Annotated in this window: 49 protein-coding genes, 3 pseudogenes and 1 riboswitch (2 of these 53 only partly in view); of the genes and pseudogenes, 28 read left to right on the top strand and 24 right to left on the bottom strand. The window is 67.6% G+C overall.

Annotated features, from left to right (window positions below; all coding sequences use genetic code 11):
* The 8 genes and pseudogenes from B9D87_RS19885 to B9D87_RS19920 form a co-directional block, all read left to right on the top strand.
* Positions 1–707 carry the 3' portion of an SDR family NAD(P)-dependent oxidoreductase gene (locus tag B9D87_RS19885; protein ID WP_040629604.1) on the top strand. It extends 148 nt beyond the left edge of the window, so the window shows 707 of its 855 coding nt (coding positions 149–855); its start codon lies off the left edge, out of view; the stop codon is at positions 705–707.
* The gene (locus B9D87_RS19890) at positions 707–2083 is read left to right on the top strand and encodes an aromatic ring-hydroxylating oxygenase subunit alpha (RefSeq protein ID WP_007769473.1); all 1377 of its coding nucleotides are present in this window, start codon (positions 707–709) and stop codon (positions 2081–2083) included. Before B9D87_RS19885 ends, B9D87_RS19890 begins: the two co-directional genes overlap by 1 nt.
* A 5-nt stretch (positions 2084–2088) precedes the next feature.
* The gene (locus B9D87_RS19895; RefSeq protein ID WP_007769472.1) at positions 2089–3942 is read left to right on the top strand and encodes a flavin-containing monooxygenase; all 1854 of its coding nucleotides are present in this window, start codon (positions 2089–2091) and stop codon (positions 3940–3942) included.
* Entirely contained in the window at positions 3939–4892 is a 954-nt protein-coding gene (locus tag B9D87_RS19900; protein ID WP_007769469.1) for an SDR family NAD(P)-dependent oxidoreductase, read from the top strand. Before B9D87_RS19895 ends, B9D87_RS19900 begins: the two co-directional genes overlap by 4 nt.
* A 13-nt stretch (positions 4893–4905) precedes the next feature.
* Positions 4906–6048, top strand: coding sequence for a CaiB/BaiF CoA transferase family protein (locus B9D87_RS19905; protein WP_007769468.1), 1143 nt, complete (start codon positions 4906–4908; stop codon positions 6046–6048).
* Positions 6049–6092: 44 nt separating this feature from the next.
* On the top strand, positions 6093–7805 hold the full coding sequence (locus B9D87_RS19910; RefSeq protein WP_007769456.1) for a thiamine pyrophosphate-binding protein: 1713 nt from the start codon (positions 6093–6095) through the stop codon (positions 7803–7805).
* A gap of 28 nt (positions 7806–7833) precedes the next feature.
* Positions 7834–9260 (top strand): annotated as a pseudogene (locus B9D87_RS19915) (aldehyde dehydrogenase family protein).
* Between the two features lie 238 nt (positions 9261–9498).
* A complete protein-coding gene (locus B9D87_RS19920) occupies positions 9499–11493 on the top strand; it encodes an acyltransferase family protein (protein ID WP_007769450.1) in 1995 nt (664 codons plus the stop codon).
* A 2-nt stretch (positions 11494–11495) separates the two neighbouring features.
* Here B9D87_RS19920 and B9D87_RS19925 read toward each other — a convergent pair whose 3' ends face one another.
* Positions 11496–12155 (bottom strand): O-methyltransferase, encoded by a 660-nt coding sequence (locus tag B9D87_RS19925; RefSeq protein WP_007769447.1) that lies wholly within the window; start codon positions 12153–12155, stop codon positions 11496–11498.
* Between the two features lie 112 nt (positions 12156–12267).
* Positions 12268–12450: riboswitch (M-box (ykoK) riboswitch) on the top strand.
* Between the two features lie 238 nt (positions 12451–12688).
* On the opposite strand from B9D87_RS19925, the gene B9D87_RS19930 reads away from it, so the two are divergent.
* Both B9D87_RS19930 and B9D87_RS19935 read left to right on the top strand, forming a co-directional pair.
* Complete coding sequence (locus tag B9D87_RS19930) at positions 12689–12904, top strand: hypothetical protein (RefSeq protein WP_007769445.1); 216 nt, start codon at positions 12689–12691, stop codon at positions 12902–12904.
* Between the two features lie 114 nt (positions 12905–13018).
* Entirely contained in the window at positions 13019–14818 is a 1800-nt protein-coding gene (locus B9D87_RS19935) for an NRAMP family divalent metal transporter (protein WP_007769443.1), read from the top strand.
* On the opposite strand, the gene B9D87_RS19940 is transcribed toward B9D87_RS19935, so the two are convergent.
* On the bottom strand, positions 14810–15754 hold the full coding sequence (locus tag B9D87_RS19940; RefSeq protein WP_007769441.1) for an NADP-dependent oxidoreductase: 945 nt from the start codon (positions 15752–15754) through the stop codon (positions 14810–14812). The two genes, B9D87_RS19935 and B9D87_RS19940, sit on opposite strands and share 9 nt — an antisense overlap.
* Positions 15755–15935: 181 nt before the next feature.
* On the opposite strand from B9D87_RS19940, the gene B9D87_RS19945 reads away from it, so the two are divergent.
* Positions 15936–16547 carry a hypothetical protein gene (locus tag B9D87_RS19945; RefSeq protein ID WP_007769438.1) on the top strand — a complete coding sequence of 204 codons (612 nt, stop codon included), beginning with the start codon at positions 15936–15938 and terminating at the stop codon, positions 16545–16547.
* A gap of 11 nt (positions 16548–16558) precedes the next feature.
* Here B9D87_RS19945 and car read toward each other — a convergent pair whose 3' ends face one another.
* Positions 16559–20140: a carboxylic acid reductase gene (gene car, locus B9D87_RS19950; RefSeq protein ID WP_007769435.1), complete on the bottom strand. Its 3582-nt coding sequence runs from the start codon at positions 20138–20140 to the stop codon at positions 16559–16561.
* 143 nt (positions 20141–20283) lie between these two features.
* Positions 20284–21039 (bottom strand): L,D-transpeptidase, encoded by a 756-nt coding sequence (locus tag B9D87_RS19955; RefSeq protein WP_007769431.1) that lies wholly within the window; start codon positions 21037–21039, stop codon positions 20284–20286.
* Between the two features lie 408 nt (positions 21040–21447).
* Between B9D87_RS19955 and B9D87_RS19960 the strand changes: the two genes are divergently transcribed.
* Entirely contained in the window at positions 21448–22380 is a 933-nt protein-coding gene (locus B9D87_RS19960; protein WP_007769429.1) for a LysR family transcriptional regulator, read from the top strand.
* Here B9D87_RS19960 and oxc read toward each other — a convergent pair.
* Positions 22364–24156: pseudogene (oxc, locus tag B9D87_RS19965) on the bottom strand (oxalyl-CoA decarboxylase). The gene B9D87_RS19960 and the pseudogene oxc sit on opposite strands and share 17 nt — an antisense overlap.
* Before the next feature lie 200 nt (positions 24157–24356).
* Here oxc and B9D87_RS19970 point away from each other — a divergent pair.
* Positions 24357–25970, top strand: a complete 1614-nt coding sequence (locus B9D87_RS19970; protein WP_007769425.1) for a FadD7 family fatty acid--CoA ligase — start codon at positions 24357–24359, stop codon at positions 25968–25970.
* Positions 25971–26039: 69 nt separating this feature from the next.
* Here the strand turns inward: B9D87_RS19970 and B9D87_RS19975 are convergent, their stop codons facing one another.
* The gene (locus B9D87_RS19975) at positions 26040–28208 is read right to left on the bottom strand and encodes an elongation factor G-like protein EF-G2 (RefSeq protein WP_007769423.1); all 2169 of its coding nucleotides are present in this window, start codon (positions 28206–28208) and stop codon (positions 26040–26042) included.
* Between the two features lie 133 nt (positions 28209–28341).
* Positions 28342–28767, bottom strand: coding sequence for a TIGR03668 family PPOX class F420-dependent oxidoreductase (locus tag B9D87_RS19980; protein WP_007769421.1), 426 nt, complete (start codon positions 28765–28767; stop codon positions 28342–28344).
* Between the two features lie 172 nt (positions 28768–28939).
* On the opposite strand from B9D87_RS19980, the gene B9D87_RS19985 reads away from it, so the two are divergent.
* The 4 genes from B9D87_RS19985 to B9D87_RS20000 all read left to right on the top strand — a co-directional run bounded on the left by B9D87_RS19985 (position 28940) and on the right by B9D87_RS20000 (position 34210).
* Entirely contained in the window at positions 28940–30022 is a 1083-nt protein-coding gene (locus tag B9D87_RS19985) for a S1C family serine protease (RefSeq protein ID WP_007769419.1), read from the top strand.
* Between the two features lie 121 nt (positions 30023–30143).
* Positions 30144–31916: a maltose alpha-D-glucosyltransferase gene (treS, locus tag B9D87_RS19990; protein WP_007769417.1), complete on the top strand. Its 1773-nt coding sequence runs from the start codon at positions 30144–30146 to the stop codon at positions 31914–31916.
* Between the two features lie 211 nt (positions 31917–32127).
* Entirely contained in the window at positions 32128–33477 is a 1350-nt protein-coding gene (locus tag B9D87_RS19995; RefSeq protein WP_040629487.1) for a maltokinase N-terminal cap-like domain-containing protein, read from the top strand.
* A gap of 46 nt (positions 33478–33523) precedes the next feature.
* Positions 33524–34210: a YoaK family protein gene (locus B9D87_RS20000; RefSeq protein WP_007769404.1), complete on the top strand. Its 687-nt coding sequence runs from the start codon at positions 33524–33526 to the stop codon at positions 34208–34210.
* Positions 34211–34266: 56 nt separating this feature from the next.
* On the opposite strand, the gene ag85C is transcribed toward B9D87_RS20000, so the two are convergent.
* From ag85C to B9D87_RS20035, 7 genes and pseudogenes are all read right to left on the bottom strand, one after another.
* Positions 34267–35292: a diacylglycerol acyltransferase/mycolyltransferase Ag85C gene (gene ag85C / locus B9D87_RS20005; protein ID WP_007769401.1), complete on the bottom strand. Its 1026-nt coding sequence runs from the start codon at positions 35290–35292 to the stop codon at positions 34267–34269.
* Positions 35293–35525: 233 nt separating this feature from the next.
* Positions 35526–36343: pseudogene (locus B9D87_RS20010) on the bottom strand (ABC transporter permease).
* Positions 36333–37163 carry an ATP-binding cassette domain-containing protein gene (locus B9D87_RS20015; RefSeq protein ID WP_040629484.1) on the bottom strand — a complete coding sequence of 277 codons (831 nt, stop codon included), beginning with the start codon at positions 37161–37163 and terminating at the stop codon, positions 36333–36335. Before B9D87_RS20015 ends, B9D87_RS20010 begins: the two are co-directional and overlap by 11 nt.
* The gene (locus B9D87_RS20020) at positions 37160–37612 is read right to left on the bottom strand and encodes a MarR family winged helix-turn-helix transcriptional regulator (RefSeq protein WP_040629483.1); all 453 of its coding nucleotides are present in this window, start codon (positions 37610–37612) and stop codon (positions 37160–37162) included. Before B9D87_RS20020 ends, B9D87_RS20015 begins: the two co-directional genes overlap by 4 nt.
* 67 nt (positions 37613–37679) lie before the next feature.
* Complete coding sequence (locus B9D87_RS20025; protein WP_007769393.1) at positions 37680–38177, bottom strand: metallophosphoesterase family protein; 498 nt, start codon at positions 38175–38177, stop codon at positions 37680–37682.
* A 24-nt stretch (positions 38178–38201) separates the two neighbouring features.
* Positions 38202–41120, bottom strand: coding sequence for an MMPL/RND family transporter (locus B9D87_RS20030; RefSeq protein WP_007769392.1), 2919 nt, complete (start codon positions 41118–41120; stop codon positions 38202–38204).
* Entirely contained in the window at positions 41117–41548 is a 432-nt protein-coding gene (locus B9D87_RS20035; RefSeq protein WP_007769391.1) for an MmpS family transport accessory protein, read from the bottom strand. The genes B9D87_RS20030 and B9D87_RS20035 overlap by 4 nt, the downstream gene beginning before the upstream one ends.
* Before the next feature lie 230 nt (positions 41549–41778).
* On the opposite strand from B9D87_RS20035, the gene B9D87_RS20040 reads away from it, so the two are divergent.
* Genes B9D87_RS20040 through B9D87_RS20050 form a run of 3 tightly spaced genes read left to right on the top strand, consistent with a single transcriptional unit; the run spans position 41779 to position 43200 of the window.
* Entirely contained in the window at positions 41779–42099 is a 321-nt protein-coding gene (locus tag B9D87_RS20040; protein ID WP_007769390.1) for a metal-sensitive transcriptional regulator, read from the top strand.
* Positions 42100–42131: 32 nt separating this feature from the next.
* Positions 42132–42746 (top strand): mycothiol-dependent nitroreductase Rv2466c family protein, encoded by a 615-nt coding sequence (locus B9D87_RS20045; protein WP_007769389.1) that lies wholly within the window; start codon positions 42132–42134, stop codon positions 42744–42746.
* Between the two features lie 52 nt (positions 42747–42798).
* Positions 42799–43200 carry a DUF302 domain-containing protein gene (locus tag B9D87_RS20050; protein WP_007769387.1) on the top strand — a complete coding sequence of 134 codons (402 nt, stop codon included), beginning with the start codon at positions 42799–42801 and terminating at the stop codon, positions 43198–43200.
* A gap of 242 nt (positions 43201–43442) precedes the next feature.
* Here the strand turns inward: B9D87_RS20050 and B9D87_RS27105 are convergent, their stop codons facing one another.
* Together B9D87_RS27105 and B9D87_RS20055 are read right to left on the bottom strand one after the other, a co-directional pair.
* A complete protein-coding gene (locus B9D87_RS27105) occupies positions 43443–43616 on the bottom strand; it encodes a hypothetical protein (protein WP_007769385.1) in 174 nt (57 codons plus the stop codon).
* A gap of 81 nt (positions 43617–43697) precedes the next feature.
* Positions 43698–44534 (bottom strand): alpha/beta fold hydrolase, encoded by an 837-nt coding sequence (locus B9D87_RS20055; protein ID WP_007769383.1) that lies wholly within the window; start codon positions 44532–44534, stop codon positions 43698–43700.
* Between the two features lie 148 nt (positions 44535–44682).
* Here B9D87_RS20055 and B9D87_RS20060 point away from each other — a divergent pair, with 148 nt between their 5' ends.
* Positions 44683–45138 carry a MaoC family dehydratase gene (locus B9D87_RS20060; RefSeq protein WP_007769381.1) on the top strand — a complete coding sequence of 152 codons (456 nt, stop codon included), beginning with the start codon at positions 44683–44685 and terminating at the stop codon, positions 45136–45138.
* Between the two features lie 10 nt (positions 45139–45148).
* On the opposite strand, the gene B9D87_RS20065 is transcribed toward B9D87_RS20060, so the two are convergent.
* From B9D87_RS20065 to B9D87_RS20075, 3 genes are all read right to left on the bottom strand, one after another.
* On the bottom strand, positions 45149–46441 hold the full coding sequence (locus tag B9D87_RS20065; RefSeq protein WP_007769378.1) for an acyl-CoA dehydrogenase family protein: 1293 nt from the start codon (positions 46439–46441) through the stop codon (positions 45149–45151).
* Positions 46442–46537: 96 nt separating this feature from the next.
* Positions 46538–47239 (bottom strand): GAF and ANTAR domain-containing protein, encoded by a 702-nt coding sequence (locus B9D87_RS20070; protein ID WP_007769375.1) that lies wholly within the window; start codon positions 47237–47239, stop codon positions 46538–46540.
* Between the two features lie 53 nt (positions 47240–47292).
* On the bottom strand, positions 47293–48387 hold the full coding sequence (locus tag B9D87_RS20075; protein WP_007769372.1) for a F420-dependent hydroxymycolic acid dehydrogenase: 1095 nt from the start codon (positions 48385–48387) through the stop codon (positions 47293–47295).
* A gap of 51 nt (positions 48388–48438) precedes the next feature.
* Between B9D87_RS20075 and B9D87_RS20080 the strand changes: the two genes are divergently transcribed.
* Entirely contained in the window at positions 48439–49044 is a 606-nt protein-coding gene (locus tag B9D87_RS20080) for a GNAT family N-acetyltransferase (RefSeq protein ID WP_007769365.1), read from the top strand.
* Between the two features lie 63 nt (positions 49045–49107).
* Positions 49108–49461 (top strand): hypothetical protein, encoded by a 354-nt coding sequence (locus B9D87_RS20085; protein ID WP_007769360.1) that lies wholly within the window; start codon positions 49108–49110, stop codon positions 49459–49461.
* Positions 49462–49495: 34 nt separating this feature from the next.
* Here B9D87_RS20085 and B9D87_RS20090 read toward each other — a convergent pair whose 3' ends face one another.
* Positions 49496–50170 (bottom strand): TetR family transcriptional regulator, encoded by a 675-nt coding sequence (locus B9D87_RS20090; protein WP_007769359.1) that lies wholly within the window; start codon positions 50168–50170, stop codon positions 49496–49498.
* A gap of 70 nt (positions 50171–50240) precedes the next feature.
* Between B9D87_RS20090 and B9D87_RS20095 the strand changes: the two genes are divergently transcribed.
* Entirely contained in the window at positions 50241–51344 is a 1104-nt protein-coding gene (locus B9D87_RS20095) for a ferredoxin reductase (RefSeq protein ID WP_040629481.1), read from the top strand.
* Between the two features lie 39 nt (positions 51345–51383).
* Entirely contained in the window at positions 51384–52499 is a 1116-nt protein-coding gene (locus B9D87_RS20100) for a fatty acid desaturase family protein (protein ID WP_007769352.1), read from the top strand.
* 177 nt (positions 52500–52676) lie between these two features.
* On the opposite strand, the gene B9D87_RS20105 is transcribed toward B9D87_RS20100, so the two are convergent.
* On the bottom strand, positions 52677–53792 hold the full coding sequence (locus tag B9D87_RS20105; RefSeq protein WP_007769350.1) for a DUF1214 domain-containing protein: 1116 nt from the start codon (positions 53790–53792) through the stop codon (positions 52677–52679).
* Entirely contained in the window at positions 53789–54364 is a 576-nt protein-coding gene (locus tag B9D87_RS20110; protein WP_040629478.1) for a TetR/AcrR family transcriptional regulator, read from the bottom strand. Before B9D87_RS20110 ends, B9D87_RS20105 begins: the two co-directional genes overlap by 4 nt.
* Before the next feature lie 28 nt (positions 54365–54392).
* On the opposite strand from B9D87_RS20110, the gene B9D87_RS20115 reads away from it, so the two are divergent.
* Both B9D87_RS20115 and B9D87_RS20120 read left to right on the top strand, forming a co-directional pair.
* Positions 54393–55637: a sulfotransferase family protein gene (locus B9D87_RS20115; protein ID WP_007769344.1), complete on the top strand. Its 1245-nt coding sequence runs from the start codon at positions 54393–54395 to the stop codon at positions 55635–55637.
* Positions 55638–55666: 29 nt separating this feature from the next.
* On the top strand, positions 55667–56554 hold the full coding sequence (locus tag B9D87_RS20120; protein WP_040629476.1) for an alpha/beta fold hydrolase: 888 nt from the start codon (positions 55667–55669) through the stop codon (positions 56552–56554).
* Positions 56555–56582: 28 nt separating this feature from the next.
* Here the strand turns inward: B9D87_RS20120 and B9D87_RS20125 are convergent, their stop codons facing one another.
* Positions 56583–56795: a TOBE domain-containing protein gene (locus B9D87_RS20125; RefSeq protein WP_007769338.1), complete on the bottom strand. Its 213-nt coding sequence runs from the start codon at positions 56793–56795 to the stop codon at positions 56583–56585.
* A gap of 107 nt (positions 56796–56902) precedes the next feature.
* Complete coding sequence (locus B9D87_RS20130) at positions 56903–57508, bottom strand: TetR/AcrR family transcriptional regulator (protein ID WP_007769335.1); 606 nt, start codon at positions 57506–57508, stop codon at positions 56903–56905.
* A 143-nt stretch (positions 57509–57651) separates the two neighbouring features.
* Between B9D87_RS20130 and B9D87_RS20135 the strand changes: the two genes are divergently transcribed.
* A protein-coding gene (locus tag B9D87_RS20135; protein ID WP_007769333.1) for a cytochrome P450 crosses the window boundary here: on the top strand, positions 57652–57671 show its start. The gene runs 1300 nt beyond the window's last position; the window shows 20 of its 1320 coding nt (coding positions 1–20); its start codon is at positions 57652–57654; its stop codon lies off the right edge, out of view.

A 57671-nucleotide genomic window follows, 5' to 3' on the forward strand; every position in this document is an offset into this window, starting at 1 on the left:
TCGACGAACACGTCGCCCCGCTGGCCGCCCACGGTCTGCCTGTGGTGCCCGTCGCGGCCGACGCGGCGACCGACGAGGGCATCGCGGCGGTGATCGACCACGCGCGTCGCGCCGACGGCGACTTGTACGGGCTGGTCAACGTCGCCGGTGGCGCTGACCCGTCGACGTGGATGCCGTCCACCAGGGTGTCGCGCGGCGACTGGCGCAAGATCTTCGCCGACAACCTCGAAACCGCTTTTTTCATGAGCCAGGCCGTCGCGGCCGAACTCGTCGCGCAGCACCGGCCGGGGTCGATCGTGTCGATCTCCTCGATCAGCGGCATGAACACCGCGCCGTTCCACATCGCCTACGGGACGGCCAAGGCCGCGATCGCGGCGATGACGCGCACCATGGCCGTCGAGCTGGCGCAGGCGGGAATTCGGGTCAACGCGGTGGCACCCGGCGTGACCGAGACCGCGGCCTCGCGCACCTACGTCGAGGAGGACCCCGAGCGGGACCGGCAGGCGATCCCGATGGGCCGCCGTGGGCGGCCCGAGGAGCAGGCCGGCGCCATCCTCTTTCTGCTCTCCGAGCTGTCGAGCTACGTCACCGGCCAGACGCTGCTCGTCGACGGCGGCCTGGACCTCAAGTGGAGCCACCTCGGCGCCGACAACACCTCGCTGTTCCTCAAAGACGAATCCTTCCGCGCGGCGATCAGGAGGATGTGATGACCGATTTAGCCAAAGGCGCGAATCCCGAAGCAGCCGAAGAACTCTCGGCGCCAATGACGATCGGGGTCGAGGCGTACATCTCCGAGGACTACGCCCGCGCCGAGCGCGACAAGCTGTGGCGCAAGGTGTGGCAGCAGGTCGGCCGCGTCGAGGAGCTGCCCGAGGTGGGCAGCTATCTGACCTACGACATCCTCGACGACTCGATCATCGTGGTGCGCACCGGGGACAACGAGTTTCACGCCCACCACAACGTGTGCATGCACCGCGGCCGGCGCCTGATCGACACCCCCGAGGGCACCAAGAACGCCTGCGCGCGAACCCGGAAGTCGTTCGTCTGCGGCTTCCACGGCTGGACCTACGGCCTGGACGGGGCGTGCACCCACATCCGCGAGCAGCAGGACTGGCAGGGCGCGCTCACGCCCGACAACACGCATTTGCGAGGAGTCCGGGTCGACACCTGGGGCGGCTGGTTGTGGATCAACATGGATCCCGACTGCGAGCCGCTGGCCGACTTCTTGTTCCCCGCCGCCAAGATCCTCGATCCGTTCGGGTGTGAGAACATGCGCTACAAATGGCGCAAGTGGGTTGAATTCGACTGCAACTGGAAGGTGGCGCTGGAGGCCTTCAACGAGACCTACCACGTCTACACCACACATCCGGAATTCAATAAGTTCGGCGAGTTCAAGGGATGGGCGAAAGCCCAAGGCAAGCACAGCCATATCGGCTACGACGCCCCGGAGGACATGGAGGCCACCAAGTCCAAGATCCGCCTCGGCATCGGCGCCGATCCGCGCGTCTCGACCGCCCAGATGCAGGTGTACACCATGGAGGAGACCAACGCCACGACCACCCAGACGCTGGTGAACGCCGCCAAGCGACTGGTGGACGAGCTGCCCGAGGGGACACCGGCGGACAAGGTGCTCGAGCACTGGCTCGCCTCGGCGCGTCGCGACGACGAGGCCCGCGGGGTGATCTGGCCGACGATCCCGCCCGACATCCTCGGGCAGGCCGGCACCGCATGGCAGATCTTCCCGAACTTCCAGATCGGCCAGGGTTTGACCAGTGCCTTGTGCTACAGCGCGCGGCCGCACCCCAGTTACAACCCGGACAAGTGCATCTTCGAGGTGTCCGTGTTCGAGCTGTATCCCAAAGGCCAAGAGCCGCAGACGGAATGGGAGTACACCCCGGTCGGCGACCCCCGGTGGCGTTCGGTGCTGCCGCAGGACTTCTCCAACATGGCCGCCGTGCAACAGGGCATGAAGTCTTGTGCCTTCCCGGGCACCAAGCCCAATCCGTATCGCGAACGCAGCACGGTCAACCTGCATTACCAATTGTCGAGGTACATGGGTACCGGAGAACCACAGGAGCTTTGAGATCGATGACAACGTCCGAGGCCTGCGGGCCCACCGAGGTACCGCAGGACGTCGACATCGACGCGATGCGGGTCAAGTACGCCCAGGAGCGTGCGAAGCGCCTGCGCAAGGATGGCGGTGCGCAGTATCTCGAACTCGACGGTGACCTGGCCGGCCTCTACGAGGTGGACCCGTACACCCCGGTGGCCGACCGCCGTCGGATCGATGAGGACATCGAGGTCGTGGTGCTCGGTGGTGGGTTCGCAGGGTTGTTGTCGGGTGCGTACCTGAAAAAGGCTGGTGTGCAGGATGTTCGGGTCATCGACATGGCCGGGGACTTCGGCGGTGTGTGGTATTGGAACCGCTTCCCGGGCATCCAGTGCGACAACGACGCTTACTGCTATGTCCCGATGCTCGAAGAACTCGAGTTCCTGCCGAGCAAGAAGTTCGCCGACGGTGCCGAGATCTTCGCGCATTGCCAGGCCATGGGCAAACACTTCGACCTCTACGACGGCGCGATCTTCTCCACCCAGGTCGAGACCATGCGCTGGGACGAGGAGATCAAGCGCTGGCGGCTGACCACCAACCGCGGCGACGACATCCGCGCGCGGTTCGTGGTGATGGCGCAGGGCTCGTACAACAAGCCGAAGCTGCCCGGCATCCCCGGCATCAAGGAGTACCTAGCCGCCGGCGGCCACGCGTTCCATTCCGCGCGCTGGGACTACGACTACACCGGGGGCGATGCCAACGGCGGTCTGCACAAGCTCGCGGACAAGCGCGTCGCACTCGTAGGCACGGGGGCTACCGGCGTTCAGCTGGTGCCGCATCTCGGCCGGGATGCCCAGCAGCTCTTCGTGTTCCAGCGCACCCCGTCGTCGGTGGACATGCGCGCCAACACGCCCACCGATCCGGCCTGGGCGGCGACCCTGCAGCCCGGTTGGCAGGAGGAGCGTAAGCGCAATTTCCACAACTGGTCACCGTTTGTCGGGGTGGTGTTCGGTGAACCGGATCTGGTGTGTGACTTCTGGACCGAATTGGGCCGCAACATGACCGCCCGGATTGCTGCAAGCCCAGATCCCGCCTCGCTCGGGATCGAGGAGATCATGAGGATCCGGGAGGAAGAGGACTTCAAGATCATGGAGCGGCTGCGGAGCCGCGTGGCCGCCCTGGTCGACGATCCCGAGACCGCCGAGGCACTCAAGCCGTACTACCGCTTCATGTGCAAGCGACCGTGCTCGAGCGAGACGTACCTGCCGGCGTTCAACCTGCCCAACGTGACGTTGGTGGACGTGGCGGAATCCAAGGGCGTGGAGCGCCTGACGGAGAAGGGCATTGTCGCCAACGGCGTTGAGTACGAGGTCGATTGCGTGGTATTCGCAAGTGGATTCGAGATCTCCACCGAGATCAGCCGCCGCTTCGCGGTCGACGTCATCGAGGGCCGCGGCGGGCTATCGCTGTTCGAGTACTGGCACGACAAATACCAGACGCTGCACGGCATGACCACCCGCGGCTTCCCCAATCAGTTCTTCACAGGCTTCATCCAGGGCGGCGTCTCGGCCAACACCACCGCGATGTTCGAGCAACAGGCCGAGCACATCGCCTACATCATCGCCGAGGCGCAGAGACGCGGCGCGACCACCGTCGAACCCAGTCAGGAGGGCCAAGACGGCTGGGTCCGGACGGTCGCCGAACTCGCGATCGATAACTCCGCCTTCGAGATGTCTTGCACGCCTGGCTATTACAATAACGAAGGCCAGGGTGGCGCCAAGGACAATGGTGCGTTCCTCGGCGATTTCTACTCGCCGGGCTTCTACGCCTTCGGTGACCTGATCGCCGAGTGGCGCTCCAGGGGTGACCTGGAAGGCCTCGAGCTTTCGTGAGCGAGTTGAGATTCGACGACCGCGTCGCCGTGGTGACCGGAGCCGGTCGCGGGCTGGGCCGCGCCTACGCGCACCTGCTCGCCTCGCGTGGCGCGAAGGTGGTCGTCAACGACGCCGGCGGCGGCCTCGACGGCGACGGGACCGACTGCGGGCCGGCCGAACAGGTCGTCGCCGAGATCACCGCGGCCGGGGGCGAGGCCGTCGCATCCGGCGCGTCGGTGGCCACCCGCGACGGCGGGCAGGAGATCATCCGGACGGCGGTCGAGCGCTACGGCCGCATCGACGTCCTGATCCACAACGCCGGCAACGTCCGTCGCGGCTCGCTCAAGGAGATGAGCTACGAGGACTTCGACGCCGTGCTCGACGTGCACCTGCGCGGCGCCTTCCACGTCGTGCGGCCGGCCTTTCCGCTGATGTGCGAGGCGGGCTACGGCCGCGTCGTGCTGACCTCGTCAATCGGGGGCTTGTACGGAAACCACAACGTGGCCAACTACGCCGCCGCCAAGGCCGGCGTGATCGGGCTGTCCAACGTCGTCGCGCTCGAAGGTGCCGCCGAGGGCGTGCGGTGCAACGTGATCGTGCCGGCCGCGGTGACCCGGATGGCCGAGGGCATCGACACCTCCGCGTACCCGCCGATGGGCGCGGAGCTCGTCGCGCCGGTGGTGGGCTGGCTCGCTCACGAATCGTGTTCGGTGACGGGCGAATTGTTCATCGCGCTGGCGGGCCGCGTGGCGCGGGCGGTCATCGCGGAGAGCCCGGGCGTGAGCCGGCCGTCGTGGACCATCGACGAGGTCGGCGGCCACCTGGATGCGATCCGCTATGTCGAGGCGCCGCTGATTTTCCCGGTGGTCCCGGACGGACACAACGAGCACATCCGCTACAGCTTCGAACTGGCGCAGAGGTCAAACGAAGTACATGGCTCAACCGACCAGGGAGCGCTCAATGGTTAGCCCGACGGGCCCGATGGCCGGCGTGCGCGTGATCGACCTCACCGCGATGGTAATGGGCCCGTACTGCACGCAGATCATGGCCGACATGGGCGCCGACGTGATCAAAGTCGAACCGCCGCAAGGGGATAACACCCGCTACATCTCGGTGGGCCCGGCGCCGGGCATGAGCGGGGTGTTCGTCAACGTCAACCGGGGCAAACGCAGCATCGTGCTGGACCTGCAGACCGACGCCGGATCGCGCGCGCTGCGCGCCCTCGTCGAGACCGCGGACGTGTTCATCCACTCGATGCGCGCCAAGGCGATCGCCAAGCTCGGCTTCGGCTACGACGACGTCGCCGCGATCAATCCGGCCGTCGTCTACACCAATTGCTACGGATACGGACGGCGCGGGCCCGACCGCGACCGTCCCGCCTACGACGACACGATCCAGGCCGAATGCGGACTGCCGGCGGTGCAACAGCAACTGACCGGCGAGGCCGACTACGTCGGAACCATCATGGCCGACAAGATCGCCGGTCTGACCGCGCTGTACGCGACGACGATGGCGCTGTTCCACCGCGAGCGCACCGGACAGGGGCAGGAAGTCGAGGTCGCCATGTTCGAGACCATGGCGTCGTTCATGCTCGTTGAGCACGCCAACGGCGCCCTGTTCGACCCCCCGCTTGGGCCGGCGGTGTACCCACGCACCGTGGCGCCCAATCGCCGACCGTACCGGACCAGCGACGGCTACATCGCCGCGCTGATCTACAACGACAAGCACTGGAACGCCTTCATGAAAGCCGTCCAGCCGCCGTGGGCCAGCGAGCTGTATTCGACGCTGGAACAGCGCGCCCGCGAGATCGACACCGTCTACGGGCTGGTCGCCGAGACCATGAAGGAGCGCACCACCGCCGAGTGGCTGCAGCTGCTGCGCGAACTCGAGATACCGGCCGCACCGCTGAACACGCCCGGCGCGCTGTTCGACGACCCGCACCTGAACGCCGTCGGCATGTTCGAGACGGTGGACAGCCCGCACGGACCGGTGCGCTTCCCCGGCGTGCCCACCTGGTTCTCCCAGACACCGGGGCGCGTCGCCGGGCCCGCACCCGAACTCGGCGCACACACCGCCGAGATACTCGACCAACTCGGGCTGGCCGTCGACGCCAACCCGGGATAACGCTCGCTCAACGAAATGTATTGCTAGTAGAGGAGTTTCCGATAATGGCCGTGCCGGTTTACAAACGCATCCTCGACCTGTTCGAGGCCGAGGGAGTGAACACGATCTTCGGTATCCCCGACCCGAATTTCGTGCACATGTTCGCCGAGGCCGACGCCCGCGGATGGTCGGTGGTCGCGCCGCACCACGAGCTGAGCGCGGGATTCATGGCGGAGGCTGCCTCGCGGATGACGGGCAAGCCCGGCCTGTGCATCGGCACGCTCGGCCCCGGCATGGCCAACATCGCCGGAGCGATCCAGTGCGCCCTGGTGGAGAACTCACCGGTGATCTTCCTGGGCGGCCAGCGCGCCCGCATCACCGAGCGCCGGGTCCGGCGCGGGCGCATCCAATTCGTGCGCCAGGAGCCCCTTTTCGCGTCGTCCGTCAAGTACAGCGCGTCCATCGAGTACGCCGACCAGACCGACGAGATCGTCCACGAGGCGATCCGCCGGGCCATGTCCGGCACCCCCGGCCCGGCCTACATCGAGTACCCGTCGCACGTCATCCTCGAGGAGCTCGACGTTGCCGATCCGCTGCCGCCGCATCGGTACCGCCTGGTCAACCAGGGAGCGGGCGCGCCCGAGATCGCCAAGGCCGCGAGCCTGATTCGGGAAGCGAAGAGCCCGATTCTGTTGGTGGGCCACGGCGTGCACACGTCGCGCACCGGTCCTGCGGTCAAGGAGCTCGCCGACCTGATGGCCTGCCCGGTCATCCAGACCTCCGGCGGTACCTCGTACATCCCGGGACTGCAGGATCGGACCTTTCCCTACCTGTTCTCCCCGGCCGCCAACGAGGCGGTCGAGCAATCCGACCTGTGCGTCGCGCTGGGAACCGAACTCGGCGAGCCCATGCACTACGGCCGGACCCAGCATTGGGCAGACAACGATGCGAATCGCAAATGGGTGTACGTGGAGCAAGACCCGGCCGCCATCGGCGTCAACCGCCAGTTCGACGTGCCACTCGTCGGCGACCTGCGTGGCGTCGTGCCGCAGCTCGTCGAGGCGCTCCGGGACACGCCGCGCGTCGCGTCGCCCAACCTGGAGAGGTTGGTCAAGGCCGACGCCGAGGAGCTCGCGCAGCTCGCCGAAAGCGCACCGGCGGGACGTTCGCCGATTCATCCGGCCCGCTACGTCGTCGAGGCCACCAAGGCGTTCAACGACCTCGAGGACGCCATCCTGGTGCGCGACGGCGGGGCGACGGTCATCTTCCAGTGGACGTACTCGCAGTCCAAGCCACGCGACGTGATCTGGAACCAGAACTTCGGGCACCTCGGTACGGGGCTGCCCTATGCGATCGGCGCCTCGGTCGCCGAGGGCGGTAAGCGCCCGGTCATGCTCCTGACCAGCGACTCGGCGTTCCTGTTCCACATCGCCGAGCTGGAAACCGCTGCGCGGCAGAATCTTCCGTTGGTGTGCGTGGTGGGCGTGGACCACCAGTGGGGGCTGGAGGTGGGTGTCTACAAGCGCACCTTCGCCCAGCCGTCACCGCAGCCCGGCGTGCACTGGAGCAAGGACGTGCGGATGGACAAGATCGCGGAGGGCTTCGGCTGCCACGGCGAGTACGTCGAGAAGGAAGACGAGATCGGGCCTGCCATCGCCCGCGCCTATGCCAGTGGCAAAGTCGGTGTGGTGCACGTGTGCATCGACCCGAAGGCCAATTCCGAGGAGATGCCCAAGTACGACCGATTCCGCACTTGGTACGCAGAAGGAACCCAATAAGCGCCGCGACTACGGAAGAGTGCAAGCTATGCGCGAATACCTGAAGTTCTACATCGACGGACAGTGGGTCGACCCGGTGCGGCCCAACCCCTTCGACGTCGAGAACCCGGCGACCGAACAGGTTTCCGGGAGGATCTCGCTGGGATCGGCGGCCGACGTCGACGTGGCGGTGCAGGCCGCCAGGCGGGCCTTCGCCGGCTGGTCGCAGAGCACCCGCGAGCAGCGCCTGGACCTGTTGCAGGCCATCCTCGCCGAATACCAGAAGCGCGCGGACGATCTCGCCGCGGCGGTCACCGAGGAGATCGGCGCGCCGCCCTCGCTGGCCGCGGGGCCGCAGGTGTTTCTCGGCATCGGTCACCTCACCACCGCGATCGACGCGCTGAAGAACTTCGCATTCGAAGAACACAAGGGGGCGACGCTGATCGCCAAGGAACCGATCGGTGTCTGCGGGCTGATCACGCCCTGGAACTGGCCGATCAACCAGGTCGCGGTCAAGGTCTATCCGGCGCTGGCGACCGGCTGCACCGTCATCCTGAAACCCTCTGAGGTGGCGCCGTATTCGCCCTACATCTTCGCCGAGATCCTCGATGCGGCGGGGGTGCCGAACGGGGTGTTCAACCTCGTCAACGGCGACGGCTCGGGCGTCGGCATCGCGCTGGCGAGCCATCCCGACGTCGACATGGTGTCCTTCACCGGCTCGACCCGCGCCGGGGTCGAGGTGGCGAAGCTTGCCGCCCCTACCGTGAAACGGGTGACCCAGGAGCTCGGCGGCAAGAGCCCCAACATCGTCCTGGACGACAGCGGCTTCGCCGAGGGCGTCAGCGCCGGGGTGGCCAACATGATGCCGAACTCCGGGCAGAGCTGTAACGCGCCGTCGCGCATGCTGGTCCCGAATTCCCGGATGGACGAGGCCATCGCCGTCGCGCGCGAGGTCGCCGAGAACGTCGCGGTGGGCAGCGGCGACGCGACGGCGATCGGGCCGGTGGCGTCCCGGGCGCAGTTCGAGAAGGTGCAGCGCCTGATCCAGCAGGGCATCGACGAGGGCGCGACCGTGGTCGCCGGGGCCCGGGCCGGCCGGCCGGGCTGGACAAGGGTTACTACGTCAAGCCGACCGTCTTCGCGCACGTCACCAACGACATGACGATCGCCCGCGAGGAGATCTTCGGGCCGGTGCTGTGCATCCTCGGCTACGACGACCTCGACCACGCCGTCGAGATCGCCAACGACACCCAATACGGCCTCGCCGGGTTCGTTTCGGGCGCCGACCTCGACACGGCGCGCGACGTCGCGCGCAAGATCCGCGCGGGGTGGGTGACCATCAATCACGCATTCGACATGAACGCGCCGTTCGGTGGGTACAAGCGCAGCGGCAACGGTCGCGAATGGAGCGAATTCGGCTTTCAGGAGTACCTGGAAGTCAAGAGCACCCTGGGCTACGCGCCGGACAAGGCCTGAAGCGCCGACCCGAAATCCGAACGCGGCACGGCGAAAAACGCCTCGCGTGTCCTCCACCTGATCCCGCGTGCCCGCCTCTAGGCTGGCTTGCTGAACTCAACAGGAGGGGCAGCGACGTATCGGCATCAACCATGGCGCCGGGCGAGATGGTAGTTACGGCGCGCTGACGGAAAGCACCGAGCCGGGCGGGTCTCGTCCCGCACCGGCTCGTGGTACTCGGCCCCGATGGGTCGCCCCGGTGCGCCGCGTCGGTCGGCTGGCGATCTGGGACCGGCCGGAGCGGGCCAGCGGAATCCCGGCGCTCGACGGATTGCGCGCGATCGCCGTTGCGCTGGTGCTCATCGGGCACGGCGGCATCCCCGGCGTCAGCGGCGGATTCATCGGCGTCGACGTCTTTTTCGTCCTCAGTGGATTCCTGATCACCTCGCTGCTGCTGGACGAGCTGGGACGGACGGGCCGTATCGAGCTGACCGGCTTCTGGATCCGGCGCGCCCGGCGACTCCTGCCCGCGCTGGTGCTGATGGTCCTCACCGTGGCGGCGGCCCGCCAGCTGCTGCCCGACCGGTCGCTGACCGGGCTGCGCGACGACGCCATCGCGGCCTTCGTGTGGATGGCGAACTGGCGGTTCGTCGCCCAGAAAACCGACTACTTCACCCAGGGCGCACCGCCCTCGCCGCTGCAGCACACCTGGTCGCTCGGGGTGGAGGAGCAGTACTACTTCATCTGGCCGGTGCTGCTCATCGCGGTCACCCTGCTGCTCGCCGCCCGCGCCAGGCGCCGCTCGACCCGGGCCACCGTCGGCGGTGTGCGGTTCGCCACGTTCCTGATCGCCACGGTCGGCGCGCTGGCCTCCGCGGCCCTGGCCATCGTCATGGCGTCGGACGGCACCCGCGACCGGATCTACTTCGGCACCGACACCCGCGCGCAGGCGTTGCTGGTCGGCGCCGCGTCGGCCGCGCTGCTGGTGCGGGACTGGCCGTCGATGAACCGCGGCTGGTGCATGATCCGCACCCGGTGGGGTCGCCGGGTCGCGCGCGTGCTGCCGCTGCTGGGGCTGGCGGGACTGGCGGCGGCGACGCACTACGCCAACGGCGCCAGCGGCGAATTCCGGCACGGCCTGCTGATCGGGGTCGCGATCGCGGCGGTGATCGTGATCGCACCCGTCGCCCTGGAGCAGCGCGGCCTCGTCGCCCGCGCGCTCGCGTTGCGCCCGCTGGTGTGGCTGGGAACCATCTCCTACGGCGTCTACCTGTGGCACTGGCCAATCTTCTTGGCGCTCAACGGCGAACACACCGGGTGGTCCGGGCTGCCGTTGTTCGCCGCCCGGTGCGGCGCCACGCTGGTGGCGGCCGGCGCGTCCTATTGGCTGCTCGAACAACCCGTCCGGCGCTGGCGGCCGGCACGGGTGCCGCTGCTGCCGCTGGCCGCCGCGACCGTGGCCAGCGCCGCCGCGGTGACGCTGCTGGTGATCCCGGTCGGCACCGGGCCGGCCCTGCGCGAGGCCGGCCTACCGCCCGGCGTCTCGGCGGTCGCGGCGGTCTCGCCGTCGCCGCCCGGTGCCGGCCGGCCGCGAGATGCCAACCGGCCGTTCACCGTTTCGGTGTTCGGCGATTCGATCGGCTGGACCTGGATGCACTACCTGCCGCCGACACCAGGATTCACGTTCCTCGACCACACCGTGATCGGATGCAGCCTGGTGCGCGGCACGCCGTACCGCTACATCGGCCAGACCCTCGAGCAGCGATCCGAATGCGACGGCTGGCCGATTCGCTGGTCGAGACAGGTCAGCCAGGATCAGCCGGACGTCGCGTTGCTCGTCATCGGCCGCTGGGAAACGGTCGACCGGGTCAACGAGGGCCAGTGGACCCACATCGGCGACCCGACCTTCGACGCGTACCTCAACGGCGAGCTCGAACGGGCGCTGACCATCGTCGGCGGCACCGGTGTCCACGTGGTGGTCGCGACCGTCCCCTACAGCCGGGGCGGTGAAAAGCCGGACGGCCGGCTCTATCCCGAGGACCAGCCGGATCGCGTCAACCTGTGGAACACCATGTTGCGCAAGACCGTCAGCCACCACCCGAACGTGGCGATCCTCGACCTGAACAAGAAGCTGTGCCCCGACGGCGTCTACACCGCCAAGGTCGACGGCATCAAGGTGCGCAGCGACGGCGTCCACCTCACCCCCGAAGGGGTGAAGTGGCTCACGCCGTGGCTGGAGGAATCGCTGAGGTAGCCCTAACCGCCTGTGCGGCAGCTGATCTCCATGCTGTCGCTGTCGCGAACCTGGAAGTTGAAGCTCACGTAGCCGTTCTCGGGGTTGCGCACCCGGTCCAGATAGGGCGCCATGTCGGCCGAGCTGGCGTTGTCGGCGATGACCAGCACGCCGGGTGACAGGCGCGGTTCCAGCAGCTCGAGCACGGGTAGGTACAGGTCCTTCCAGCCGTCGAGCAAGACGAAATCGACCGGCCCCGCCACGTCCGACAGCGTGGACAGCGCGTCGCCCTCCAGGATGGTGATGACGTCGTTCAGGCCGGTCTCGGCGAACGTCTGCTTGGCCGCGGCGATCTTCGTCTCGCTGAGTTCGGTGGTCACCACCCGGCCGGCGCCGTTGTCGCGTACCGCGGCGGCCAGGTGCACCGCGGAAATGCCGAACGACATGCCGAATTCGACGATGGTCGCCGGGCGGGTGGCGCGCACCAGTGAATACAGCAGCCGGCCTGCTTCCGGCGTCACCGGGATGTAGAACTCGCTCATCGCCTCGGCCCGCTCCTGCGCGGTCATCGGCCGATCGAACGTTCCGCGCCGCTCGCGCAGCAGTGACATCTGGTTTTTCGACTCGGCGTACATGCGCTCGAGCGTCGCGGCGACCCGGGGATCCTGCAGCGTTGTGGTCATGGCATCGAGCCTAGGCGGGCCGCCTGGCCGGGCGCTGGGAGTGCGGGGCGGGGCGTCAAGGATGCGTTAAGCGTTTGACGCGCCCGCAACCGCGGTGTCACTATGGACCCCGCAAGCACCTCGGTAGGTGAGGCGTCTGCATGGATACAGGCCACTGACCCCGAACGTCGAGAGACGCCCCGGGTCAGGACAGCTCTTCCCGGACCCAAGGGTTGAGCCCAAGTGGCTTCCGGAGACCATCGGTGGCGTCCGGATACGCCGTGCAGTGCCGAAGCTCCGACGAGAGGGGTGCGACCCGCGGCATGTGTCGCGGGTCATTCCTGCCTCTTTCGTTCAGGTGAATGTGGTGACACCCGCGTGTGTCTTGGCCGTGAGGAGGTGAGGGCGAGATGAGTCCCGGCGATAGTCCCTATCCGAAATCCGTCTTGTCCCGATCCGGTTCCGGCGTTTCTTTCACCGCCTGACCTCTCCTGTGCTGTGCGGCTGACAGGCCGTGCCGATGCCGATCGGGCCTCCGTCAGGAGAAGAAGCTCATGGCTTTTGTTATCACGCACCGTTTTTCCACCGCCTCCCGGCTGCGCGGCCGCTCGATGCTGCGCGCAGGCCGGTTGTTGGCCAACAGGTTTCACCTGCAGGCGAGCCTGACCCCGCAGGAGCGGGCCAACCTGTACGTGTCCAGGATGCCAATCGCGATGGTCACCGCGTCGCTGGGTGGCCACGCTTCGGGCTCGGACAGCAGCCACCGTTGATCCACGCCCTCGGCGACGGGCGGCACGGCGCCGCCCGTCGCCGGGGCGCGTTGAGTGCCGCGACAACCACCGCGTCACCGCGAGGTGAGAAGCGTTCGAGATAGCGAGGATTCGATGACTTCGATCGACACCGGCGGCGGCCGCCGCGACTCGAGGTTCGCCGCCGCGCCGCAAGACGCACGCCGCGAGGCGCAAAGCCCGACGGTGCTGGATTCCGCGCACGTCGGCGACATCGTCGGCGCGTTCGGGCGGATCCGGCGCGACGGGGACGGCGGCTACGGGGCGTTCATTGGACGTTGGCGCCGGCTGCGCACGCTGGCTGTCATCACCGGTCCCGGGTTGATCGTCATGGTGGGCGACAACGACGCCGGTGGCGTCGCGACCTACGCGCAGGCCGGCCAGAACTACGGCATGGGCCTGTTGTGGACGCTGGCACTGCTGATTCCGGTGCTGTACGTCAACCAGGAGATGGTGCTGCGGCTCGGTGCGGTGGCCCGGGTTGGCCACGCGCGCTTGATCTTCGAGCGGTTCGGCAAATTCTGGGGTGCGTTCAGCGTCGGTGATCTGCTGGTCCTGAACGCCTTGACGATCGTGACCGAATTCATCGGCGTCTCACTGGCGCTCGGGTTCCTGGGTTGCCCGAGGATCGTCGCCGTCCCCGCCGCGGCCGTGCTGCTGTTCGCGGTGGTGGCGGGCGGGTCGTTCCGCCGCTGGGAGCGGCTGATGTTCCTGCTGATCGCGGTGAACGTGCTGATTTTCCCGATGGTGTGGCTGGTCCACCCGGCCCCGAAAGCGGCGATGGCGGGCCTGATCCCGCAGTTCCCGGGTGGGCTCAACTCGACGGTGCTGCTGCTGGTGGTCGCGATCGTGGGCACCACGGTCGCGCCGTGGCAGCTGTTCTTCCAGCAGTCCAATGTGGTGGACAAGCGCATCACCGCCCGCTGGATCCCTTACGGCCGAGCGGATTTGGCGATCGGGATCGTCGTGGTCATGGTCGGCGCGACCGCGTTGATGGCCGTGGCGGCGTTCGGGTTGACCGGCACGGCCGATGCGGGTCACTTCACCGACGCGGGCGCGGTCGCCTCGGGACTGGCGAAGCACTCGGGCGGCGCGCTCGGCGTGCTGTTCGCGATCATCCTGCTGGACGCGTCGCTGATCGGCGCCAACGCCGTAGGCCTGGCGACCACCTATGCGGTCGGCGATGCGATGGGCAAGCGGCACTCGTTGCATTGGAAGATCAGCGAGGCCCCGCTGTTCTACGGTGGCTACGCGATACTGCTCGGGGTTTCGGCGGCGGTCTCCTTCAGCCCCGACCACATCCTGGGCCTGGTGACGCAGGGCGTCCAGGCGCTCGCCGGCGTTCTGCTTCCCTCGGCCACCGTCTTTCTGGTGCTGCTGTGCAACGACCGGGCGGTCCTGGGACCGTGGGTGAACACCGTGCGGCAGAACATCATTGCGTGGACCATCGTGTGGTGTCTGGTGCTGCTGTCGCTGGCGTTGACGGCCGCGACATTCTTCCCGGACCTGTCCACCGCCACGCTCGAGGAGGGCCTTGCCGGCGGAGCGGTGCTCGGCGTCGTCGTCGGCGCGGTGCTGATCATCGCCGGCCGGCGGCGCCGCAACCTGACCGATGCCGAAGCCATCGTGCGGACGCTCGGCGGCGGCCTGGATCCGGAGGAGGTCGACGAACTCGACGAGGCCTCGTCGCTGACGCGTGCCGAGCGGCGGGCGGTACGTCTCCAGGACCGGGCCGGCTGGCAGACCCCCAACCTCGCGTTGCTCGATCGGCCGGCGATGTCGCCGATGCGCAGGGCGGGGCTGTTCACCCTGCGGGGCTACCTGGTGGTGGCCGTCGCCTTCGTCATCATCAAGATCGTGCAGGCCGGCGTGGTCGGGCCGGCCGCCTCATTGTGAGTTAGTGGGCAGCAGAACGATTTTCCCGTGGGTGTGCCGCTGCTCGAGCTCGGCATACGCGTCGGCCACCCGGTCCAGCGGGTACGTCGCGGCGATGTCGAACTCGACGGCGCCGGAAACGATCAGGTCGGCCATCTCGGCGAGCACCTCGGGCGTCGAGGCCTCCATGCTGCCCTCGGTCTTGGCGCCCACTTCGCCCGCCTTCTGGAACGAGATGATGGTGTCGATCCGCTCGGGCGCCACGCCGAGATCGACGGCGAGCTGGACGTAGTCCGGGCCGAACAGGTCGATGAATGCGTCGATGCCATCGGGCGCCGCCTCGCGCAGCCGCCCGGCCAGCCCGTCACCGTAGGCGATCGGAATGACGCCGTGCGCGCGCAGCCAGTCGGCGTTGCCCGGCCCGGCGATGCCGAGCACCCGCGCCTCGCGCAGCACCAGCAGCTGCACGACCAGGCTGCCCACCCCACCCGCGGCGGCCGACACGGCGACCGTCTCACCCGGTTGCGGCGCGACGGCACGGACGGCCGCGTAGGCGGTCGCCCCGACGACGTACAGCGAACCCGCTGCCTCCCAACCGAGTTGGGCCGGTTTGCGGATCAACTGGTTCACCGGAACCGCGGTGTGGGTGGCGTGGCTGGACCGGCGCAGGCTGAAGCCGAGGACTTCGTCGCCGACGGAGAACTCGGTGACCCCGGGTCCCACGGCGGTGACGACGCCGGCCAGGTCGCTGCCCTGCCCGGAGGGGAAGGTGGCCGGGAACATCTCGTGCATCGCCCCGACGCGGATGCCGGCCTCGCCCGGGTTTATCCCGGCGGCCCGCACCTCGACGACCACCTCACCGGGCCCGGCGGCGGGCATCTCGATGTCGGCGACGTACAACACCTCGCGTCCCCCGTAACGGTCGAACCGTACTGCGCGCGCCGCTGCAGCCGTCATGCCGATCTCCTTCCGCGCGAGGATGCCCGTACCCACGCCAGCATAGGCACGCGAAGTGCTACCCGCCGGGCGCCCAGTGGGCATATCTTCGTAGCAAAGCCTGTTTCACAACAGCATTTCACCGGCGGCGTCGGGAGCCGCGGTGAAAGCCGGATACCGATGACACGTGGAAGGAACATGCGTGGAAGTTGATCGGATCGGCATCGCCGGCTGGGCCGTCGCCATCGTGGTGGCCGGCGCCGCGAGCACAGCCTGTGGCAGCGAGAACAAGGCCGGGCCCCCGGCCGCGTCGAGCACCGCCGCCTCGACCAGTTCGGGCGTGGTCACCGGACCACCCTCGGCACAACCCTCGGATTACGGCTTCTTGCTGATCAAGTCGAACGACGTGGGCGGCGGTCTGACCGCCCCGCAGTCGCCCATGATCAACCCCAACAACGCGCCCGGGGTCGCCCAGCTGTTCGCCAACGCCGACAGCAGCCGGCGGCTGTGGGACACCATCACGGTCGCCGCGGATCCGCCGGCGGCGGCAGCCGAATTGGCTTCCACCCAAGGCGGTTACAACGGCAAGGTGACCGGGAGTTGGCAGCCGCTCGCCGTCGGCGCCAATGGGGTGACCATCTCGGGCACGTCGCCGGACAACTCCCAGGCGATGACGGTGCTGGCCTTCACCGAGGGCAGGGCGCTGGTCACCCTGGAGTTCGACAGCGCGCCGACCGACCCGATCGATCCGGCCCTGGCCCTCGACGTCGCTCGCAAGCAGGACGCCGCGGTCAAGGCCGGGCTGCCGGGCTAGCCCGGTGGCTGTCACACCAACCCCAGCAGGCGCAGATCAGCGACGTACTTGTCGATCAGGGCGGCCGACAGATGCGGGATGTCTTCGGCCGCACCGATTTTAGCCTCCCGCACGGCGCTGCGGAACACGTCGGTGGGGGCTGGGGCGCCGCGCAGCGGCGTCTCCGGTTTCCGGTAGGCATCCAGCAACGGCAGCACCGAATGCTGGCGCTGCTTGTCGGGCAAGGCACGAAGGGCGGTCGTGAACCGGCTCAACCACTCGTCGTAGTCGTCGATGCGCCGGATGTCGTGCCCGCCCGCGATCAGCCAGTCGACGAACACATCGAGCGAGATGCCATCGTCGTGCGGGTTCATCACGTCGAAGGACCGATAGGCACCGGAATCCTGGGCGGCCGTGGCGATCTGCTCGCCCAGCGTGGTCACCGCTTCGGCCACGAAGTCGGCGGGCAGCCCGTCGTAATGGGCGATCGCCCGGTTTCCCCGCGGGTCGGTCTGGTAGAAGGAGCCCGGTGCGATTCCGGTGGTGAGCAAGCTGAAGATCAAGCGGGTGAACGCATCTGGAACGTTCAGCTGTCCGGCGTACCGGCTGTGCGCCAGGATCATGTCGGACCGGAAGACCGCGACCGGCAGGCCGCACAGGTCGTGTGCCTCGCGCAGCAGCACTTCGCCGGCCCACTTGCTGTTCGCGTAGCCGTTCGCATAGCCGCCATCGACCGGCCGCAGCGCGCTGACGGTGCGGATGTCGCCGTCCTCGGCGAACGCGGCCGGATCGACCGACAGGGCCACCGCGACGGTCGACATGTACGTGACGGGTTTGATCCGTGTCGTGATCGCCAGGCGGATCAACTCGGCGGTGCCCACCACGTTAGGGCCGAACAGCTGGTCGTAGGGCAACACGTGGTTGACGAGCGCGGCCGGATGCACGATCAGATCCACGCTTTGCGCGAGGCGCTCCCAGGTGCCTTGCTGGAGGCCGAGATTCGGCTCACCGATATCGCCGACGATGACCTCGAGGTGGTCGGCGGCCAGGGTGCGGAATCGCTCAAGCAACTGCGGATCACCGCTGTCGAACACGGATTCCAGTCGTTTGGCGGCCGCGGCGGCATCCGCGGCACGGATGATGGAGATGAGCTTTCCGCCGGTCTCGGCGAGCCGTTCGAGCCACTCCAGGATCAGGAAGCGGCCGAGGTAGCCGTTGGCGCCGGTGAGCAGGACGGTGTGCGGCGTGCCGGTCGCGCGTGGCAGCGCCGGGGCCTCGGCCAAAGTGGTGGCGTCGATGAACTTGTCCAGGGTGAGGTCCGCGGCGCGGACCTGCGTCGCGCCCCGGCCGTGCACGGTGGCGAAGGTCGGCCGCCGAGACCCCGATGCGCGTTCGGATTCAACGTATTCCGCGAGCTGGCCCAGGTCGGTTGCCGGGCCGGTGATCATACCCACGGGCACCTCGACGTCGAAGATGTCGCGCAGCAGGTTGGAGAAGGTCAGCGCCGAGAGAGAGTCGCCGCCAAGCTCGATGAACAGCGCGTCGGGCGCGGGTGGCCCGCCGGCCAAGCCGAGCAGCGCCTCGGCGGCGCGCGTGAGGGTGAAGATCACCGGGTGGTCGGCCGCCCCTTCACGCAGGGCGCGCAATTCGGTGACCCGACTTTCGGCCAGGTCCGCGTACAGCTGTTCAAGCCGCGCGCCGTAATGCTCTTTGAGCTTGGGCCGCAGCAACTTTCCCACGCCGGAGAGCAGGCCGTTGTCCTCGCTGAACGGCTCCGTCTCGACCACGAAGTCGACGGGCACCTCGTAGGACTGCAGTTCGGCGAGTTTGGCCGCCTGGCGCAGGGATTCGCCCAGGGCGGACTTCAGGCCGCCGGGGTCGCCGGCGTACTTCTGTGCGGCGTCGTCGGTCGGGACGACAACGGCCAGCAGGTAGGGCCGTTCACTGTTGCCGTAGACGAAGATCTGGCGCACCAGGGCCGCGCTGGAGAAGACCGCCTCCAGGCGTGCCACGGCGACGAACTCGCCCTGGGCCAACTTCAGCACGTTGTTGCGGCGGTCGACGTAGGCAAGCCGGCTGGGCTCCAGCTCCGCCATCACGTCACCGGTGCGGTAGTAGCCCTCGGGATCGAACGCGTTGGCGGTGACATCGGGCCGCTTGAAGTAACCCGGCGTGGCCGTCAGCGACTTCACCAGCAATTCGCCTCGCGGATAAGGCTTGTCGGTGAGGAAGTAGCCCAACTCGGGAACGTCGATGAGCTTGTAGTCCAGCACCGGCGGTTGGGTGATCAGGCCGTCCTTGGTTACCATGCCGACTTCGGTCAGGCCGTAGCCGTCGAGAACGTGGACGCTCAAACATGTTTCGATGAAGCTGCGCATCTCGGCCGCCAGCGGCGCCGTGCCGCAGAAGGCGGTCACGATGCGTCCACCGAGGACCTGCTCGCGCAGCTCGGCCTGCGCCCGCGCCTGCGCCGTGGCGGTGTCGGTGCCCGCAACCTCGAATCGATCGACCGCACTCTGGTAGCGCTGGTACAGCATCTCGGCCACCCGTGGCACCAGTCCCATTTCGGTGGGGCGCACCAGGTTCCAGTCGTCGAACAAGGTGGACAGATCGCTTTCCGGGACGAAGTAACTGGTGCCGCCCGCCTGGAACGCCGTCGACAGCGGTATCCGGCCGCCCAGATGATTCAGGGGCATGAAATTCACGTTGATCACCGGTGTGTCGGCGAAGTCGGGCATCAGTTCGGTGGTCCACAGCCGGCACAGCATCCGCTCGGTGTACATGGCGCCCTTGGGCAATCCGGTGCTGCCGGACGTGTACATGATCATGGCCAGCCGCTCGTCGGTGTCGCCGGTGAACATCGGCTCCGGCGGCAGGGTCCGCCCGCGCTCGATCACGTCGCCGAGGGTCTCGACGGTGACCGCGATGCCGGCGCCCGCCAGCTTCGACCGCGCCCGATCGACAGCCTCGCGTTGCTCATCAACCTCGGGCCGGTAGTCGAAGACCACGACACGCCGCAACGACGAGCTACCCAGCGCCGCTTCGACGGCCAGGTCGAGGTAACCGACGCCGGCGGCCAACGTGGACGGCTCGACCTCCTCCACGATCGGCCTCAGCCGCGAGGCCGTCGCGTTGTGCTGCAGCGGCACGGCCACCAGGCCCAGGTAGGCGCAGACCAGATCGATGGTGAGGTATTCGGCGCTGGCGAAACCCACGGTGGCGACGACGTCGCCGGGCGCAACGGGATTGGTGGCGTCGTGTCGCCATGCGCCGGCGATGGCGCGGACGTTGGCCCACAGTTCGCGGTAGGTCATGGTGTCGAACCGGGGCAGCAGTTGTGCGCTCGTTCGGCCGGTGGCGGCATCGGTGGTCAGCGAGCGTGCCCGCCAGCCCAGCGCGGGGCGATCGGCGTAGCCCTCGGCGAAGATTTCCAGGATCTGTGGCAGCCGAAGGCCGGGTTCGCGCGCCGCGAGCTGCAGGGCGGAATCGGGTTTGGTGGTACGGAACTCCTCGTCGCGGGCGTCCAAGTCGCGGATGCGGTCGGCTACCTGTTGGCGCGCCGCGCTGATCGGGCCTGTGGAGCTAACTTTCGCGCGCTTCGCGTCATCGGTCATGGCCCGCCTCTCGTTCAGATCAGTCGTCTACCTGAACGAACCCCCGCGGGCCACACTTCCGTTCAATGCTTGTGACGGTCGTCACACCGCGGCGTAGACGCGCTCCGAGTCGCGCGGAAGCGCCGCGGACGCGTCGTTGGCGCTCAGGCCACGACCTGGATGGGGTCGCCGACGTTCACCTCGTTGAAGTACCAGGCGGCGTTGTCGGGGCTGAGGTTGATGCAGCCATGGCTGACGTTGGCGTTGCCCTGGGAATCGACCGACCACGGGGCGGAGTGCACGTAGACGCCGCTCCAGGTGACGCGAACGGCGTACGAGGCGGTGATCTTGTACCCCTCGGGGGAGCTGAGCGGGATGCCGATGGTCCGCGAGTCCATCACCACGGTGCGCTGCTTTTCCAGCGCGGTGAAGCTGCCGATCGGGGTGGGCCGGCTGGGCTTGCCCATCGACGCGGGCATGGTGCGCAGCACCTCTCCGTCCCTGCTCACGGTGAAGGTGTGCTTGGAGATGCTGGCCACGCCGAGGAGCGCATCGCCGGTGTCAAAGCCCGTCGTCAGGGCCTGCACGCCGACCGACACGTGGGTGTGGGCCGGCCAGTACTGGTTCGGCACCCACTGCACGACGTTGTCCTGGACCCACTGGAAATGCCCGGGCGTGCCGCTGGGCGACGTCACGTGGATTGACCGTTCGGCCGCGGCCCGGTCGACCACCGGGGCGGTGAACGTCACCACCACCGGGTGGGCCACACCCACCACGTCGCCGGCGGCGGGCAAAATCGAGGCGACTTCGGGTCCCGGGTGCGGCAGCGGCACGGCGGCGCTGCTTCGGCCGACCGGTGCCACCAGGCCCACGGCCGTGATCGCGACCATAACAAATAGATAACGAACACCTCGACGCATAGCGTCCACCCTTCGAGATGGTGCGACCAACACACCGATATTCTACTGGTTACCCACTAATCACCGGTTTCAGCAAACAATGGCAGCTCGGCCCGGTCGCCACGGTCACGATTCGATCACCGATTGAGTTCAACCGCGTCGAAGGGCGGTCGCACGGGTAGCGCGGTGCGGCATCGCCATCCGCCACCTTCGCCCCGAGCCCGCGCCCGCAGTTGCGATGAAAGCGGCACCGAGGCTTCGGATTTCGCGGGACTTCGTGGCCGCAACCCATCGCCCGGCCCGATGGGCCGACTCATCGGAATAGCCGCAACAGTCCGGGCGCAAACGTCGGCTTGGCCCGCCCGCCGGCGACGCGTTAGCCTCAGCGGGATCGGCGCGCCGAGGCCGAGCCCGACCCGAGGAGTGCGGGTGCTCTTTCGTCAACTGGAGTATTTCGTCGCCGTCGCCTCCGAGCGGCACTTCGCCCGGGCCGCCGAAAAGTGCTTTGTCTCCCAGCCTGCGCTGTCGGCCGCGATCGCCAAGCTGGAGCGAGAACTCAACGTCACGCTGATCAACCGCGGGCACAGCTTCGAGGGCCTCACACCGGAAGGCGAGCGGTTGGTGGTGTGGGCCAGGCGGATTCTGGCCGAGCACGACGCGTTCAAGTCCGAAGTGGACGCCGTGCGCTCGGGCATCACCGGAACCCTGCGGTTGGGCACGGTTCCCACCGCGTCCACCACCGCGTCACTGGTGCTCTCGGCGTTCTGTTCGGCGCACCCGTTGGTCAAGGTGCACATCCTGTCCCGGCTCGCGGCCACCGAACTGTACCGGCGCCTGCGTGAGTTCGAGATCGACGCCGCCATCGTGCATGCGTCGCCCGACGAGGCCCACGACGTGAATTTGGTTCCGCTATACCAGGAGCGCTACGTGCTGTTGGCGCCCGCGGACATGGTGGGATCCGGTGCGGCGACGATGGCCTGGGCCGAGGCCGCGCAACTCCCGCTGGCGTTGCTCACCCCCGACATGCGCGATCGCCAGATCATCGACAAAGCGTTCGCCGACCATTCGATCACGGTCAGCCCGCAGGTCGAAACAGATTCCGTCGCATCGTTATTCGCACAGGCATCGGCGGGTAACTGGGCGTCCATCGTGCCGCACACGTGGCTGTGGACGTCGCCGCTGGGTCCGGACATCCGGGCGGTGGAGATGGTCGATCCGGTGCTCAAAGCCGATGTCGCCCTGGCCACCAACTCGAGCGGACCGGGATCGCCGATCGCCCGCGCGCTGGCCACGTCGGCCGGCCAGCTTTCGCTGAACGAATTTTTCGACGCCCAGCTCTTGGGCCTCACCCGCCGGCGCTGACCGCCGCCGGCGGCCGGGTGGCCGCGCTGGCCGGGTTCAGGTTGGACAGGTGCCCGCTTTCCACGCCCGCCGCCGGGTCGAGTTCGCAGTCGATCAGTGACGGCGCCCCGGAGCCGAGCGCCTCCGTCAGCGCCGCGCGCAGCTCCGAGGGGGTCGTGACGTGATATCCCTTGCCGCCGAACGCCTCCGCGAGCAGCTCGTGGCGCGCCCGGGCGCTCAGCACGGTCGGGGCCGGATCGGATCCCGCGGCAGCCCTGCCGGCCGTGGTCTCGTCGCCGCGGTAGACGCCGCCGTTGTTGAGGATGACGACGGTCACCGGCAGCCGGTAGCGGCAGATGGTCTCGATCTCCATGCCGCTGAACCCGAATGCGCTGTCACCCTCGATCGCGATCACCGGCTTGCCGGTCTCGACGGCGGCGCCGATGGCATAGCCCATGCCGATGCCCATCACGCCCCAGGTTCCGGTGTCCAGCCGGTGCCGCGGCAGCTCCATGTCGATGACGTTGCGGGCCAGATCGAGCGCGTTGGCCCCTTCGTTGACGACGTACACGTCGCGGTTGTCCTGCAGCACAGAGCGAATCGCGCCGAGGGCGTTGTAGAACCGCATCGGGTGCGGATCTTCGGCCAGGCGCTCGCGCATCTTGGCGTCGTTTCGCGCGGCGCGCTCGGCCAGCTCGGCGACCCACTCCGGCGGAGCTGTGATCGGGTGCGCGACCACACCGTCGCGCAGAGCGGACATCACCGAGCCGACGTCGCCGGCCAGCGGCGCATCGATCCGCTGGTTGCTGTCGAACTCGGAGGCGGCGATGTCCACCTGGACGAACTTGGCGTCCCGGTCCCATTGCGGTGACTCTCCGTGGCCCAGAAGCCAATTCAGCCGGGCACCGACCAGCAGAACCGCGTCGGCGCGCGAGATCGCCAGCGAGCGGGCCGCGGCCGCCGACTGTGGGTGTGAATCCGGCAGCAGGCCCTTGGCCATCGACATCGGCAGGAACGGAATCCCGGTCGCCTCGACGAACTGCCGAATCACGTTGTCGGCCTGGGCATACGCCGCGCCCTTGCCGAGCACGATCAACGGCCGGCGCGCTTGGGCTAGCACCCCCAGCGCGCGGTCGATCGCATCCGGCGCGGGAAGCTGCCGCGGTGCCGGATCGACCACCCGCCAGACCGTGCCCGCCGCGGCGGCGGCGTCCATCGCCTGGCCCAGGATCTCACCGGGGATGTCCAAATAGACCCCGCCGGGCCGGCCGGAGACGGCGGTGCGAACCGCGCGCGCGACCCCGCGCCCGATGTCCTCGATCCGGCCGATCCGATAGGCCGCCTTGGCGAACGGCTTTGCGGCACCGAGCTGATCGATGTCCTGGTAATCGCCGCGCTGCAGGTCCACCAGCGCCCGATTGCTGGAGCCGGAAATCTGGATCATCGGAAAGCAATTCGTCGTGGCGTTCGCCAGCGCCGGTAGGGCATTGAGGAAGCCGGGCCCGGACGTGGTGAGGCAGACGCCGGGCGGCGGGTGAGGAATCCGGCCGCGGCCGCGGCGTTGCCGGCCGAGGCCTCCTGCCGAAAACCGATGTAGCGGATGCCCGACGCCTGAGCGACGCGCGCGAGGTCGGTGATCGGGATGCCGACGATGCCGTAGATCGTCTCCACGTCGTTGGCCTTCAGCGCGTCCACCACGAGGTGAAAGCCGTCGATCAGGCCCGTCGGGTTCGGGGATGCCGAAGCGGTGGACATGTGGCGACTCCTCGGGATGCTGTGCCGTACTGCCTTGGCCATCACTGTGACCCCCGCGGCCCCCGGGTGTCCAAGACGAGGGCACTATCCGGCGATTGATGCCGTCTATCGTTGCAGGTCAGTGCGACAGTACCGCGAATCGATAGGCGCCGGTTGTCGATCGTGAGCGAACCGATATTGGACGCACCGGAAGGCCACCCGGCAGGGTGACATCGGTAAGCAAGACAGGAAGGAGTGCGGCCATGACCACTGACACGATCGCCACCGGCGAGGGGTCCACGGAATCCGCGAGCCCCGGCATCGCCGATCTGGTCGGGGCGGCCACACGTAGGGCGCCGGACGCACCGGCCCTGGTCGTCACCGCCGAGCGCATACCGGTCAGCTACCGCGACGTGATCCGGTTGGTCGACGATCTGGCCGCCCAGCTCAAGGCCGCCGGCCTGCTGCCCGGCGACCGGGTCGCGCTGCGCGCCGGCAGTAACGCCGAATTCGTCATCGGGCTGCTGGCCGGATCGCGTGCGAATCTCGTTGTGGTGCCCCTGGATCCGGCCCTACCCGTCGCCGATCAACGCGCCCGCAGCGCGGCGGTGGGCGCCCGGGCGGTGCTCGTCGACCAGGCCGCCGGCGCCGAGAACGACACGGCGGACGGCTTGCCGTGGTGGCCGATCGCGGTGACCGTCGGGTCCGACGGCGGCGCCCCGGCGGTGAGCCTGGCTGTCACCGCCGCACCCGCGGGCGACGTGCCCGCGCCGGAGGGGCTGCGCGACGACGACGCCATGATCATGTTCACCGGCGGCACCACCGGGGTGCCCAAGATGGTGCCCTGGACGCGCCACAACGTCGCCCGCTCGGTGTCGGCCATCATCGCCGGTTACGGGCTGGGCCCGCGGGACGCGACGGTGGCGGTGATGCCGCTGTACCACGGGCACGGCCTGCTCGCCGCGCTGCTGGGGACCCTGGTGTCCGGGGGAGCGGTGTTGTTGCCCGCGCGCGGAAGGTTCTCGGCGCACACGTTCTGGGACGACATCGAGGCCGTCGGGGCCACCTGGTACACCGCCGTCCCGACGATCCATCAGATCTTGCTGGAGCGCGCGCGAACGGAGCAGCCGGGTGGGACGCACGCCCTGCGGTTCATCCGCAGCTGCAGCGCGCCGCTGACCGCCGAGACCGCGCAGGCGCTGCACGAGACGTTCTCGGCGCCGGTGGTGTGCGCGTTCGGGATGACCGAGTCGACCCACCAGGTGGCGACGACGGCCATCGACGGCGCCGGCAGCAGCGAAAACCCCGGCGCCACACCCGGTCTCGTCGGCCGATCGACCGGACCGCAGATCCGGATCGTGGGGCCCGACGGCCAGACGCTGCCGGCGGAGACCGTCGGCGAGGTGTGGCTGCAGGGGCCGACCGTGGTGCGCGGCTACCTCGGCGACCCGTCCATCACCGCCGCCAATTTCACCCGGGGGTGGCTGCATACCGGCGACCTGGGCACCCTGTCGCCCGCCGGCGACCTCGTGATCCGCGGCCGCATCAAGGAACTGATCAACCGGGGCGGGGAGAAGATTTCGCCGGAGCGCGTCGAGGGCGTCCTGGCCACCCACCCCGACGTCCTCGAGGTGGGCGTCTTCGGCAAGCCGGACGCGCTGTACGGCGAGACCGTCGCCGCCGTCATCGTCGCCCGCGGCTCGGCCGCGCCGACGGCCGACGAACTGACGGCGTTCTGCCGCGACCGCCTGGCGCCCTTCGAGGTGCCGGCCGAGTTCCAGCAGGCCGACGAGTTGCCGCATACCGCCAAGGGCTCGCTGGACCGCCGCGCGGTGGCCGAGCGGTTCGGCCGCAGCGGGTCGCCGCCATCGGGCTAGCGGCGATCGCAAACGCGGCGAAGCCGGGCGCAGCGGGTCGCCGCCATCGGGCAAGGCCTGAACGGGGCGCTAGACGGCGGCGGTCAGCCGGGCGGCCGCGGATTCCGGCATGGGTTCGTAGCGGGCGAAGCAACGGGTGAACGAGGCGGCGCCGTGGGCCAGCGACCGCAGGTCGATCGCGTAGCGGGTCAACTCCACCTGCGGCACCTCGGCCCTGACCACGGTGCGCTCGTTGCCCGCGGTGTCGGAGCCGAGCACCCGGCCGCGCCGGCTGGACAGATCACCCATCACCGCTCCGACGAAATCGTCGGGCACTAGCACCGAGATCTCATCGATGGGCTCGAGCAGCGCCACCTTGGTCGCGGCGGCGGCCTCGCGCAGCGCCAGCGAGCCCGCCATCTGGAACGCGAAGTCCGACGAGTCGACGCTGTGCGCCTTGCCGTCGAGCAGGGTGACGCGGATGTCGACCACCGGATAGCCCGCGTGCACGCCCTTCTCCATCTGCGCCCGCACGCCCTTCTCCACGCTCGGGATGAATTGCCGCGGCACCGCGCCGCCGACCACCTTGTCGACGAATTCGAACCCCGACCCTTCCGGTAGCGGCTCCACCTCGATGTCGCACACCGCGTACTGGCCGTGCCCGCCGGACTGCTTGACGTGGCGGCCGTGGCCTTTGGCCTTGCCGGCGAACGTTTCTCGCAGCGGGACCCGCAGTTCCACGGTGTCGACGGTCACGCCGTAGCGGTTGGCCAGCGCGTCGAGCACGACACCCGCGTGCGACTCGCCCATGCACCACAGCACGATCTGGTGGGTTTCGGGGTTCTGTTCGATCCGCAGGGTCGGGTCCTCGGCGGCCAACCGTCCCAGTCCCACCGACAACTTGTCCTCGTCGGTCTTGGCGTGCGCCGCGATCGCGACCGGCAACAGGGGCTCGGGCATGGTCCAGGGCTTCAGCACCAACGGCTCCGACTTGTCCGAGAGTGTGTCACCGGTTTCGGCGCGGCTCAGTTTGCCGATCGCGCAGATGTCACCCGCCACCGCGGCCGTCGCCGGGCGCTGCTGCTTGCCCAGCGGGAAGGACAGCACCCCGATGCGCTCGTCCTCGTCGTGGTCGGGATGCGCATGGCCCCTGGAGTCCGAGCCGTTGGGCGTGCCGAAGAACGACGCAAAATGGCCCGACACATGAACCGTCGCGTCGGGCCTGATGGTGCCGGAGAACACCCGGACGAGGCTGACCCTGCCCACGTACGGGTCCGACGTCGTCTTCACCACCTCCGCGAGCAGCGGCGCGTCGGCGGCACACTTCAGGCTGGCGTGCGGCGCGCCGACCTGCGTGAAGACGTCGGGCAGCGGGTGTTCCCGCGGTGACGGGAAGCCGCGCGTGGCGACCTCCAGCAATTCCAGGGTGCCGACGCCGCTGCTGCTGCAGACCGGGATCACCGGAAAGAACGACCCCCTGGCGACGGCGCGCTCCAGGTCTTCGATGAGCACGGATTCGTCGATGGCCTCGCCCCCGAGATAGCGCTCCATCAGTGACTCGTCCTCGGACTCCTCGATGATTCCCTCGATCAGGGCGCCGCGTGCCTCCTCGATCTGCTCGGCGTCGGAGGGATTGGGTGGCTGCACGGTGCGATTGCCGTCGGCGTACTCGTAGCGGGTCTGCGACAGCAGTCCGATGAGGCCGTGACAGGACGGCAGGTCGGTGGGCAGATAGAGGGGTAACACCTTGTCGCCGAACGCATTCTGCGCGGCGGCCAGCGCCTCGGCGTAGTTCGCCCGCGCATGGTCGAGCTTGGTGATCACCACGGCGCGGGGCATGCCGACCTGGTTGCATTCCTGCCACAGCGATTTGGTGGGCTCGTCGACGCCTTCGTTGGCCGCGATGACGAACAGCGCGCAATCCGCGGCGCGCAGCCCGGCGCGCAACTCTCCGACGAAGTCGGCGTATCCGGGGGTGTCGACCAGGTTCACCTTGATGCCGTCGTGCGACAGGGACGCCACGGCGACGCCCACGGAACGTTGTTGGCGGATCTCGGCATCGTCGTAGTCGCAGACCGTGCTGCCGTCGGCGACCGAGCCGCTTCGGTTCAGCACTCCGGCGGCGACCAGCAGGGCATCCACGAGCGTCGTCTTGCCGCCGCCCGACGGACCTACCAGCACGACGTTGCGAATGTCGTCCGGACCGTTGGCGGTAGGAGCGTTAGCCGCTCCTTGGGAACTAGTTGTCCTGTCGGCCATGACTTTCCTCCAGGTTGCCCAGGGCGCGCCGTTGCTGACCTAGTAAGCACCTATCTAGCTACCATTCACCCAACTTCGGTCGACCACAAGACCGTCGGGCCAGATCAGGTACCCGGGACTTACGGGTCGCCGCTCAGTAGTGCCAGCTGGACCAACGCCGCACGGCGACCTCGATCACCGGGCCGTCCAGCGAAACCGATTGATATTGAGGGTATTTCGCGCGCAGCAGGCGACGGCCGAGATCAACGGCGTCACCGTCGGTGTGGACCGTGGCCAGACCGTCGGCGCGCACCCACCACAGCTGGGTCCAGTCGTCGGCGTAGTGATCGACGAGCAGGCTCACCCGCGGGTTGTCGTCGATGTTGGCCAGCCGGCGCAGCCGCCGCGTCGTTTTCGGTTTCGCGTCGACGGCCGTGTAGACGATGTCGGGCCCGTCCGGGTCGCCGGCGGCGACCGCGAAGACCACCGGCACCAGGTGCGGCAGGCCGCCGGGCGCGACCGTGGCCAGCCGGGCTACCGGGGACCCGATGAAGCCGGCCTTGGGGTCGAATTCGCCCACTCGGTCAGCTTAAGACGCGCGCCAGACGAGGGCGCGAAGCCGACGCGGCTCGTCAGACCTGGCACATGCCGTGCATAGCTACCTGCATTACGGTTATATACACACAAATGTGCCGCCAAGATCCTGAGGCCGGGACAGTTGTTCTTTACCGCGAAGCAGGAGGGTGACACCGATGAGCAAATCGCAGCACCGCCCGGTCTTGTGGTCATGGTTGGTCAGCGTGCTGACCGTGGTGGGCCTGGGCCTCGGTTTGGGGTCCGGGGTGGGCCTCGCGCCGGCGTCGGGAGCACCGTCGAATTTCGCGCTGGACCGGTTCACCGACCGTCCGCAGGCGCCGCTGGACCCGTCGGCGATGGTCGGTCAGGTCGGGCCGCAGGTGGTCAACATCGACACCAAATTCGGCTACAACAACGCGGTGGGCGCCGGAACCGGCATCGTGATCGACCCCAACGGTGTCGTCCTGACCAACAACCACGTGATCTCCGGCGCCACCGACATCAGCGCATTCGACGTCGGTAACGGGCAGACCTACGCCGTCGACGTGGTCGGCTACGACCGGACGCAGGACATCGCGGTGCTGCAACTGCGCGGCGCGAGCGGCCTTCCGACCGCCGCGATCGGCGGCGAGGCCACCGTGGGCGAGCCCATCGTGGCGCTCGGCAACGTCAACGGCCAGGGTGGCACGCCCAACGCGGTGACCGGCAAGGTCGTCGCGCTCAACCAGAGCGTCTCCGCGACCGACACGCTGACCGGCGCGCAAGAAAGCCTGGGCGGCCTGATCCAGGCGGACGCCCCGATCAAGCCGGGCGATTCCGGCGGGCCGATGGTGAACAACGCCGGCCAGGTGATCGGCGTGGACACCGCCGCCACCGACAGCTACAAGATGTCGGGCGGGCAGGGCTTCGCCATCCCGATCGGGCGCGCGATGGGAGTCGCCGGACAGATCCGCTCGGGCGCCGGCTCGAACACGGTGCACATCGGCCCCACGGCCTTCCTCGGTTTGGGCGTGATGGACAACAACGGCACGGGCGCGCGGGTGCAACGGGTGGTCAACGCCGGTCCCGCCGGCGCCGCCGGGATCGCGCCCGGTGACCTCATCACCGGCGTCGACAACGTCGCGATCACCGGCGCGACGTCCATGACCGAGGTGCTCGTCCCGCATCACCCCGGGGACACCATCGCGGTGCATTACCGGTCCAATGACGGCGGCGAACGCACCGCCAACATCACCCTGGCGGAGGGACCGCCGGCCTGATATCCGCGCCGACGGGACGCGACCCGTGGCGAATTCGTTTGCTGCCGGGCGTGTTTCGTCGTAAACGTGGGGGTGTGATTCCGAAAGTGGCGCCCAGGGTACCCGTGGCATCGTGGATTTGATGAACGACGCAAGAGAAGCTGTCGAGCACCATCCCGAAGGTGGCAGTCACGTCCAGGACGGCGTGGTGGAGCACCCCGACGCCGAGGACTTCAACAACGCCGCCGCGCTGCCCACCGACCCCACGTGGTTCAAGCACGCGGTGTTCTACGAGGTGCTGGTCCGGGCGTTCTTCGACGCCAACGCCGACGGCGCCGGTGACCTGCGCGGTCTGCTGGGGCGCCTGGACTACCTGCAGTGGCTGGGCATCGACTGCATCTGGCTGCCGCCCTTCTACGACTCACCGCTGCGCGACGGCGGGTATGACATCCGGGACTTCTACAAGGTGCTTCCCGAGTTCGGGACGGTCGAGGACTTCGTCGCGCTGCTCAACGCCGCGCACGAGCGGGGCATCCGGGTCATCACCGACCTGGTGATGAACCACACCTCGGACTCGCACCCCTGGTTCCAGGAGTCGCGGCACGACCCCGACGGCCCGTACGGCGACTTCTACGTGTGGAGCGACACCGCCGAGAAGTACACCGACGCGCGGATCATCTTCATCGACACCGAGGAGTCCAACTGGACCTTCGACCCGGTGCGCAAGCAGTTCTACTGGCACCGGTTCTTCTCCCATCAGCCCGACCTGAACTATGACAACCCGGCCGTGCAGGAAGCGATGATCGACGTGCTGCGCTTCTGGCTCGAGCTGGGCATCGACGGGTTCCGGCTGGACGCGGTGCCCTACCTGTTCGAACGCGAGGGCACCAACTGCGAGAACCTGCCCGAGACACACGCCTTCCTCAAGCGCGTCCGCAAGGTCATCGACGACGAGTTCCCCGGGCGGGTGCTGCTGGCCGAGGCCAACCAGTGGCCGGCCGACGTGGTCGAGTACTTCGGCGACGCCACCACCGGCGGTGACGAATGCCACATGGCCTTTCACTTCCCGCTGATGCCGCGCATCTTCATGGCGGTGCGCCGGGAATCCCGCTTTCCGATCTCGGAGATCCTGGCCCAGACGCCCGAGATCCCGGACATGGCGCAGTGGGGGATCTTCCTGCGGAACCACGACGAGCTGACGCTCGAGATGGTCACCGACGAAGAGCGCGACTACATGTACTCCGAGTACGCCAAGGACCCGCGGATGAAGGCGAACGTCGGCATCCGCCGCCGGTTGGCGCCGCTGCTGGACAACGACCGCAACCAGATCGAGCTGTTCACCGCGTTGCTGCTGTCGCTGCCCGGCTCGCCGGTGCTGTATTACGGCGACGAGATCGGCATGGGCGACGTGATCTGGCTCGGTGACCGCGACGGGGTGCGCACACCGATGCAGTGGACGCCGGATCGCAACGCGGGCTTCTCCAAGGCCAATCCCGGCCGGCTCTACCTGCCCCCCAGCCAGGACTCCGTCTACGGCTATCAGGCGGTCAACGTGGAGGCCCAGCGCGACACCTCCACGTCGCTGCTCAACTTCACCCGCACGATGCTGGCGGTGCGGCGTCGTCACGAGGCCTTCGCGATAGGGACCTTCGAAGAGCTGGGCGGCTCGAACCCGTCGGTGCTGGCCTTCGTGCGGCAGGTGTCCGACGACGGTGACACCGTGCTGTGCGTCAACAACCTGTCGCGATTCCCTCAGCCGATCGAACTGAATCTGCAGCACTGGAGCGGTAGCACCCCGATCGAGCTGACCGGGCAGGTGGAGTTCCCGCGCATCGGTCACCTGCCCTACCTGCTCACGCTGCCGGGACACGGGTTCTACTGGTTCCAGCTGACCGCATGCGAGGAGGATGGATGATTTCCACTCGCGCCGCGACGACGCGCAGCGGAGCCGATGAGAAGGAGTGGCGCTTATGACCGCGCTGGCGACGATGAAGAGCGAAGCGATGAAGAGGAGTGGCGCACATGACCGCGCTGGCGACGATGCAGAGCGAAGCGATGAAGAGGAGTGGCGCACATGACCGCGCTGGCGACGATGCAGAGCGAAGCGATGAAGAGGAGTGGCGCACATGACTCAGCCGGCCAAGCTGCCCTGGTCTGAGTGGCTTCCACAGCAACGCTGGTACGCCGGGCGCAACCGCGAACTGACCGGCGCCGAGGCAAGCGTGGTCGTCCCGCTCGACGACGGCCTGGACCTGGTGCTCGTCGACGCCGACTACGCCGACGGTTCCCGGCACCAATACCAGGTGATCGTGCGCTGGGATGCCGCCCCGGTCTCCGAGTACAGCGGCGTCGCGACCATCGGCGCCGCCGAGGACCGGACCGGCTTCGACGCGATGTATGACGCCGACGCGCCGCGGTTTCTGCTGTCGCTGATCGACTCGTCCGCCTCGCGTGGCAACGCCTCGGGCGCCGAGGTGACATTCGCCAAGGAACCGGATGCGGTGCTCCCGCTCGAGGCGATGGCCCACGTGTCGGACGCCGAGCAGTCCAACACCAGCGTCATCTTCGACCGAGACGCCATCTTCAAGGTCTTCCGCCGGGTCAGCAGCGGCATCAACCCCGACATCGAGCTGAACCGCGTGCTGGGCCGGGCGGGCAACCCGCACGTCGCGCGGCTGCTGGGGACCTACGAGATGACGGGTTCGGACGGCAGCGCCGACACGGCGTGGCCGCTGGGCATGGTGACCGAGTTCGCCGCCAACGCCGCCGAGGGCTGGGCGATGGCCACCGCCAGCGTCCGCGACCTGTTCGCCGAGGGTGACCTGTACGCGCACGAGGTCGGCGGCGACTTCGCCGGTGAGTCCTACCGCCTCGGCGAGGCGGTGGCGTCGGTGCACGCCACCCTCGCCGAAACCCTCGGGACCTCGCAGGCCGCCTTCCCGGTGGACAATGTGCTGTCGCGGCTGTCGGCGACCGTGGCGCTGGTGCCCGAACTCAGCGAGTATGCGGCGACGATCGAAGAGCGCTTCCAGAAACTGGTCACCGAGCAGATCACCGTGCAGCGTGTCCACGGCGATCTGCACCTGGGCCAGGTGTTGCGCACGCCGGAGCGGTGGCTGCTGATCGATTTCGAGGGCGAACCGGGGCAGCCGCTCGAGGAGCGACGCGCGCCCGATTCACCGTTGCGCGACGTGGCCGGCGTGCTGCGGTCGTTCGAGTACGCCGCTTACGGGCCGCTGGTGGACCAGGCGGACGACAAGCAGTTGGCGGCGCGCGCCCGCGAATGGGTCGAACGCAACCGGACGGCGTTCTGCGACGGCTACGCGGCCGCCTCCGGGATCGACCCGCGCGACTCGGCGCCGCTGCTGGCCGCCTACGAGCTGGACAAGGCCGTCTACGAGGCCGGCTACGAGGCGCGGCACCGCCCGAGCTGGCTGCCGATTCCATTGCGCTCCATCGCTCGTCTGTCGGGCTAGCTTCGCGCGCGCTGCGGGCGCCGCGGCCGTCTGGAAGCATGTCCGTGTGCCGACTGACATTTACAACAGCGAGTCGCGGTTGTCGTGGGTGCTAGCGGCGCTAGCGGGCGTATTGGGGGCGACCGCCTTTACCCACTCCGCCGGCTACTTCGTTACCTTCATGACCGGCAACGCCCAGCGCGCGGTGCTCGGATATTTCCGCGGCGATGTGCTGCTGTCGGCCACGGCGGGGGTGTTGATCGTCTGCTTCGTCGCCGGCGTGGTGGTTGCCTCGGTCTGCAGGCGGCATTTCTGGGTGGCGCACCCGCACGGCCCGACGGTGCTGACGACGTTCAGCCTGGCGGCGGCCACCGTGGCCGACGTCGTCGACGAGGGCTGGGAGGAGAATCTGCTCGATTTCGCACCGATCATGTTGGTGGCCTTCGGGATTGGCTCGTTGAACACATCCTTCGTCAAGGACGGCGAAGTGTCGGTCCCGCTGAGCTACGTGACCGGCACGCTGGTGAAGATGGGCCAGGGGATCGAGCGCCACATCGCCGGCGGATCCGCTTCGGACTGGCTGGGCTACTTTCTGCTGTTCGCCAGCTTCGCGGTGGGCGCGACGGTGGGCGGCTTCATCAGCACGCTGGTCAACGGGACGTGGATGCTGGTGGTGGCCACCGTCGGCTGCGCGTTGACCACCGGCTACACGTATTTCCACTCCGATCGCCGGGCCCTGCTCGACGAGGCGTGAAAAAGAGCATCGGCAGTAGCGCTGACCGGTGCGCTACTGCCGATGCTGGCTTGGGCCTAAGCCGCGGGAGGGTTAGCGGTGGGCGCGCTAGCCGGTGCGGCGTTGACCGTGTTGAGGGTTTGCAGGATGTCGGGCTTCATCGCGACCAACTGCTGGTTCCAGTAGGGCCAGGAGTGCGTCCCGTTGGCCGGGAAGTTGAACACCCCGTTGCGGCCGCCCGCGGCCACGTAGTTGTTCTGGAACTGCTCGTTGGTGCGCAGCGTCATGCCCTCCAGGAACTTCGCCGGCATGTTGTCGCCGCCGAGGTCGCTGGGGGTGCCGTTGCCGCAGTAGACCCAGAGGCGGGTGTTGTTGGCGACCAGCCGCGGAATCTGGACCATCGGGTCGTTGCGCTTCCACGCCGGGTCGCTGGACGGCCCCCACATGCTGTTGGCGTTGTAGCCGCCCGCATCGTTCATCGCCAGCCCGATCAGGGTCGGCCACCACCCCTCGGACGGGTTGAGGAAGCCCGACAGCGCGGCGGCGTACGGGAACTGCTGCGGGTAGTACGCCGCCAGGATCAGCGCGGAGCCGCCCGACATCGACAGGCCCACCGCCGCGTTGCCCGCCGGCGAAACCTGCTTGTTGGACTGCATCCACAGCGGCATTTCCTGGGTCAGGAAGGTCTCCCACTTGTAGGTGTAGTTCTGCCCGTTACCCGAGGACGGCTGGTACCAGTTGCTGTAGAAGCTGGACTGGCCGCCGACCGGCATGATCACCGACAGGCCGGACTGGTAGAACTCCTCGAAGGCGGGGGTGTTGATGTCCCAGCCGTTGTAATCGTCCTGGGCGCGCAGGCCGTCGAGCAGGTACACGGCGTGCGATCCGCCGCCCTGGAACTGGACCTTGATGTTGCGGCCCATCGACGGCGACGGGACCTCGAGGTACTCCACCGGAAGCCCCGGCTTGGAGAAGGCACCCGCGACGGGGGAGCCGCCGGAGGCCACGGCGAGACCGGACAGCAGGGAGGCCCCCATGGCCGCGATCGCCAGTCGGCGCGGCATGGTAGCCGCTGCCCCACGCAACTTTTCGAAGAACGACATAGCTCTCTACCCATCCCAACTTTCATCTGCCGCAGGGTGCGGTCGAATCTGTTCTCGGGGAGTGAAACACAGTGGGAGCGCCGAATTCGGTTGTCGCGGCCGGGATGCCAGATCGCGGTTAGCTAACGATTGGGCCTCGCCCAGAAATCGTCACGGTCGGGTCACGATCGGCTCTCGGAACCGTGCCCCACCTTGTGACGCGACAGCACATGCGCTAACGCATCGGCAACGTGTCAGGCAACCAGGCGGCGCAAAAGCGTTGATGCCGTGATGATTCCGAGTACCGCGGCCACCACCAGCACCGCGATGTCCGCGGGGTTGAACGGGGTGCCGATCAGCAGCGCCCGCAGCGCGTTCACCTCGTAGCTCAATGGGTTGACCTTGCTCAGCACGTGCAGCCACGCCGGCATCACGTCGACCGGATACAGCGCGTTGGAGGCGAAGAACAGCGGCATGGTGATCGCCTGGCCGATGCCCATCAGGCGGTCGCGGCTGCGCACCAGCCCCGCCAGCGTCATCGACAGGCAGGCGAAGAAGGCGGCGCCGAGCATGACGATGGCCATTGCCGCGACGATCCGCAGCGGATTGACCGTCAGGCCGACACCCATCGCGTACGCCAGCGCCAGCACGCCGACCACCTGGGCCACCGAACGGACCCCGCGGCGAACGCCTTGCCGGTGATCAGCGCCGACGCGGGGGCGGGCGTCACCATGAGCTTGGCCAACACGCCGGCGTCCCGGTCCCAAATGATTTGTATCCCATAGAAAATGGAGATGAACAATGCCGACTGGGCGATGATCCCCGGAGCCAGAAACGCCAGATAGGAGACCGACCCGGTGGGGATGACATGGAGGTGACTGAACGTGGTGCCGAAGATCAACAGCCACAGCGCGGGCTGCACCATCCGGGTGACAAGTTCGGTCCGGTCGTGTTGCAGCTTCTGCAGTTCGACGATCGCGAAGGCTCCGATGCGGCTGGACAGCGCGCCGACGCGTTGCCAGCCGCGCGGGGCGCGAATCAGGGTGCCCGCCATGGCGCTATCAACCGACACGGCGCGCCACCTTTCTGCTGGAACGGATTTCGCGAATGGACCCATTTACCTCCGATGAATCGTCGTCTTCGTCCAGACCCGATGCCGCGTAGTGGCGGAACACGTCCTCGAGGGTGGCCGACGGCGATACCGTCGCCTTCAACTTGTCGGGGGTGCCGACGGCGCGCAGTTGACCGCGGTGCATCAGGGCGACCCGGTCGCACAGCGCGTCGGCCTCCTCCATGTAGTGGGTGGTCAGCAGCACCGTCATGCCGAACTGTGCCTGCATCTTCTGCACCTGCGCCCACACGCCGTCGCGCGCGATGGGATCCAGGCCGACGGTCGGTTCGTCGAGCACCAGCAGCGACGGGCGGTTGACCAGCGCCTGCGCCACCTCGAGACGGCGCACCATGCCGCCGGAGTAGGACGACGCCAGCCGGTCGGCCACCTCGATGAGGTCCATCGCGACCAGCGCCTGGTCGACGCGGTCGGCGCGCTCGTTGCGCGGCACCCCGTACAACCGCGCGAACCAGGCCACGTTCTGTCGTCCGGTCAGTGCCGGCTCGATCGAAAGCTGTTGCGGCACATAGCCGATATTGCTTCTGATATCGGTGGTCTGGCGGCGCGCGTCCATTCCGAAGATGCGCAGTTCGCCGTGCTGGACCGGGGTCAGCGTGGTCAGCATCCGGACCATGGTCGTCTTACCGGCGCCGTTGGGCCCCAGCAGGCCCATCGTCTCGCCGGGCCGCACGTGCAGCGTCACATCGTCGACGGCGGTGAACTGACCATAGCGATAGGTCAGGTTGCGGGCGTCGACCGCCATCGGCAGCGATCCACTCATGATCGCCGCTCTCGCAGTTTTCGGGTCATCGTGTCGAGGACCTCCAATCCCTTTGTCAAAGCCTCGATTTGGTCGTCGTCGAGCTCGTCGATCACTTCGGAGAGCAGCGCCCGCCGGGTGGCGCGGGACGCGTCGACGACCTGCTGGGCGGGCTCGGCGAGCCGGAGTTCGCACACCCGGCGGTCGGTGTCCCCGGCGGTGCGCAGCAGCAGGCCGCCGGACACCAGCTTGGTGACCAGCGTCGAGGCTGTGTTGGGCACCAGCCCGAGTTCGGCGGCCGCGGCGCTGACCGAAATCCCCGGGCGGCGTCCGACCAGCCACAACAGCTCCGACTGCGACTCGGAGAGCCGCGACGAATCGAACCCGCGGCCGGCCGACCTGCGGAGTTGGCGGCGAAACCTGCCGACCACGCCGAACAGGTCGCCCGCCACATCAGTGCGCGATTTCATATGCACCCATAATACCTCTGTAGCCGAGCTATCTATGTGTGGAAGCTATGTAGCAGGTATGTACCCGTTACCTGGGCAGACGATGCAGCTCAACGTCGGTCAGCGCGCCGCCGTCGACGCGCGCGGTCATGTAGGTGCAGAACGGTTGGCGGCGCCGATCCGTCGGCGACCCGGGATTGAGCAGTCGCAACCCGGTGCCGGTGGTGGTGTCCCACGGGATGTGACTGTGCCCGAACACCAACACCGCGCTGTCGGGGTAGAGCCGCGACATTCGGGCGTCGCGCCCGGTCGCGGCGCCGGTCTCGTGCACGACGGTGAATCGCACCCCGGCCAGGTTCACGTCCGCGCGTTCGGGCAGCCGCGCCCGCAAGGCCGGGCCGTCGTTGTTTCCCCAGCAGCCCACGACCCGGGCCGCCCGGGCTTCGAGCTCATCGAGGAACTCGGGCGCGATCCAGTCGCCGGCGTGCACGACGACGTCGGCCGCGGCAACCTCGTCCCAGACCGCCGCGGGCAGGTCGCGGGCGCGTTTGGGAATGTGGGTATCGGCAATCAGCAGCAGCCTCACAGCCCCATCTTGCGCCCGCGATCGTCAGCTCGGCGACGGAGCCAGGGCCGGATCGGGTTCGCTCTTCGCCCGGTCCGTCGCCTCACCCAGTAAGAGCGACCGAACGACGCGACGCGGACCGAAGGGCCGGAGCATGGAGCTGGCGGGCCGTGGCCGCACCCGTATCGGCCACCAGAACCAGCGCCCGAGCAGTGCCGCGACCGACGGCGTCATCAACGACCGCACGATCAGCGTGTCGAACAGCAGCCCGAGTCCAATCGTGCTGCCGGCCTGGCCGATCGAGCGCAGGTCGCTGGCGACCATCGACATCATCGTGAAGGCGAACACCAGGCCCGCCGAGGTGACGACGCCACCGGTCTCGCCCATCGAGCGGACGATGCCGGTCTTCAGCCCCGCGCCGATCTCTTCCTGGAACCGCGACACGAGCAGCAGGTTGTAATCGGATCCGACGGCCAGCAGGATGATCAACCCGAACACCGGTGCGATCCAATTCAATTCGAGACCGAAGAGGTGCTGCCACACCAGCACCGAAAGGCCGAAGGCGGCGCCCAGCGACAGCAGCACCGTGCCGACGATCACCAGGGAGGCCACCAGTGCGCGGGTGATGATCAGCATCACGACGAAGATCAGCGTCAGCGCCGCGAGCCCCACGATCAGCAGGTCGTAATGCGAGCCCGACTGGATGTCGCGGTAGATGGCCGCGGTCCCGGCGAGGTAGAACTTGGCGCCGGTCAGGTTCGTCCCCTTGACGGCCTGATGCGCGGCGGTCAGCTCCGGCATGACCGCCGAAATTCCGGCCGGCGTCGCAGGATCCGCCTCGTGGGTGATGATGAAGCGCGCGGCTTTCCCGTCGGGCGACAGGAAGAGCTTCAGGCCGCGCTGAAAGTCGGGATTCTGGAAGGCTTCCGGCGGCAGGTAGAAGTAGTCGCCACTGCGCGACGCGTCGAAGGCCTGGCCCATCGCGCTGGCTGTGTCGGTCATCTGCTCCATTTGCGTGATCAGGCCGGAGAAGCTGCTGTGCATCGTGAGTAGCGTCCCCTGCATGGACTGGGCGACGGCGATGATCGGCGGAAACTGGGCCAGCATCTGCGGCAGTATGGCGTCGACGTTGCTCACGTCTTTGATCAGCGTGGTCATGTTCTCGCTGAATTTGTCCACGCCGTCGATCGCTTCGAAGACCGATCGCGAGGCCCAGCACACCGGGATGTTGAAGCAATGCTGCTCCCAATACAGGTAGTTGCGGAACGGCCGCGCGAAATCATCGAAATCCGCCAGGTGGTCCCGCATCTCGTTCAGCGTGGCCTGCATTTCGTGCATGTCGCCGACCATCTGATGCGTCGTGCCGCTCATCTGTCCGAGCAGGCCCTGCATCCGCTGCATCGAGGCGATCATGGCGCCGAGGTCATCGCCCATCTTGAGCATGTCGTCCGTGCGGTCCTTCATGAACTGAATGTTCTGCCGGATCGGAATCGCCTGCGCGCTGATCTGGAATGGGATGGACGTGTGCTCGATCGGACCGCCCAGCGGCCGGGTGATGCTCTGCACCATCGCGATTCCGGGCGATGCGAAGACGTTCTTGGCGATCCGGTCCAGGATGATCATGTCGCCGCTGTTACGCATGTCGTGATCGCTCTCGACCATCAGGATGTCGGGATTCATTGTGGCGGCGCTGAAATGGCGCTCGGCCGCCGCATATCCGACATTCGACGGTAGGTTGCGCGGTATGTAGAAGCGATCGTTGTAGCTGACCTTCATGCTCGGCATGATCAGGATGCCGACGATGGCGATGACGACCGAGGTAGCGAAAACCGCACCGGGCCAGCGCACGGTGGCGGTGCCGATCCGCCGCCAGCCGCGCGTCTTGATCATTCGCCGGGGGTCGAGCAGGCCGAACCGGGTGGCCACCGCGACGACCGCGGGTCCTGCCGTCATCGCCCCCGCCACGACGATGAGCAGGCCCAGCGCCGACGGGATGCCGAGCGCCTTGAAATACGAGAGGCGCGCCAAGTGCAGGCAGAACGTTGCCCCGGCGATGGTCAGCCCGGACCCCAAGATGATGTGGTAGGTCCCGCGAAACATCGTGTAGTAGGCGGCTTCTCGATCTTGGCCGGCCTGACGTGCCTCTTGATAGCGACCGACGAGAAAAATCGCGTAATCGGTTCCCGCCGCGATCGCCAACGACGACAGCATCGCAACCACGAACGTCGAGAATCCCAACAGGCCGGAGTTCCCGAGCAGCGCGACCAGTCCTCTGGCCGTGCCCATTTCGAAGCCGACCATGACGAGAATCAACAGCACCGTGCTGATCGACCGGTAGGCGATGAACAGCATGATCATGATGACCAGGCCGGTCACGCCCATCATCTTGAACATGCTTTTATCGGCGGCTTCGTTCATGTCGGTCGTCAGGGCCGCGGGACCCGTGACGTATACCTTCAGTCCGCTGGGCGGATGTGAGCGGTCGACGATCTCGCGGACGGCTTTGACGGATTCGTTGCCTTCGGTGCTGCCCTGATTGCCCGCCAGGTTGAGCTGGACGTAGGCGGCCTTGCCGTCCCGGCTCTGGACGCCGGCGGCGGTAAGTGGGTCGCCCCATACATTTTGGACGTGCTGGACGTGTTTGGGGTCGGCCTGCAGCTTCTTCACCAGGCCGTCGTAGTAGTGGCGCGCCTCGTCGCCGAGTGGACCGCTGCTTTCCAGGACGATCATCGCGATGCTGTCGGAGTCCGACTCGTGAAAGGTTGCGCCGATGCGCTTGGCGGCGATCATCGCGGGTGCGTCCTGCGGCGACATGGTCACCGCGTGATTTCGTGCGACCGACTCGATCGGCGGCACAACCACGTTGAGGGCGACGGTCAGCAGGAGCCATCCCAGCAGGATGGGGATGGCGAACGTGCGGACGAACCGCATGAACTTCGGACGGGTGTCGTTGTCGGTGTTCATGCGGCCTTCACCAGACAGGAAGTTTGGGCGTGCCGCCCGGCCGAGGATCGCTCGTCCTTGAGCTCGCCGTTGACGGTGATGCGGCACCCGATGTCGTCACCGGTGCCCTGCGCCACCAGGCTGGCGATCACCGCGGGCACGGTGGTCGTGATGGTGAGAGTCCACGGCAGTGCGGTGAAGTCCACTTGCTTGGGCTCTGCGTTGTTGTCGAGGTAGTTCACGCTCCCGGTCGTGCCGCTGGGCCCGTAGACCTCATAGGTCACGCTCTTGACGTGCGAGGCTTCGAGCGGCTCGGCGCTGGTGCCGGTCGCGGTGAAGATCGCGTCCGAGCCGAAAACACCGCGGAGCCGGTCGACGGCGATGCCGCCGAGGGCGACCGCCGCTACGACGACAAGCGGCACCCAAGCCCGCTTGAGAAACGTAGACATTGACGTTTCCTTCCCTTTGTGACCTGGTCTTTCTGGTAAGAAGTCTCGGCCCGCGGCGCCACACTCGACAGGGCCATTTGGCCCGCGCCCGATGGGGAGCAGGCTGGCGCGTGGCCGCGTCATCGGGTAACCCGCACGTCACGGCTCGAACCACATCAAGTAATACCATACCCCCCAGGGTATTGACCAGACGCGTGCGTATACCCCGCCGGGTATGGTATGAAGGAGCTATGGCAAACGAAGTAAATGGCAGTTCCTCGATCGACGGCGCCGTCGCCAGACATGATCAGGGCGACATCGATGCCGTCCTCGCCCGGCTGCGTCGGGCGCAGGGACAGCTCGGTGGCGTCATCTCGATGATCGAGCAGGGGCGGGGCTGCAAAGACGTCGTCACCCAGCTCGCGGCGGTATCGCGGGCCCTGGATCGCGCGGGCTTCAAGATCATCGCGTCGGGTCTGCGGGACTGCATCTTGCCGGCAGAGAACCAGCCCGCCGGCGCCGCGCCTCTGTCGATGGATGAGCTGGAAAAACTGTTCTTGAGCCTGGCCTGACGGCCCGGCCGATACGGAAGGGGGAAGGGCAGATGTCCGCCACCGAGAGTGATCAGGCTGCACCGAAGGTGACGCTGTGGCTGGACCCGGTGTGTCCCTTCTCGTGGAACACCGCACGGTGGCTGCGCACCGTCGCCGAGCGGACGGGTTTGGCGATCGACTGGCAGCTGATGAGCCTGGCGGTCCTCAACGAGGGGCGCGAATTGCCGCCCGCGCAGCAGGCCCGGATGCGTGATTCGAAGCAGATCGGCCGGCTGATGTCCGCCGTTGCGCGCCAGCATGGCGTCGCGGGCTGGACGGCCGCGTATTTCGCCTTCGGCGAGCGGTACTTCGATCGTTCCGAGCCCGTCGATGCCAACCTCGTCGCGCAGGTCTTGATGGCGGCCGGGGCCCGTGGCGCCACGGCGGCCGCGGTATCGGACGAATCGTTGGACGAGTCCATCCGGCAGCAACATCAGGCGGGACAAGACGCGCTGGGTGAAACCGGCGGCAGCCCCATTCTGCGGATCGGCGAACGCACCTTCTTCGGGCCGGTTCTCACCGGGGTCCCCGCCGCCGACGACGCGTCCGCGCTGTTCGATGCCGTCGAAACGTTGGCCCGTACCCCGCAGTTCGCCCAGTTGCAACGGCCACGCACCGCGGCCTAGCCCGGCACCGGGCGATAGTTGGGTACTTCACACCCGAAATGAGGAGAAACAGATGACATCGGCATTGAGCACCACGCTGCACACCTCGTTCGAGGATGCGGTGGATCGAACCACGAAAGCGCTGGCGGATCAGGGTTTTGGAGTGCTGACCACGATCGACGTGAAAGCCACGCTCAAGCAGAAACTCGGCGAAGACATGGAGAACTACCTCATCCTGGGTGCCTGCAACCCGACGCTCGCGCATCGCGCGCTGGGCATCCACCGTCAGATCGGCCAGTTGTTGCCGTGCAACGTCGTGGTGCGGTCCGACCCCGCGGGGGAGGCCGATGCGGTTCTGGTCGAAGCGATGGATCCCCAACTCATGGTCAAGGTGACCGGAGACCAGGCGGCCCTGCAAGAGGTCGCCGACCAGGCCACCGCCAAGCTCCAAGCCGCGATCGGCGCGCTGGGATAAGTCGCTACCGCAAAGCAGCGCGGCGGGGTCATGGCGCCCCGGCGCTCGACCCGACCGAAAGGTGTTGACTTGCCGACGCTTTCGACCGCCCCCATTCTGACTCGAGCGGCTGCGACGGTGGATTCAGGCTCGGCATCGAGCGATTACGGCGTTGGCACTCGTGATCGTGGGTATCGCCGTGGTCCTGTGCGGCCTCTCGTGAGGACCGCCGGGCGACGACTTCGCACTCGGCCCTTGTGGCGTCAGTCTTGCCGGCTGCGGGCCTCGGCGCCCGACTCACCGGCGTCGAAGGAATCGTCGGAACCCGCCGCACCCACGTACGAGCCGTCTTCCTCGCCCGCGGCGGCGCGGGACTGAGCCTGGTGCGTCTCAGCGTCCACGTCTTCCTCGGCTTTGTGGCCCTTGTGATCTGACATGGTGGCTTCCTTTTCGTTGAACGTCCCGGAGGGATTCCCCCGACGGCCCGCGCGAAACGGTCAGGCGGCCCGCGGCCGGTGCTAGCGCGCCAAAAATTCGAGCAGGGCAGCGTTGAATTCGCTGGGATGGCTGATGTGGCAGCCGTGGGGCCCGTCGGCGATGATCCGCAGTTCGCTGCCGGGGATCGCCTCGTGCGTGCGCCGGGCCGAACCGTCGAGCGGCACGGATTCGTCACCGTCGCCGTGGATGATCAGGGCCGGCACCGAGACCCGGGTTAGGTCGGCACGGAAGTCGGTGTTGGACCATGCGGCCATGCAGGCCAGCGAAGCTTCCTTACTCGCCTGCCTGCACAGCGCGAGCGCACCGGCGCGGGTGGCGGGGCTCACTCTCAATTGCCCGTTGGCGGAGAAGAATTCGGTCATCTGCTGGTCGTAGAAGGCATCGAGGTCTTTGACTAACTCGGCGGTCGCCCGGGCCGCGTCCTTCATGGTGAGCGGGCCGTCCGGATTGTCGGTCGTCTGGAGCAGGTACGGCGTCACCGAGGAGGCGAACACCACGCTGCGCACCCGATCCGCGCCGTAGGCCGACAGGTAACGGGCGATCTCGCCGCCGCCCATGGACGAGCCGACGAGCGTGGCGTCGTGCAGGTCAAGGGCCTCGATCAGGGCGTGCAGATCCTCGGTGAGGCTTTCGTAGGTGTAGCCGGTGGGGGGCTTGTCGCTGCGCCCGAAACCGCGCCGGTCGTACGCGACGACGCGATAGCCGGCCGCGCGCAGGGCGCGGATTTGCGCCGACCACGTCCGGGCCGACAGCGGCCACGGGTGCATGAGCAATACCGGTCTCCCCGCACCGCCGGTGTCGTCGACGTGCAGGCGGGTGTCCTTGAAGATGCCGTGGTGTGCGATCACATCGGGCATGCGATGGCCTCCCGGGAGGTCGGGGTCAAATCGTTCTCCGCCTACTACCCGCGACGCTCGTGGACAAACCGTGTTGTGCATTGGCCGGATGGCCGGGGCGTGGACGCCCAGCGCTATTGTTAGCAGCCGAAACCAAGGAGAGACCTCAATGCGCACCTTCGAATCAGTTACCGAACTTGCCGCGGCCGCGGGCGAAACCCTCGGGCACAGCGACTGGGTCACCGTCACCCAGGAAGACGTCAACCTGTTCGCCGATGCGACCGGTGATCACCAGTGGATCCACGTCGATCCGGAGCGGGCCGCCTCGGGTCCGTTCGGCACGACCATCGCCCACGGTTTCATGACCCTGGCGTTGCTGCCGCGGCTGCAGCACCAGATCTACACCGTCAACGGCATCAAGCTCGCAATCAACTACGGCCTCAACAAGGTTCGCTTCCCCGCGCCGGTCCCGGTCGGCTCTCGGGTGCGTGCCCAGAGTTCGTTGGTCAGCGTCGACGACGTGGGCAACGGTGCCGTGCAGGCGACGATCTCGACCACCGTCGAGATCGACGGTTCGGCCAAGCCGGCGTGTGTGGCCGAAAGCGTGGTTCGTTTCGTCGCCTGACGCCTAGCCCCTAGAACTCGGCGACCGCGTGCTCCAGCCGCTCGGCCAGACGCGCTTGGGCTTCGGCGCGCCGGGTCGGGATATGGGCCGACGGGAAAGGCGTTGTCACCGGCTCGTATTCACGCAGGGTGCGGCGGGCGACCGTCATCTTGTGCAGCTCGGTGGCGCCGTCGGCGATGCCCAGCGACTCCGCGGCCACCAGCATCTTGACGAACGGCATCTCGTCGGAGACGCCGAGCGCGCCGTGCAGATGCAGGGCGCGCTGCGCGACGTCGTGCAGCACCTGGGGCATCGCGACTTTCACGGCCGCGATGTCGCGGCGCACCTTCTGATAGTCGTCGTGTTTGTCGATCAACCAGGCGGTGCGCAGCACCAACAGCCGGAACTGCTCGATCTGAATCCAGCTGTCGGCGATCTTCTCCTGCGTCATCTGGAAGTCGGACAGGTGGCCGTGCCTGGTCTTGCGTGACACGGCGCGTTCGCACATCATGTCAAAGGCCTTGCGCGCCAGGGCGATCGTGCGCATCGCATGGTGGACGCGGCCACCGCCGAGGCGGGTCTGCGCGATCATGAACGCCGCACCCTCGCCGCCGAGCACATGATCGGCCGGCACTCGGACGTCGTTGTAGCGGACGTACCCATGCGAACCGTGCTTCGACTCGCCCCCCACCCCGACGTTGCGGATGATCTCGATCCCCGGCGTCTCGCCCGGAACGATGAAAAGCGACATCTTCTCGTACGTGCGGGCGTCGGGCTTGGTCACCGCCATGACGATGAAGAACGACGCGTGCTTGGCGTTGCTGGAGAACCACTTCTCCCCGTTGATAACCCAGTCGTCCCCGTCCCGGGTTGCGCTCGTCACGAACATCCCCGGATCCGAACCACCCTGTGGTTCGGTCATCGAGTAGCACGAGGTGATCTCGCCGTCCAGCAACGGCTGCAGGTAGCGGGCCTTCTGTTCGTCGGTGCCGAACAGCGCAAGGATCTCGGCGTTGCCGGAATCCGGTGCCTGGCAGCCGAACACCGAAGGCGCCCAACGGGACCGCCCGAGGATCTCGTTGAGCAGGGCGAGCTTGACCTGGCCGAAGCCCTGGCCGCCGAGCTCGGGGCGCAGGTGCGCGGCCCACAACCCCTGGTCCTTCACCTGCTGCTGCAAGGGCCGCAGGATGGCCATCATCTCGGGGTTCTTTTTGTCGTACGGATCAAGAGCGACCAGGTCGAGCGGTTCCAGCTCTTCGGTCATGAATTTTTCGACCCAGTCCAGCTTTGCCTGGTATTCGGGGTCCGTTTCGAAGTCCCACACGGTGGCCGACCAATCCCCGGCGCCACGTCGCGCCGGACTCGTTGATGAAGCCATCCCATCCTAGAGCGGGGCGAACGCTTCGGTTCCGGCAAGGACCTATTCGTGCTCGCCACGGGTGTCGATGATCCGCTGGGCGATGTCGACCAGTTTCATCTGGTTCTCCTGCGAGAGCATCCGGAGCAGGTCGAAGGCCCGCACGTCGTCCACGCCGAAGCGCTCCATGATGATGCCCTTGGCCTGACCGATCCGGTCTCGCGTCGACACCGCCGAATACAGTTGCTCCGCATGGCTTCCGGCCAGGATCGCCGCGGCGGCGTGCGCGGCGAACACCGAGCCGATCGTCTCGGCTTCGGCGTCCCACACATTGGGTCGATAGCCGAACAGGTTGAGCGCGCCGGCAGTCCGGTCGGCGGTGTACAGCTTGAAGGACATGCTGCTGAGCACGCCGAGCTCGACCGCCGCGGGCGCGTACTTGGGCCAGCGCGGCTCGTTGCGCAGGTCATCGCTGCGCACAGTCGTCTCCTGCAGTGCTGCCTCGGCGCAGGGTCCCTCGCCGAAGTCGTGCTGCAGCTTGTCGAGCTGTGCGGCCAGGCCGTCGGTATCCGCCAGCGATTCGAACTCGCCGCCCTTCCCCACCAGCAGCACACCCGCGATGTCGGCGCCCGGTATCACCTCCACCGCCATAGCGGTCACCTCGGCCAGCACCTGCTCGAGGCTGCGCGGTGCGGCGATTCCGCGGGCGAGCTCGGCCATCCGCACGGCCAGCTCGTGGCGGGAGCCCGGGTCTGAAACGTCCATAGGCCCCCGATTCTGCATGATCTGGCTATGACACGTAACCGGCGTGGCAGCGTTCAGTGCAACTTCGGTAAGACGTTGGCGCGGTAGAACTCGATGGCGGCGACGGGATCGTCTTGGGGGAAGTGCAGGAACGGGACGGCACCGGCGTCCAGAACCCGCTGCACGGCTCCGATGTGCACGGCCGGGTCGGTGCCGACGGTCCAGCCGGCCAGCACCTTGTCGATGGGGTTGACCTCGGCCGCGCGCTGGATCTCGACGGGGTTGGGCTGATCGACCGCCCCGGCCGTGAAACGCCACAGCGTCGCGGCCCGGGCGGCCTCGGTGTTGTCTCCGACGACCGCGAACAGTTCGGCGCGCTTGCCCAGCGTGGCGGTGTCACGGCCGGCGGACTGCGCACCGGCAGCGAAGGCCGCCAACAGTTTTGGGTTGGTGATGTCGCGGTCCTGGGCGATCCAGCCGTCCCCGCGCTGTCCGGCGAGCTTCGCGCTTTTCGGGCCGCCCGCGGCAACGAAGATCGGTGGGGGCGTGGGCGGAACGTCGTAGAGCTTCAGCGAGTTTGTCTGGAAATAGCGGCCGGAGAACGAGATTCGGGTGCCACTCCACAGTTGGCGAATCAGGTCGATCGCTTCGGCAAGCCGGTCGCGGCGTTCGGCGTAGTTGCCGTAGCTGTTGGTGGTGGCCTGTTCGTTGAGGCGCTCGCCGGTGCCCACCCCCAGGAATACCCTGCCCGGGTTGAGGATCGCCAGGGAGGCGAACGCCTGGGCGACCGTGGCGGGGTGGTACCGGTACGTCGGACAGGTAACCCCGGTGCCGAACGAGACGCGGGTGGTGTTGCTGCCCACGAGCGCCAGCGTCAGCCAGGGAAACATCGCATGGCCCTCGTTGTCCTGCCACGGCTGGATGTGATCGCTGGCCCACACGTACTGAAAGCCCGCCTGCTCGGCCGCCTGAGCCTGCGCCACCAGCCGATCGGTGCGGAACTGCTCGTGGGAGAGCACCAATCCGACGCCCTTGCCCGCCGGCGGCGGGCCGCTGGACTTGCCATGCTCGCCTGCCGGTTTCGCGCATCCGCCGGCCACCCCGACGGACCCGAGCATGCCGGCACCGGCTGCCACCCGCCCGAACGCTCGCCGAGAGATGCCCGTCACCGGATCGGCATACCCGTCCAACCGGGCCTCACACGCACTAGCGTGTTGCGGATGATCCCGCAGGTCCGACCGGCAGTCAAAGCCGATGTCCGCACGCTGTCGCGCACGCTGGCGCGCGCGTTCTACGACGATCCGGTGATGATCTGGTTGATTCCCGACCCGGACAAACGGACCGCGCACCTGTCCCGCCTGTTCGCGACGATGACGCGCCACCACCACCTGGCCCGCGGGGGCGTGGAGGTGGCCCACGCGGACGCGGCTATCGGCGCTGCGGCGCTGTGGGATCCACCCGACCAGTGGCAGGAGACGTCGCGTGCGCAGCTGGCGATGACCCCGACGTTCATCCGGGTGTTCGGGCTGCGCTCGATGCGTGGACGCGCGATCCAGGAGTTGATGAAGAGCGTGCACCCCGCCGAACCGCACTGGTATCTGGCGGTGATCGGCAGCGATCCGGACGTCCGCGGTAAGGGCTTCGGTCAGGCATTGATGCGGTCACGGCTGGACCGCTGCGACGCGGAGTACTGCCCGGCCTACCTCGAGTCGAGCAAGCCCGAAAACGTGCCCTACTACGAGCGTTTCGGCTTCACGGTCACCCGTGAGATCGTCCTGCCGGACGATGGTCCGTCGCTGTGGGCCATGTGGCGGCCGCCGCGCTAGCGGCCGGACGGAACGGCCCCCGGCCCGCGTTTAACCCCCGATGCGGCGGGCAACCGTTCCGGCATGAGCGATAACCCCCAGGCGGACGGGCTGGTGGATCCCGCGGACTTCCCCGAAGAGGGCGGCCCGGGTGACACCCTGAACGCGAGCGAAGGCACCGACTCGGACGAACTGCGCAACGACGACGGCGACATCGTCGTCGACCCGCCCGAGGGCTGGAGCGAGGCCAACCGGTTCGGCGTGACGGCCAGGGAGGAACGTGAGGGCGAATCCCTCGATGCGCGGTTGGCGGCCGAGGAGCCCGACGTTCCCGATGCCATCGAGCCGGTCGACGACACACCGCGGCGCGCCCATCGGGGCCAGATCGACGGCACCCCCGAGGACGGCGACTCGCTGTACGACGTCGTCGACGAGTAAGTCAGTGCTCGGCTGTTTACTGCAGCCGACGCGGTCAGGGTGTGCTGCGCCAGCCGGCGATGCCGGTCGCGATCATTCGCAGCTGCTTGACCGCGAGCCGGCGGATGTCTTCGGTCGCCTCGGTGCTCTGCGAGTCCTCGATGGCCTCCGCGATCACGATCATGGCGTTGACGAACAGGGTCGCCAGCACGTTGAGATCCTCGGTGGTCCACTTGTTCAGCCCGGGGAAGCGCGCCAGGTCGGTGGCCAGTTCGGAGGTGATCAGCCGGATCTCGGTGCGAATGGCGTAGCGCAGCACCGACAGTCCGCTGTTGCGCTCGCGGCCGATCAGCCGCCAGTGTTCACGCCTGTCGGCGACGCTGGCGACCAGGATCTCCACGGACGACTCGATCACCCGGTTCGGGTCGAGCTTGCCGGCACGGGCATCGCGCAGGGTGTCACGCAGGCTGCGGAACGATTCGTCGATCAAGACCAGGCCGAGGGCCTCCATCGATTCGAAATGCCGGTAGAACGCCGCCGGAACGATCCCGACCTCGCGGGTCACCTCCCGCAGGCTCAGGCTGGAGAAGCTGCGGTCCTGCAACAGCTTGAGAGCCGCCGCGATGATCGCCCGGCGGGTCGCCTCCTTGCGCTCCTCGCGCGACTGGCTTTCGCGCGCCCGTTCGCGGCCAGAGCCGCGCTCGCGTGAGCTAGGAGTACGGCCGTTCACTGTGTGAACCCTACCACAGCCAGGCAGTAAACCCTTGACTGCATGGCTGTTGCGGTCACACGGTGTACATATGTTCACTCAAACCGCTCAAGCTTCTGGCCGAGTCCTCGCGCGGACCCTTCGGCAGCGCGTGTTGGGTTCAGAGCTCCTAGACCTGCTGACCGGTCCGCACGGCGTCGACCGCTACACCGAGCTGGTGGCGCCGACATGGACGCTGGGCGAAGCCCGCGCCAAGGTGACCGACGTGCGGCGGACCACCCCGCGCAGCGTCACCCTGACCCTGACCCCCAATGACACCTTCCTGTCCGCCCACAGCCTCAGGGCCGGCCAGTACGTCAACCTCACCGTCGAGATCGACGGCCGCCGGCACACCCGCTGCTATTCGCCCGCCAATGCCGAGGGGGCGGCCAGCCTCGAGTTGACCATCGGCCGGCACGAGGGCGGCCTGGTCTCCAACTATCTGTACGAACACGCCCGCCCCGGCATGGTGGTCGGTCTGACGGGCATCGGCGGCGACTTCACGTTGCCGGCGCGCGGACCGCAGAGCCCGCGGCGCATCCTGCTCGTTTCCGGGGGTAGCGGCATCACCCCCGTGCTGTCGATGGCGCGCACCCTGATCGCCCAGGACCACCCGGGCGAGGTCGCGTTCATCCACTACGCCCGCACGCCCGCCGAGGCGTGCTACCGCGCCGAGCTGGCCGCGATGCCCTCGGTGCGGGTGCTGCACGGCTATACCCGATCCGACGAGGGCGACCTCGTCGGGCGGTTCGGCCCGGATCATCTGGCCGCCGCGATGCCGTCACCCGATGCGGTATTCGTCTGCGGGCCAACGCCTCTGGTCGAGGCCGTCCGGTCACACTGCGACAACGTGCACACCGAGAGCTTCGTGCCGCCGGTCTTCGATGCGCCGGCGAACGCGTCGGGCGGACGAGTCACGTTCGCCGACAGCGGAGTCGACATCGTCGACGACGGGCGACCGCTGCTGGAGCAGGCCGAATCGGCGGGCCTGACGCCCGAAAACGGATGCCGGATGGGCATCTGCCACACCTGCACACGGCGCAAAACCGCCGGTACCGTGCGCAACCTGGTCACCGGTGCGGTCTCGACCGCTCCCGATGAGGACGTGCAGATCTGCGTGTCCGTTCCGGTCGGTGACGTGGACCTGTCGCTGTAACGAATCAGAGCAGCCCAGAAAAGACTTGGAGGACAAGCAATGTCGAATGTCAAGATCACTCTGACGCCCGAACAGGCCGACGAGTTCGGCCGCGAACTCGACGCCATCAAGGAACGCGTGATGGCAGAACTCGGCGAACAGGACGCCGGCTACATCCGCCGCGTGATCAAGACCCAGCGCGCGCTGGAAGTCGGCGGCCGGGCGCTGTTGTTCGCCGGGTTTCTGCCGCCGGCGTGGCTGGCCGGCACCACGATGCTCGGCCTGTCGAAGATCCTGGACAACATGGAGATCGGCCACAACATCATGCACGGCCAGTACGACTGGATGCGCGACCCGGCCATCTCCGGGCGCACCTTCGAGTGGGACACGGCGTGCCCGGCCGATCAGTGGCGGCACTCGCACAACTACATGCACCACACCCACACCAATATCGTGGGGATGGACCGCGACATCGGTTACGGGATCCTGCGGATGAGCGAGGACCAGCGGTGGCAGCCCTACTTCCTCGGCAACCCGGTCTACGCGTTCTTACTGATGGTGTTGTTCCAGTACGGTGTGGCGCTGCACGAGCTGGAAACCGAGCGCATCCGCTCCGGGGAGATCCGACTCGAGGACAAGCGCGAAGTCCTTCGTGCCATCTGGAAGAAGACCCGCCGCCAGACCCTCAAGGACTACGTCGCCTTCCCGCTGCTGGCCGGACCCGTCGCGCCGTTCGTCTTCACCGGTAACCTCACCGCCAACCTGATGCGCAACGTGTGGTCGTACATGATCATCTTCTGCGGCCACTTCCCGGACGGCACACAGGAATTCACCGTCGAGGAGACCAAGGACGAGTCGCGCGGCATGTGGTACTTCCGCCAGGTGCTCGGCTCGGCAAACCTCACCGGCGGCAAGCTGTTTCACCTGCTCTCCGGCAACCTGTCGCACCAGATCGAGCACCACCTGTTCCCCGACATGCCGGCCCGCCGCTACTCCGAGATCGCGCCCGAGGTGCAGAAGATCTGCGAACGCTACGGCATCCCGTACAACCGCGGCCCGCTGCTGCGCCAGTTCGGCACCGTCGTGCGCAAGATCGTCCGGCTGACCTTCCCGGACTCCTGGGTGCAGAAGGCGGGCGCCGAGAAGTCCCCGGAACCCGAGCCGGTCGCCGCCTGAACCCCACGCGGCGGGGGATTGCCTCGCGCCGCGACAGGGGCACAATGAGGTCCGTGGAATGGACCGGCGCGCGCTATGCGGATACCCCGACAGTCGAAGCTTCGACGTGGATCGAGCTGGTTCGCCAGGTCGGCTGACTCTGGGCGCTTCCCGTAGTTGAGGCCCACACTCGCCGAGTTAGCTCACCGCGGTCGGCGCATCGGCCGCCTTGACGAGTCGCACCTCGGGCCGCTGCGGCACGCCGTCGGCAAGGAACCAGCGAAATGCCAGGTTGCCGCGCGGATAGCCCAGCGTGGTAAGCGAATTGGGGTGCGCCGTGTTGCCGGCGGACAAGACGACCGTCACCGAACCGTCGCTGTTGGGGACGGCGCTGTGGCCGTTGAGGGAGCATCGGGCGTCCTGCGGACCGACCGTCGCCATGAACTGGTTCCACACCACCAGGTTCCAGAACCTGCACGACGGCGGCCGGTGCGTGATCACCAGCGCCTCGTCCTCGTCGAGCACGAAACTGCCGTAGGAGTAGCAGGCGTCGCGCGCCGACCAGCCGAAGTTGGCGTCGGGCACCTGATAGGGATCGGCGAAAGCATTGGCCGCATGGGCGGTTTCGTGCCCCAGAGCGTGCTGCGACTCATCCCTTTCGCGGACGCGCTCCGCGACGGGCAGCGGCACGATGGCGAACATGGTCCGCAGCCAGGTGGCGGCGGCGCGCAGGTTCGCCGCGGTCTCGGCGTCACCGTGCCGGATCGGGTCGGGCTCGTCGAGTGCTTCGATGTGCCAGGTCACCGGGCGCCCGGTCAGGGGGTCGGCCTGGTAGTCGCGGGTCATCAGCACGGCCGCGTCGGGCGTGGCGGGGAATTCGAAGGTGAAGTTGCCGTCGGCGTCGATATCGAGGTCGGTGTCGCGGACGATCGTGACGACCCGATCCGACCACGCGCCGGGGGTCGGCTCGTTGTAGGCCGTCACCGAAAAGTACACGCTGTCACCCTTGTTCCCGCTGATCCGGTACCGGCGCTCGGGATCGATCGGGCAGATGAAGTAGTAGGCGTCGGTGTTGTCGCCGCCCCAGCGTCGGTCGCGGCGAAAGGGTGTGTTGACTGCGACGAACTGCGGGCGGCCCGGTTCGGGGAACAGGTAGGTGTCCAGGGCCACGCCCAGGGTGGCGGCCAGCATGCGGTAGCCGTCGGCGACGTGGCGGTCGTCGGTGACCGCACGGTCGCCCTCGAGGAAGGAGTGTCCCAGTTCGCCAAGGGTTTTCAACAGTTCCTGCCACGCCTCGGTCGACTGGTGCGTCATGCGCTGATTCCTTTCAGGAGCAACGTGGTGGTGCGGTCGACCCACGCATCGTCGAGTTCGGTGGCGCGGGTGAGCAGGGCTACCAGCGTGATGCCGGCGATGGTCTCGGCGAGTTCGGCGGCGGTGACGTCCGGCCGCACCTCGCCGCTCGCCGCGGCGCCCGCCAGCCAGTCGGCGAGGCCGCCGCCGATGACGCCGGCGAAGCGCTCCAGCAGCGCCGAATGCAGCGTCGGATCCGCGGCCATCTCGCCGATCAGCCCCGGCAGTGCCGCCCGGGCGGCCGGTGTGGTGAGGAAATCCATTGTGCGGCGGACCATCTCGCGTAGGCCGTCGGCCGTCGACCCGGTATCGGGGATGGCGGTGCCGGCTCCGATCGGAAATACCGCCTCGTGCACCAGGTGCGCCTTGCTGGGCCAGCGGCGGTAGATCGCGGGCTTGCTGGTGCCGGCCCGCTCGGCGATGGCGGAGACCAGCAGCCCGGGGTAGCCCGTCTCGGCGAGCAGCTCAACGGTGGCGCCCAACACCGCGGCATCGATGCGGGGGTCTCGGGGTCTGCCGAAGTCTACTACCATTACGAAACTCAGAGTAACATAAGTCCGCGTGACCGATGCCGTTCGCTCAGTTCGCCTCGAAGACCTGCCCGTGCCGCGATTCAGCGCAGAGGGCCGGCAGATTCTCGACATGATGGCCACGATGGCCGCCCAGTGTCCGTTGGATGCCGAGGCGCTGCACGCCCAGGCCAGCGCCGACACCGGCCTGCACGACTTCGGGCCCGACGACTACCGCGAGCGCCTCGATGTCTACCTCGCCGCGCTGCGCGACATCGACGGGCTGCACGACGCGGGAGTGGTGAACTTCTACGGGCAGCTGCTGCAGCTGCTCAAGAATCGGTTGCTGCTGACCGACCTGCTGGCTCGCCATCCCGAGATCGAAGGCCTCGAACTGCGTTCGCCGGTGGTGATCGCCGGGCTGCCCCGCACCGGCACCACGCACCTGCACAACCTGCTGGCCGCGCCGCCGACCTTCCGCACCATGCCGTACTGGGAAAGTAACGAGCCCTTCCCGTTGCCGAATGAGGTTGGCGTCGAACCGGATCCGCGCCGGGCGCGAATGGACGTCGCGGTCGGGGTGGTCAATCTGGTGATGCCGCATTTCCCGTTGATGCACGAGATGACCACCGACCATGTGCACGAAGAGATCCAGCTGTTGGCCAACGACATGTCCACGATGTTGTTCGAGACGCTGGCCGAGGTGCCGCGGTGGCGGGACTATTACCGGGCCCACGACCAGACGCCGCACTACCAGTACCTGGCCACCCAACTCCGGGCGATGCAGTTTCTGCGTGGGGGACGGCGCTGGCTGCTCAAGTCGCCCCAGCATCTCGAGCAGGTGCGGGTGCTGGATCGGGTCTTCCCCGACAGCATCGTCGTGTTCACGCACCGCGACCCGGTGCCGGTGGCGCTGTCGATGATCGCGATGATCACCTACTCCGCCCGCATGCACCGCTCGCCGGTGCCGGTGGAACAGATCGCCAAGTCCTGGATCGACCGCCTCGACCAGATGCTGAGCGCGCTCGTTCGCGACCGCGACACCATCGGTCCGGACCGCTCGATCGACATCCGGTTCGACGACTTCATGGCGGACGAACTCGGCGTTGCCGAGCGGGTATACGCCCTGGCCGGCGAACCGTTCACCGATGAGGTGCGCGCGGCCGTCGGCGACTACCTCGCGGGCCACCGGCGTGGGCGGCTGGGCAATGTCGAGACGTCCTATGAGATGTTCGGGCTGGACGAGGCCAACCTGCGCGAGCGCTTCGCGCCGTATGTCGAACGGTTTCTGGCCTAAGCCTTTCCGAGCCGCTACGTTCTCAAGTCATGGTCACTATGCCCGCGCTCGACGGTGTGGAACACAGGTATGTCGATCTGGGAAGCGGCGTGACGATCCACGTCGCGGACGCCGGGCCGGCGAGCGGGCCGGCGGTGATGTTGGTGCACGGCTTCCCGCAGAACTGGTGGGAATGGCGCGAGCTGATCGGGCCGCTGGCCGCCGACGGCTACCGCGTGTTGTGTCCGGACCTGCGCGGCTCGGGCTGGAGTTCGGCGCCACGCACCAGCTACACCAAGGACGAGATGGCCGACGACCTGGCCGGGGTGCTGGAACGCCTTGGCGTCGCGACGGTCAAGCTGGTGGCCCACGACTGGGGCGGGCCGGTCGCGTTCATCATGATGCTGCGCCATCCGGAGCGGGTGACCGGGTTCTTCGGCGTGAATACCGTTGCGCCGTGGGTGAAGCCGAGCCTGTCGACCCTGCGCAATATCTGGCGGTTCTGGTATCAGATCCCGATTTCGCTGCCGGTCATCGGACCGCGGGTGATCAGCGACCCCAATTCGCGATTCGTCCGGATGCTCGGGTCGTGGGTCGGGGGTGGTTACACCCTGCCCGAGGACGACACCCGCATGTACCTCGAGTGCATGCAGCAGCCCGGCCACGCGGAGGCCGGTTCGCGGTGGTACCGCAGCTTCCAAACCAAGGAGATGCGCAAATGGATGCGCGGGCAATACAACGATGCCCGCGTCGACGTCCCGGTCCGCTGGCTGACGGGCACCGAAGATCCGGTGATCACGCCGGATCTCACCGACGGTTATGCCGACCGCATCGACGATTTCGAAGTCGAGCTGGTCGACGGCGTCGGGCACTGGATCGTCGACCAGCGGCCCGACCTGGTCCTGGATCGGGTCCGCGCTTTCCTCGCCGAAAAATAAACCGGGTGACGGCTTTTCGGCGCCGGCCCTAGTCGACGCCGATGGTGACTTCGGTCGACTTGATGAACACGGTCGCCGGCTGGCCGACCTTGAGGCCGAGGTCGGTCGCGGCGTCCTTGGTGACTGACGACGTGACGACCTGGTCGCCGCCGTCCAGCGTCACCCTCACCACTGCCATCACGGTGCCGAGTTCGACCTCGGTGATAGTCCCCCTGAGCTGGTTTCGGGTCGAGAGCCGCATCGCAGGATCCTCCAAGTCGGAACGGGTGGGTCTGCGGAGAGCCTAGTCCTACCGGCCCAGGGCCGGAAATGGCTTGGGGGACTTTCACTTACGCGGGAGAGTCGGGGCTAATGGCGTGGGCCGAGCAGAGCTACGGATGCATCCACGGCCGGTTCCACGATTTCTCGGACCGGTTTACCGTCTTCCACCGCAAGTGCGGTCAGCTCGCGCAGGCCGCCCAACAGGATCACCGCCAGCGGTGCCGTTAACGGGGGCAGTTCGGCGCGCCGGAATCCGGGACTGGCGCTGAGGTCGATCAGCAGGCTGGTCAGCAACTGCAGCCCGCGGCGCTGCACCGGGCGAGCGGCCGCACCCAGCGAGGGCAGTTCGCGGATCCAGCTCAACGTGATCGCCGGCCGGGATTCGATGTATCCGACGTAGGCTTCGACCGCCTGCCGGATCTGCACGTGCCAATCGGCCTCGGCATCGACCGAGACCTGGATACGTTCGCCCAGCCTCTCGATGTCGGTGGCGAGTAGCTCGAGGAAGCACTCTTCCTTGCTGGCGAACTGGTCGTAGAACGTGCGCTTGGAGGTGCGGGCGTAACGGACGATGTCGGCGACGGTGCTGGCCCGGTAACCGCGCTCGTTGATGGCGTCGGCGAGTCCGTCGAGCAATCGGAGCCGAAACGGGTCGATCTCGCCGAGATCGGGGACGCCATCCGTTGCTGTCATTGCTGAGGTCACGGCCGGCGCCCCCGTTCGGTTCGATACGGATCTTGTCAGCTTTGGTACTTCAGAGTACCGTACTCGGAAAGGTCTGTGGTACATCGCGGTACCAACCCCGCAGCGGGGCAGATGTTGGGAGCAATGACGCCATGAGTGAAGTAGCCACCGC

It is taken from the genome of Mycobacterium colombiense CECT 3035 (assembly GCF_002105755.1).
GTDB lineage: Bacteria > Actinomycetota > Actinomycetes > Mycobacteriales > Mycobacteriaceae > Mycobacterium > Mycobacterium colombiense.

What these genes read in the sequence shown, in the direction of transcription:
- B9D87_RS19890 (WP_007769473.1), top strand. Translation starts at nt 707, where the DNA reads ATGACCGATTTAGCCAAAGGCGCGAATCCCGAAGCAGCCGAAGAACTC.
- B9D87_RS19895 (WP_007769472.1), top strand. Translation starts at nt 2,089, where the DNA reads ATGACAACGTCCGAGGCCTGCGGGCCCACCGAGGTACCGCAGGACGTC.
- B9D87_RS19905 (WP_007769468.1), top strand. Translation starts at nt 4,906, where the DNA reads ATGGCCGGCGTGCGCGTGATCGACCTCACCGCGATGGTAATGGGCCCG.
- B9D87_RS19910 (WP_007769456.1), top strand. Translation starts at nt 6,093, where the DNA reads ATGGCCGTGCCGGTTTACAAACGCATCCTCGACCTGTTCGAGGCCGAG.
- B9D87_RS19925 (WP_007769447.1), bottom strand. Translation starts at nt 12,155, where the DNA reads ATGACCACAACGCTGCAGGATCCCCGGGTCGCCGCGACGCTCGAGCGC.
- B9D87_RS19930 (WP_007769445.1), top strand. Translation starts at nt 12,689, where the DNA reads ATGGCTTTTGTTATCACGCACCGTTTTTCCACCGCCTCCCGGCTGCGC.
- B9D87_RS19935 (WP_007769443.1), top strand. Translation starts at nt 13,019, where the DNA reads ATGACTTCGATCGACACCGGCGGCGGCCGCCGCGACTCGAGGTTCGCC.
- B9D87_RS19940 (WP_007769441.1), bottom strand. Translation starts at nt 15,754, where the DNA reads ATGACGGCTGCAGCGGCGCGCGCAGTACGGTTCGACCGTTACGGGGGA.
- car (WP_007769435.1), bottom strand. Translation starts at nt 20,140, where the DNA reads ATGACCGATGACGCGAAGCGCGCGAAAGTTAGCTCCACAGGCCCGATC.
- B9D87_RS19955 (WP_007769431.1), bottom strand. Translation starts at nt 21,039, where the DNA reads ATGCGTCGAGGTGTTCGTTATCTATTTGTTATGGTCGCGATCACGGCC.
- B9D87_RS19970 (WP_007769425.1), top strand. Translation starts at nt 24,357, where the DNA reads ATGACCACTGACACGATCGCCACCGGCGAGGGGTCCACGGAATCCGCG.
- B9D87_RS19975 (WP_007769423.1), bottom strand. Translation starts at nt 28,208, where the DNA reads ATGGCCGACAGGACAACTAGTTCCCAAGGAGCGGCTAACGCTCCTACC.
- B9D87_RS19985 (WP_007769419.1), top strand. Translation starts at nt 28,940, where the DNA reads ATGAGCAAATCGCAGCACCGCCCGGTCTTGTGGTCATGGTTGGTCAGC.
- treS (WP_007769417.1), top strand. Translation starts at nt 30,144, where the DNA reads ATGAACGACGCAAGAGAAGCTGTCGAGCACCATCCCGAAGGTGGCAGT.
- B9D87_RS19995 (WP_040629487.1), top strand. Translation starts at nt 32,128, where the DNA reads ATGACTCAGCCGGCCAAGCTGCCCTGGTCTGAGTGGCTTCCACAGCAA.
- ag85C (WP_007769401.1), bottom strand. Translation starts at nt 35,292, where the DNA reads ATGTCGTTCTTCGAAAAGTTGCGTGGGGCAGCGGCTACCATGCCGCGC.
- B9D87_RS20015 (WP_040629484.1), bottom strand. Translation starts at nt 37,163, where the DNA reads ATGAGTGGATCGCTGCCGATGGCGGTCGACGCCCGCAACCTGACCTAT.
- B9D87_RS20020 (WP_040629483.1), bottom strand. Translation starts at nt 37,612, where the DNA reads ATGAAATCGCGCACTGATGTGGCGGGCGACCTGTTCGGCGTGGTCGGC.
- B9D87_RS20030 (WP_007769392.1), bottom strand. Translation starts at nt 41,120, where the DNA reads ATGAACACCGACAACGACACCCGTCCGAAGTTCATGCGGTTCGTCCGC.
- B9D87_RS20035 (WP_007769391.1), bottom strand. Translation starts at nt 41,548, where the DNA reads ATGTCTACGTTTCTCAAGCGGGCTTGGGTGCCGCTTGTCGTCGTAGCG.
- B9D87_RS20040 (WP_007769390.1), top strand. Translation starts at nt 41,779, where the DNA reads ATGGCAAACGAAGTAAATGGCAGTTCCTCGATCGACGGCGCCGTCGCC.
- B9D87_RS20045 (WP_007769389.1), top strand. Translation starts at nt 42,132, where the DNA reads ATGTCCGCCACCGAGAGTGATCAGGCTGCACCGAAGGTGACGCTGTGG.
- B9D87_RS20050 (WP_007769387.1), top strand. Translation starts at nt 42,799, where the DNA reads ATGACATCGGCATTGAGCACCACGCTGCACACCTCGTTCGAGGATGCG.
- B9D87_RS27105 (WP_007769385.1), bottom strand. Translation starts at nt 43,616, where the DNA reads ATGTCAGATCACAAGGGCCACAAAGCCGAGGAAGACGTGGACGCTGAG.
- B9D87_RS20055 (WP_007769383.1), bottom strand. Translation starts at nt 44,534, where the DNA reads ATGCCCGATGTGATCGCACACCACGGCATCTTCAAGGACACCCGCCTG.
- B9D87_RS20060 (WP_007769381.1), top strand. Translation starts at nt 44,683, where the DNA reads ATGCGCACCTTCGAATCAGTTACCGAACTTGCCGCGGCCGCGGGCGAA.
- B9D87_RS20070 (WP_007769375.1), bottom strand. Translation starts at nt 47,239, where the DNA reads ATGGACGTTTCAGACCCGGGCTCCCGCCACGAGCTGGCCGTGCGGATG.
- B9D87_RS20080 (WP_007769365.1), top strand. Translation starts at nt 48,439, where the DNA reads ATGATCCCGCAGGTCCGACCGGCAGTCAAAGCCGATGTCCGCACGCTG.
- B9D87_RS20085 (WP_007769360.1), top strand. Translation starts at nt 49,108, where the DNA reads ATGAGCGATAACCCCCAGGCGGACGGGCTGGTGGATCCCGCGGACTTC.
- B9D87_RS20095 (WP_040629481.1), top strand. Translation starts at nt 50,241, where the DNA reads ATGTTCACTCAAACCGCTCAAGCTTCTGGCCGAGTCCTCGCGCGGACC.
- B9D87_RS20100 (WP_007769352.1), top strand. Translation starts at nt 51,384, where the DNA reads ATGTCGAATGTCAAGATCACTCTGACGCCCGAACAGGCCGACGAGTTC.
- B9D87_RS20105 (WP_007769350.1), bottom strand. Translation starts at nt 53,792, where the DNA reads ATGACGCACCAGTCGACCGAGGCGTGGCAGGAACTGTTGAAAACCCTT.
- B9D87_RS20110 (WP_040629478.1), bottom strand. Translation starts at nt 54,364, where the DNA reads ATGGTAGTAGACTTCGGCAGACCCCGAGACCCCCGCATCGATGCCGCG.
- B9D87_RS20120 (WP_040629476.1), top strand. Translation starts at nt 55,667, where the DNA reads ATGGTCACTATGCCCGCGCTCGACGGTGTGGAACACAGGTATGTCGAT.
- B9D87_RS20125 (WP_007769338.1), bottom strand. Translation starts at nt 56,795, where the DNA reads ATGCGGCTCTCGACCCGAAACCAGCTCAGGGGGACTATCACCGAGGTC.
- B9D87_RS20130 (WP_007769335.1), bottom strand. Translation starts at nt 57,508, where the DNA reads ATGACAGCAACGGATGGCGTCCCCGATCTCGGCGAGATCGACCCGTTT.